Annotated in this window: 52 protein-coding genes, 1 tRNA gene and 2 pseudogenes (2 of these 55 running past the window's edge); 22 read left to right on the top strand and 33 right to left on the bottom strand. The window is 34.4% G+C overall.

The window, feature by feature from the left end:
* Positions 1–822: the 3' portion of a DUF6999 family protein gene (locus UMM65_RS04770; RefSeq protein WP_321975338.1), read on the top strand. Its footprint begins 75 nt before the window's first position; the window shows 822 of its 897 coding nt (coding positions 76–897); its start codon lies off the left edge, out of view; the stop codon is at positions 820–822.
* On the opposite strand, the gene UMM65_RS04765 is transcribed toward UMM65_RS04770, so the two are convergent.
* The 5 genes from UMM65_RS04765 to UMM65_RS04745 all read right to left on the bottom strand — a co-directional run bounded on the left by UMM65_RS04765 (position 819) and on the right by UMM65_RS04745 (position 7,091).
* A complete protein-coding gene (locus UMM65_RS04765) occupies positions 819–1,925 on the bottom strand; it encodes an efflux RND transporter periplasmic adaptor subunit (RefSeq protein ID WP_321975337.1) in 1,107 nt (368 codons plus the stop codon). The genes UMM65_RS04770 and UMM65_RS04765 overlap by 4 nt on opposite strands.
* A 31-nt stretch (positions 1,926–1,956) precedes the next feature.
* A complete protein-coding gene (locus UMM65_RS04760) occupies positions 1,957–3,216 on the bottom strand; it encodes an ABC transporter permease (RefSeq protein ID WP_321975336.1) in 1,260 nt (419 codons plus the stop codon).
* Between the two features lie 127 nt (positions 3,217–3,343).
* Positions 3,344–4,588 (bottom strand): ABC transporter permease, encoded by a 1,245-nt coding sequence (locus UMM65_RS04755; protein WP_321975335.1) that lies wholly within the window; start codon positions 4,586–4,588, stop codon positions 3,344–3,346.
* Positions 4,589–4,763: 175 nt separating this feature from the next.
* On the bottom strand, positions 4,764–5,879 hold the full coding sequence (leuB, locus tag UMM65_RS04750; RefSeq protein WP_321975334.1) for a 3-isopropylmalate dehydrogenase: 1,116 nt from the start codon (positions 5,877–5,879) through the stop codon (positions 4,764–4,766).
* A gap of 39 nt (positions 5,880–5,918) precedes the next feature.
* Entirely contained in the window at positions 5,919–7,091 is a 1,173-nt protein-coding gene (locus UMM65_RS04745) for a 2-isopropylmalate synthase (protein WP_321975333.1), read from the bottom strand.
* 150 nt (positions 7,092–7,241) lie between these two features.
* On the opposite strand from UMM65_RS04745, the gene UMM65_RS04740 reads away from it, so the two are divergent.
* Positions 7,242–8,789 (top strand): hypothetical protein, encoded by a 1,548-nt coding sequence (locus tag UMM65_RS04740; protein ID WP_321975332.1) that lies wholly within the window; start codon positions 7,242–7,244, stop codon positions 8,787–8,789.
* 4 nt (positions 8,790–8,793) lie between these two features.
* On the opposite strand, the gene UMM65_RS04735 is transcribed toward UMM65_RS04740, so the two are convergent.
* From UMM65_RS04735 to UMM65_RS04725, 3 genes are all read right to left on the bottom strand, one after another.
* Positions 8,794–9,480, bottom strand: a complete 687-nt coding sequence (locus UMM65_RS04735; protein ID WP_321975331.1) for an RluA family pseudouridine synthase — start codon at positions 9,478–9,480, stop codon at positions 8,794–8,796.
* Between the two features lie 23 nt (positions 9,481–9,503).
* On the bottom strand, positions 9,504–10,139 hold the full coding sequence (gene yihA / locus UMM65_RS04730; protein ID WP_321975330.1) for a ribosome biogenesis GTP-binding protein YihA/YsxC: 636 nt from the start codon (positions 10,137–10,139) through the stop codon (positions 9,504–9,506).
* Positions 10,140–10,252: 113 nt separating this feature from the next.
* On the bottom strand, positions 10,253–11,017 hold the full coding sequence (locus UMM65_RS04725) for an alpha/beta fold hydrolase (RefSeq protein ID WP_321975329.1): 765 nt from the start codon (positions 11,015–11,017) through the stop codon (positions 10,253–10,255).
* Between the two features lie 222 nt (positions 11,018–11,239).
* On the opposite strand from UMM65_RS04725, the gene mraZ reads away from it, so the two are divergent.
* From mraZ to UMM65_RS04645, 16 genes are all read left to right on the top strand, one after another.
* Positions 11,240–11,713, top strand: coding sequence for a division/cell wall cluster transcriptional repressor MraZ (gene mraZ / locus UMM65_RS04720; RefSeq protein WP_321975328.1), 474 nt, complete (start codon positions 11,240–11,242; stop codon positions 11,711–11,713).
* On the top strand, positions 11,700–12,593 hold the full coding sequence (gene rsmH, locus UMM65_RS04715) for a 16S rRNA (cytosine(1402)-N(4))-methyltransferase RsmH (protein WP_321975327.1): 894 nt from the start codon (positions 11,700–11,702) through the stop codon (positions 12,591–12,593). The genes mraZ and rsmH overlap by 14 nt, the downstream gene beginning before the upstream one ends.
* Complete coding sequence (locus UMM65_RS04710; protein ID WP_321975326.1) at positions 12,594–12,917, top strand: FtsL-like putative cell division protein; 324 nt, start codon at positions 12,594–12,596, stop codon at positions 12,915–12,917.
* A gap of 5 nt (positions 12,918–12,922) precedes the next feature.
* Positions 12,923–14,905 (top strand): penicillin-binding protein, encoded by a 1,983-nt coding sequence (locus UMM65_RS04705; protein WP_321975325.1) that lies wholly within the window; start codon positions 12,923–12,925, stop codon positions 14,903–14,905.
* A complete protein-coding gene (locus UMM65_RS04700) occupies positions 14,902–16,365 on the top strand; it encodes a UDP-N-acetylmuramoyl-L-alanyl-D-glutamate--2,6-diaminopimelate ligase (protein WP_321975324.1) in 1,464 nt (487 codons plus the stop codon). Before UMM65_RS04705 ends, UMM65_RS04700 begins: the two co-directional genes overlap by 4 nt.
* Before the next feature lie 15 nt (positions 16,366–16,380).
* Complete coding sequence (gene mraY, locus UMM65_RS04695; protein WP_321975323.1) at positions 16,381–17,619, top strand: phospho-N-acetylmuramoyl-pentapeptide-transferase; 1,239 nt, start codon at positions 16,381–16,383, stop codon at positions 17,617–17,619.
* Between the two features lies 1 nt (position 17,620).
* A complete protein-coding gene (gene murD / locus UMM65_RS04690) occupies positions 17,621–18,955 on the top strand; it encodes a UDP-N-acetylmuramoyl-L-alanine--D-glutamate ligase (protein WP_321975322.1) in 1,335 nt (444 codons plus the stop codon).
* A complete protein-coding gene (locus UMM65_RS04685) occupies positions 18,956–20,158 on the top strand; it encodes an FtsW/RodA/SpoVE family cell cycle protein (protein ID WP_321975321.1) in 1,203 nt (400 codons plus the stop codon).
* Positions 20,142–21,254, top strand: coding sequence for an undecaprenyldiphospho-muramoylpentapeptide beta-N-acetylglucosaminyltransferase (gene murG / locus UMM65_RS04680; protein ID WP_321975320.1), 1,113 nt, complete (start codon positions 20,142–20,144; stop codon positions 21,252–21,254). The genes UMM65_RS04685 and murG overlap by 17 nt, the downstream gene beginning before the upstream one ends.
* 50 nt (positions 21,255–21,304) lie before the next feature.
* Positions 21,305–22,642, top strand: a complete 1,338-nt coding sequence (gene murC / locus UMM65_RS04675) for a UDP-N-acetylmuramate--L-alanine ligase (protein ID WP_321975399.1) — start codon at positions 21,305–21,307, stop codon at positions 22,640–22,642.
* Positions 22,642–23,364 carry a cell division protein FtsQ/DivIB gene (locus UMM65_RS04670; RefSeq protein WP_321975319.1) on the top strand — a complete coding sequence of 241 codons (723 nt, stop codon included), beginning with the start codon at positions 22,642–22,644 and terminating at the stop codon, positions 23,362–23,364. The genes murC and UMM65_RS04670 overlap by 1 nt, the downstream gene beginning before the upstream one ends.
* Positions 23,365–23,367: 3 nt before the next feature.
* Complete coding sequence (gene ftsA, locus UMM65_RS04665; protein WP_321975318.1) at positions 23,368–24,675, top strand: cell division protein FtsA; 1,308 nt, start codon at positions 23,368–23,370, stop codon at positions 24,673–24,675.
* 69 nt (positions 24,676–24,744) lie between these two features.
* Complete coding sequence (gene ftsZ, locus UMM65_RS04660; RefSeq protein WP_321975317.1) at positions 24,745–26,622, top strand: cell division protein FtsZ; 1,878 nt, start codon at positions 24,745–24,747, stop codon at positions 26,620–26,622.
* Between the two features lie 201 nt (positions 26,623–26,823).
* Entirely contained in the window at positions 26,824–27,273 is a 450-nt protein-coding gene (locus UMM65_RS04655; protein ID WP_321975316.1) for a GatB/YqeY domain-containing protein, read from the top strand.
* Between the two features lie 174 nt (positions 27,274–27,447).
* Positions 27,448–27,711 (top strand): GIY-YIG nuclease family protein, encoded by a 264-nt coding sequence (locus UMM65_RS04650; RefSeq protein WP_321975315.1) that lies wholly within the window; start codon positions 27,448–27,450, stop codon positions 27,709–27,711.
* A tRNA-Arg gene (locus tag UMM65_RS04645) sits at positions 27,689–27,762 on the top strand. Before UMM65_RS04650 ends, UMM65_RS04645 begins: the two co-directional genes overlap by 23 nt.
* A 218-nt stretch (positions 27,763–27,980) precedes the next feature.
* Here UMM65_RS04645 and UMM65_RS04640 read toward each other — a convergent pair.
* The 6 genes and pseudogenes from UMM65_RS04640 to UMM65_RS04610 all read right to left on the bottom strand — a co-directional run bounded on the left by UMM65_RS04640 (position 27,981) and on the right by UMM65_RS04610 (position 35,409).
* Positions 27,981–28,916 carry an aldo/keto reductase gene (locus tag UMM65_RS04640; RefSeq protein WP_321975314.1) on the bottom strand — a complete coding sequence of 312 codons (936 nt, stop codon included), beginning with the start codon at positions 28,914–28,916 and terminating at the stop codon, positions 27,981–27,983.
* 79 nt (positions 28,917–28,995) lie between these two features.
* Complete coding sequence (locus UMM65_RS04635) at positions 28,996–30,234, bottom strand: enolase C-terminal domain-like protein (RefSeq protein WP_321975313.1); 1,239 nt, start codon at positions 30,232–30,234, stop codon at positions 28,996–28,998.
* Positions 30,235–30,244: 10 nt separating this feature from the next.
* A pseudogene (locus UMM65_RS04630) lies at positions 30,245–31,776 on the bottom strand (sulfatase family protein).
* 10 nt (positions 31,777–31,786) lie between these two features.
* Positions 31,787–33,169, bottom strand: a complete 1,383-nt coding sequence (locus UMM65_RS04620) for an alpha-L-fucosidase (protein ID WP_321975310.1) — start codon at positions 33,167–33,169, stop codon at positions 31,787–31,789.
* A 15-nt stretch (positions 33,170–33,184) separates the two neighbouring features.
* Positions 33,185–34,789: pseudogene (locus UMM65_RS04615) on the bottom strand (sodium:solute symporter family transporter).
* 5 nt (positions 34,790–34,794) lie between these two features.
* Complete coding sequence (locus UMM65_RS04610; protein ID WP_321975309.1) at positions 34,795–35,409, bottom strand: TetR/AcrR family transcriptional regulator; 615 nt, start codon at positions 35,407–35,409, stop codon at positions 34,795–34,797.
* A 223-nt stretch (positions 35,410–35,632) separates the two neighbouring features.
* On the opposite strand from UMM65_RS04610, the gene UMM65_RS04605 reads away from it, so the two are divergent.
* From UMM65_RS04605 to UMM65_RS04590, 4 genes are all read left to right on the top strand, one after another.
* On the top strand, positions 35,633–37,966 hold the full coding sequence (locus UMM65_RS04605) for an alpha-L-rhamnosidase-related protein (protein WP_321975307.1): 2,334 nt from the start codon (positions 35,633–35,635) through the stop codon (positions 37,964–37,966).
* Between the two features lie 219 nt (positions 37,967–38,185).
* Positions 38,186–39,994 (top strand): right-handed parallel beta-helix repeat-containing protein, encoded by a 1,809-nt coding sequence (locus UMM65_RS04600; RefSeq protein WP_321975306.1) that lies wholly within the window; start codon positions 38,186–38,188, stop codon positions 39,992–39,994.
* Between the two features lie 65 nt (positions 39,995–40,059).
* Positions 40,060–42,483, top strand: coding sequence for a glycoside hydrolase family 95 protein (locus UMM65_RS04595; protein ID WP_321975305.1), 2,424 nt, complete (start codon positions 40,060–40,062; stop codon positions 42,481–42,483).
* A gap of 445 nt (positions 42,484–42,928) precedes the next feature.
* Positions 42,929–43,687, top strand: a complete 759-nt coding sequence (locus UMM65_RS04590) for a zinc-dependent peptidase (RefSeq protein WP_321975304.1) — start codon at positions 42,929–42,931, stop codon at positions 43,685–43,687.
* Positions 43,688–43,691: 4 nt separating this feature from the next.
* Here UMM65_RS04590 and UMM65_RS04585 read toward each other — a convergent pair whose 3' ends face one another.
* From UMM65_RS04585 to UMM65_RS04500, 19 genes are all read right to left on the bottom strand, one after another.
* Positions 43,692–44,456 carry a sulfite exporter TauE/SafE family protein gene (locus UMM65_RS04585; RefSeq protein WP_321975302.1) on the bottom strand — a complete coding sequence of 255 codons (765 nt, stop codon included), beginning with the start codon at positions 44,454–44,456 and terminating at the stop codon, positions 43,692–43,694.
* A 23-nt stretch (positions 44,457–44,479) separates the two neighbouring features.
* Positions 44,480–44,866, bottom strand: coding sequence for a VOC family protein (locus tag UMM65_RS04580; protein WP_321975301.1), 387 nt, complete (start codon positions 44,864–44,866; stop codon positions 44,480–44,482).
* Positions 44,867–44,869: 3 nt separating this feature from the next.
* A complete protein-coding gene (locus tag UMM65_RS04575) occupies positions 44,870–45,325 on the bottom strand; it encodes a DUF1801 domain-containing protein (RefSeq protein WP_321975300.1) in 456 nt (151 codons plus the stop codon).
* 7 nt (positions 45,326–45,332) lie between these two features.
* Positions 45,333–45,839: a DUF4199 domain-containing protein gene (locus UMM65_RS04570; protein ID WP_321975299.1), complete on the bottom strand. Its 507-nt coding sequence runs from the start codon at positions 45,837–45,839 to the stop codon at positions 45,333–45,335.
* A gap of 95 nt (positions 45,840–45,934) precedes the next feature.
* Complete coding sequence (locus UMM65_RS04565; protein WP_321975298.1) at positions 45,935–46,351, bottom strand: response regulator transcription factor; 417 nt, start codon at positions 46,349–46,351, stop codon at positions 45,935–45,937.
* 119 nt (positions 46,352–46,470) lie between these two features.
* Positions 46,471–47,409 (bottom strand): 2-hydroxyacid dehydrogenase, encoded by a 939-nt coding sequence (locus UMM65_RS04560; protein WP_321975297.1) that lies wholly within the window; start codon positions 47,407–47,409, stop codon positions 46,471–46,473.
* Between the two features lie 151 nt (positions 47,410–47,560).
* Positions 47,561–48,421: an ATP synthase F1 subunit gamma gene (gene atpG / locus UMM65_RS04555; RefSeq protein WP_321975296.1), complete on the bottom strand. Its 861-nt coding sequence runs from the start codon at positions 48,419–48,421 to the stop codon at positions 47,561–47,563.
* A gap of 31 nt (positions 48,422–48,452) precedes the next feature.
* Positions 48,453–48,788: a four helix bundle protein gene (locus tag UMM65_RS04550; protein WP_321975295.1), complete on the bottom strand. Its 336-nt coding sequence runs from the start codon at positions 48,786–48,788 to the stop codon at positions 48,453–48,455.
* Positions 48,789–48,833: 45 nt separating this feature from the next.
* Positions 48,834–50,411: a F0F1 ATP synthase subunit alpha gene (gene atpA / locus UMM65_RS04545; protein ID WP_321975294.1), complete on the bottom strand. Its 1,578-nt coding sequence runs from the start codon at positions 50,409–50,411 to the stop codon at positions 48,834–48,836.
* Between the two features lie 14 nt (positions 50,412–50,425).
* Positions 50,426–50,980, bottom strand: a complete 555-nt coding sequence (atpH, locus tag UMM65_RS04540) for an ATP synthase F1 subunit delta (RefSeq protein ID WP_321975293.1) — start codon at positions 50,978–50,980, stop codon at positions 50,426–50,428.
* Between the two features lie 91 nt (positions 50,981–51,071).
* Positions 51,072–51,566: a F0F1 ATP synthase subunit B gene (locus tag UMM65_RS04535; RefSeq protein ID WP_321975292.1), complete on the bottom strand. Its 495-nt coding sequence runs from the start codon at positions 51,564–51,566 to the stop codon at positions 51,072–51,074.
* 140 nt (positions 51,567–51,706) lie between these two features.
* Positions 51,707–51,913 (bottom strand): ATP synthase F0 subunit C, encoded by a 207-nt coding sequence (atpE, locus tag UMM65_RS04530; protein ID WP_117882232.1) that lies wholly within the window; start codon positions 51,911–51,913, stop codon positions 51,707–51,709.
* A gap of 57 nt (positions 51,914–51,970) precedes the next feature.
* The gene (atpB, locus tag UMM65_RS04525; protein ID WP_321975291.1) at positions 51,971–53,050 is read right to left on the bottom strand and encodes a F0F1 ATP synthase subunit A; all 1,080 of its coding nucleotides are present in this window, start codon (positions 53,048–53,050) and stop codon (positions 51,971–51,973) included.
* Positions 53,051–53,168: 118 nt separating this feature from the next.
* Positions 53,169–53,564 (bottom strand): hypothetical protein, encoded by a 396-nt coding sequence (locus tag UMM65_RS04520; RefSeq protein ID WP_321975290.1) that lies wholly within the window; start codon positions 53,562–53,564, stop codon positions 53,169–53,171.
* Positions 53,565–53,828 carry an AtpZ/AtpI family protein gene (locus tag UMM65_RS17620; protein WP_415859552.1) on the bottom strand — a complete coding sequence of 88 codons (264 nt, stop codon included), beginning with the start codon at positions 53,826–53,828 and terminating at the stop codon, positions 53,565–53,567.
* A complete protein-coding gene (locus UMM65_RS04515) occupies positions 53,761–54,195 on the bottom strand; it encodes a bactofilin family protein (protein WP_321975289.1) in 435 nt (144 codons plus the stop codon). The genes UMM65_RS17620 and UMM65_RS04515 overlap by 68 nt, the downstream gene beginning before the upstream one ends.
* Positions 54,196–54,288: 93 nt before the next feature.
* Positions 54,289–56,532: a type IX secretion system periplasmic lipoprotein PorW/SprE gene (gene porW, locus UMM65_RS04510; protein WP_462976390.1), complete on the bottom strand. Its 2,244-nt coding sequence runs from the start codon at positions 56,530–56,532 to the stop codon at positions 54,289–54,291.
* Positions 56,533–56,684: 152 nt separating this feature from the next.
* On the bottom strand, positions 56,685–57,377 hold the full coding sequence (locus tag UMM65_RS04505) for a hypothetical protein (RefSeq protein WP_321975287.1): 693 nt from the start codon (positions 57,375–57,377) through the stop codon (positions 56,685–56,687).
* Between the two features lies 1 nt (position 57,378).
* Positions 57,379–57,671: the 3' portion of a PadR family transcriptional regulator gene (locus UMM65_RS04500; protein ID WP_321975398.1), read on the bottom strand. Its footprint extends 40 nt past the window's final position; the window shows 293 of its 333 coding nt (coding positions 41–333); the start codon falls outside the window, past its right edge; it ends in the stop codon at positions 57,379–57,381.

The raw sequence follows: 57,671 nt of genomic DNA, 5'->3' as shown, positions 1-57,671 counted from the left end.
AGTATTCCGATTAACGAGAAAACTAAACAAGCGTTGATGCGTGATAATAATTCCAAATCGGCTCGGTATTTATTGCCGTTTGTTCAATTATGGTCAAAAATAACAATGTTTTTTATTCATATTTTTAAGTTTATTTTCCCGAAATTGTTCAATTCGTCTAAAATTCTGCACAGAATGTTGGCTTGGGGATTAAAAACTTGGGTAAGCCCTGATGCCAATTTATTAATCTTTAGGCATTTTCATGTAGGCAGCGATATTTTAGCATTTATAGTTGCAAATATTGATGGTGTAGAAACCAAATCGAGTCCATTAAGACCTAAGAATTTTGAGGAAGTAAAAGATGATTTATTCTTATTGCACGATTTGAATTTATACAACTTTGTTATCAATTTGAATAGCGAATTGAAGATGAAACAATTAACTATTAAGGAGAAGAAGAATTTAGATTTGTCAATGATTACAGAAGATCAATTTGACCATATTGAGTTTCCAAACAAGTGGACCAATATTTTAGATTTACGCTCGGCGATAGAATTATTTACACCATTTTATCAATTGTTTTTAACGGCAAATGATTTTGTTAGGGCATCAAATTCGTTACAATTAGATGAAACAATTGCCATTTATACAGCCCAAATTTTAGGTACACCGGGACATTTAGGTTTGGTCAACAACAAGCATCCTATGGTGCCAGCCACTACATATAGTGCTGCCTATAGATTGGTATTGCATGGTTTGGCCTCAGAAACTTTACACGAAATATTGGTCAATTTAAAATTAGGAAAATCTAACGACGGTGTGATGACGCCAAAGTCGGCTTAATTCACATCTTCCTCCTTTAACTGATTCCAAACTTTAATTTCATCATTTTTAGAAATCCCATCTTTAATTTCAACTTGAATTCCATCGCTTACGCCTAAGGTTATGTTTTTTCGCTCAAAACCATTACCATTTTTTACTTCAACAAATGGTGCCTTTGTGTCTTTGTCAAATTGTACCAAAGCCTCTTTGATAGCAAGTACACTATCGGCTCTAGCCAAAATGATGGAAGCATTGGCACTTAAACCTACCCTGATAAAAGTACTGTCTTGTTTTTTTAGAATTCCCTCAATTTCAAATTGAATGGCTCCGTTTTCTAAATTTCCTTTGGGTGCAATATAATCGAGGGTAGCATCAAAAACTTGATTTTCAACCGCACCAACGGTAATTTCTAATGGCAATCCTTCTTTAACTTTACCAACATCGGACTCATCGATTTTACCTTCAAAAATTAATTTATTTACATCTGCCAAAGAAGCAATGGTTGTACCTTCATTAAAATTATTGCTTTCAATTACCTGATTTCCAACTTCTACCGGCACTTCCAGTACCATCCCCGAAACGGTAGATCTTATTAAGGTATTTGCAGAATTTCCTAATCCACGGGTAGAACCTGTTTTTACGATTTCATAATTTTGGTTTGCGGCACTATAACTTTGTTTTGATTGGTTGTAAGCCACTTCCGCCTGTTCTAATTCTTGTTTGGAAATAACACCTTTATCGAATAAAGCTTTTTGGCGATCGTAATTTCGTTTTTGATTGTCCAAATCAATTTTGTTGGATTGAATTGCATTTTTAGCGTTGTTTAACGATGATGAATTCGGAATTACTTTAATCTTAGCGATTAAATCTCCCTGTTTAACATTGTCGCCACCTTTAACATATATTTCTTGTATAACCCCAGAGATATTGGGTTTTATCAATACTTCCTCTATGGGTAAAATGCTCCCCGTTGCCACAGTTTTTTTGACTATTGTCTGTGTGGTGGGTTTTTCGGTTTTATAAACCACAGGATCTTCAGCATTTTTGGTATAGAGATAATACATTGCTCCCGCAAAGGTTATCACTATAAAAAGTAATATAAATATGGTTACTGATTTTTTCATTGGTACAATTATTTAGTATATGATTATTTTGTTATTCGGTTCTTAATGCTTCTATGGGTTTGACCTTGATGGCATTTTGGGCGGGGATAAAACCTGCCAATAAGCCAGAAATAATTAATATGCTTAAAGCTGCGGTTACAACCCCCAAGTTTACACTAGGGTTAGCAAACATGTCCACAGGGCCACTGCTTTCAATTGCAAAATTGATTAGATATATAATTATTGAGGCAAATACTATCCCAGCCATGCCCGAAATAATAGTTAAAAACACTGATTCGGTAAGTATTTGCCCACGAATGTTCCATGGGGAAGCTCCTAGAGACCTTCTAATTCCAATTTCTTTGGTGCGTTCTTTCACTACAATAAGCATAATGTTGCTTACCCCAATTACACCAGATATCAGCACCATAATCCCTACAAAATAGGCAATGATTCTTATGGCGGCAAAAAGCCGTTGTACTTTACTATATTCCTCAAACAAGTCAAAATGCCCTATGGCTCTTTCATCTTCTGGGTGTATTTTATGATTTCTTCTTACAATGTCAAAAACCCCTTCTTTAATGTCAGTTATTGGTTTCCCATCTACGGCGGTTACGGCCATCCATCCCACACGATTGCCCATATTAAACGCCTGTGAAAAAGCGGTAAAAGGAATAAATATTTCTTTTTGGGCCTCTTCGCCATCACCACCAGAGGTTTTTTTCTTATAGACCCCGATTACCATAAAATTTACACCTTGTATTTTTATATAAGAACCTAACACATCTTCCTCTTTTTCGTACAAACTGCTTCTTACACCTCTACCGATAACTGCTACTTTTCGGTTTTTATTGATGTCGTTCTGATTTATAAATCTACCTTTTATAATATCCATCGGTTCTTGTTTAATAATCTCCGGATAATCTCCGTAAACATTAAATGCTCCTGTTTTAATTCCCCTCACTACGTTATTAGCACCATTAAATCCTCCCAATTGATTACGTGGAGATATATATCTAAGATTTGGAACATTTTGACGAATATCTTCTACATCTTGAGTGGTATAATTAAAACGTCTGTCTTTTGGCATACCTTGATATGCTTTTGTGGCTGTTCGTGTCCACATAAACATAGTGTTTGTGGCTGTATCACCAAAGTCAAGATTAACGCCGTTTTCAAACCCTTTACCTGCAGCTAATAAAATGATGAGAATGAAAATACCCCAAAACACTCCAAAAGCAGTCAATACTGTTCTGAACCAATTGGCAGACATTACTTCTAATATTTCGCTCCAGCGGTCCCTGCTAAACATTGTTATTGACTTATTGTTATTGGTTAATCGTATTTTTAATACTTATTTATCTATCCTTTAATTTTTTGGTTTTACGCAGATTATGCTGATTTACATTAAAGGACAATCATCATTCGTTAATCGTTAATCACTCGTCTCTTAAGGCTACAATCGGTTGAACTTTTGCTGCTCTCCATGCGGGAAAAAATCCTGCTAAAGCTCCAGCAACTATTAATAAAATGACCATGGTCATGGCAATTGAAAAATTTACGGTGGGATTCGATATATAATCAACTTCAACATTTGGCCCTAAAATTTCTAACAGCCCCATGCTCAAAATTAAACCTGCAAACCCAGAAACGGCCGTTACAAAAATGGACTCATGCAAAATCATTCCAACGATTGACATGGGCTTGGCACCCAGTGCTTTTCTAATTCCTATTTCTTTAGTTCGTTCTTTAACAATGATTAGCATAATATTGCTAACACCAACAACACCGGCTATAATTGTACAGATGCCTACAAACCAAAAGAACATAGCAATATTATCTGTTAAGGTAAAGAAACGCTTTGCCTCTTCTTGTGCACTGTAAATTCCTATAGCACTGTCATCTGGGGCAACTTGATGGGCTTTTTGTAAATGTTGCTTTAGTTTAGCAGTGAATCTTTTGGCAGCAAAAACCGATTCATCAAAGGTTTTTTGTGGAGCCATGGTAAACGACATATTTGCCATTCTGTTTTTACCGTTAAAAATGTTTTGAGCGGTACTGGTAGGTATATAAATTCTATTCTCTTCACGTTCCCCACCTTGGTCAGTATATACGCCAACAATCTTAAAGTTGATTCCAGAGAGTTGCAAATATTCATTCAAAGGATTTTCAACATCCTTCATCAATTCGCGTTTTATTTTTTTACTGATAATTACAACTTTATGTAATTTATCCATATCTATTTGGTTCAAAAAACGCCCATTGATCATTTTAACATTTTCTATTTTTTGATAATCGGGACTTACCCCTTGAATACCGTATGATCCGGATTCTTTTTTGTAATTGATGGTTGAATTCCAAACTCTAAAAACTCCCGATTTATATTCAATATCATCAGCAAAAATAGTAGAGGCATTATCAAAATCTGAATTACGTAAGTTTATTGATCTTCCAGGATTCAATCCGTTAAATTCTTTTGTAGTAACTTCTGTCCAAACCCAAACTTTGTTAATCGCATCTTGTTCAAATTCTTTACGGATGCCATTTTGAAAACCCTGACCAAAACCTAACAGAATCACCAAAATAAAAATGCCCGATGCTACGGAAAGTCCAGTTAAAAACGTACGTAATTTGTTTTTGCTTATGGTTTCAAATATTTCTTGCCAACGATCAAGATCGAACATTAATGCAGTATTTTTTTAATTGATGATTATAAAAGCCGAATTGCTTTTATAATAGACGACGAAAGATGTGGGTTTGTTACAATAATTTTGGAAAAGAATTGATAATTAACATTTAGTAAGGCCTATCCATAAAAAAACCACGCTAAAAGCGTGGTTTTACTTAACCAATTTAAATTCAAATAATAGTGGATTGGCCAATATGAATGTTATGATAATTAATGTTCGTATCCTCTGGATATTGAATGTAATCCGCAATAAAATCACCTACTTTGGTAGTTGTTATTTTAGATTTTGGGTTAATATCAGGCGTAGATATTTTTAGTTCCAAAGATTTGTCAACTGCTTTATGGATTAACGCTGCTTCTTCAAATAATTCAAAATGTTCTAATAACATTGCGGCAGATAAGATTGAAGCTATTGGGTTAGCTATTCCTTTACCTGTTGCTTGTGGGTAAGAGCCGTGAATAGGCTCAAAAACCGCATGTTTTTCTCCAACTGAAGCGGAGGCTAATAAACCGATTGAGCCACCAATAACACTTGCTTCATCAGAAATAATATCACCGAATAAATTGTCGGTCAAAATTACATCAAACTGAGTAGGGTTTAAGATCATTTGCATTGCAGCATTATCGATAAAAAGATAATCGAGCTTTACATCTTTGTATTCTTTTGCAATTTCAGTAACAACTTTTCTCCATAGTCTTGAAGATTCCAATACGTTAGCTTTATCGACCAACGTTAATTTTTTTCTCCTATTTTGAGCAGCTTTAAAAGCAGCATGGGCAATACGTTCAATTTCGTAAGCACTGTATTCTCCTAAATCAGAAGCAGTTTTGCCATCTTTACTTATTTTTTTCTCACCAAAATAAATACCGCCTGTAAGTTCACGGTAAATGGTTAAGTCAGCACCTTTAATAATTTCTTCTTTTAAAGGTGATTTATCTAACAGTTGTGCAAAAGCTTTAACAGGTCTAATGTTGGTAAACAGCCCTAAGTCCTTTCGCATTTTGAGCAATCCTTGTTCTGGTCTTACTTTTGCAGAAGGATCGTTATCATATTTAGGATCACCGATGGCACCAAAAAGAACGGCGTCCGTTTTCAAACAAAGATCTAATGTTTTCTGTGGGAAAGGTTCTCCCGTTTTGTCAATGGCCACGGCACCAACCAAAGCCTCTTTAAAAATGAAGGTATGGTTGAATTGGTGAGCAACTGCTTCCAATACTTTTTTAGCTTGTTTTGTTACTTCAGGTCCAATACCATCTCCTGGTAAAACTGCAATATTTAATTTCATGTGTTTATTCTTATTTTTTATTATAGTTAATTATAAAAACTAGGCAACAATAGAGATCTCTACACTACTGGTTTTAATTATTTCATGAATATCATCATCTCCAATTTCTTTCTTTTTATCTGCAAAATTTAAAAATATAGGATATACTTCATCCAATTGAACCTTAGTTAGCTCGTAACCTACTTTTTTTGCTCTGTACGCCAATGCAGCCCTTCCACTTCTGGCAGTCAAGACAATAGCAGAATCGGTTACACCAACATCTTTTGGGTCTATAATTTCGTAAGTCTCTCTGTTTTTTATCATTCCATCTTGGTGAATTCCAGAACTGTGAGCAAAAGCATTGGCACCCACAATGGCCTTATTGGGCTGTACATAAATTCCCATTTTTTCAATCACCATTTGGCTGGTGTCGTATAACAACTGTGCGTTTATACCTGTATCTAAATTTAAATAAGGATGCTGTTTCAATATCATTACGACTTCTTCTAAAGCAGTGTTTCCAGCTCTTTCACCAATACCGTTTATGGTACATTCAATTTGTCTGGCACCATTAATAACTCCTGCAATGGAATTTGCTGTTGCTAATCCTAAATCGTTATGGCAATGGCAAGACAAAATGGCTTTATCAATACCTTTTACATTTTCTTTAAGATATTTCATTTTGGCACCGTATTCTTCTGGCAAACAATATCCCGTAGTATCGGGAATATTCAATACAGTTGCTCCTGCTTTAATTACCGCTTCGCAAACTTGAGCCAAATATTCATTATCGGTTCGGCCTGCATCTTCAGCATAAAATTCTACATCTTCAACAAACGATTTAGCATATTTCACAGCATCAACTGCTCTTTCTATTATTTTTTCGCGAGTGGAATTAAATTTATGTTGAATATGAGAATCTGATGTACCTATACCCGTATGTATCCTTGGTTTTTTAGCATATTTTAATGCTTGTGCAGCAACTTCAATATCTTTTTTTACCGATCTTGTCAATCCGCAAACGGTAGCATTTTTTACCAATTTTGAAATTTCTTCGACAGATTTAAAATCACCTGGACTCGAAACCGGAAATCCCGCTTCGATAATATCAACACCTAAATCATCTAAACGTTCAGCAATAACTAATTTCTGTTCTGTATTTAACTTACAACCAGGTACTTGCTCTCCGTCTCTTAGCGTGGTGTCAAATATTTGGACTTTATCTTTGTTCATTTTTTTAGTGCTAAATTTCTTTAATAAAGAACGAATTTATATTTTGCTGTGCATTTTAATGTAAAATATAATGTATTTTTACAATGCTTAACCCAAGCAAGGTGTATTTAAATAACTGATAATAAGAAATATAGAACTTTATTTGTTACAATGACTAGCCAACAAAAAGATAATTTATTTGTTTTAGTAAAATCGCTATCAAAATCGGAAAAAAGACAATTTAAATTATATGTTGGCCGACTAGGAGGTAATACCGACTCTAAGTTCTTGGCTCTTTTTAATTTATTGGATAAATTAAAAAAATACGATGAAAAATCTATCTTAAAAAGTGGAATTGTAAAAAAAGCACAACTTTCCAATTTAAAAGCACATTTATACAAACAAATTTTAATTAGTTTAAGATTAAATCCGTTGCATCAAAACACTAGAGCTCAGATTAGAGAACAACTGGATTTCGCCACGATTTTATACCATAAAGGATTGTACCGACAAAGTTTAAAATTGTTGGATAAAGCCAAAAATACCGCCATTGACAATGAGGAAAAAATATTGGCGTATGAAATTGTAGAATTAGAAAAAGTAATTGAATCTCAGTATATTACACGAAGTATCAGTAATCGTGCAGATGAACTCACCGAGCAGGCCAAATCACTAAGTATTCAAAATACAATAACCAGTAAATTGTCAAATTTGTCATTACAATTATATGGTATTTTATTAAAATCAGGTTACGCTAAAAATAATGAAGAGTATAAAATTATTACAGATTACTTTAATGCCAGAATGCCAAAATTTAAGCTTTCTGACTTAGGGTTTAGAGAAAAATTATGGTTGTACAAATCTTATTTATGGTATAGTTTTTTAATACAAGATTTTCTAAATTCTTATAAATATGCTTCGAAATGGGTAGATTTATTTATGAAAAATGAAAGTATGATTCGCCTAAATCCTGTATTTTTCTTGAAAGGATATCATTATTTATTAGAATCTCTTTTCTATACGCAATACCATTCAAAATTCAAGAAGGCATTGGCTAAGTTTGAGACCACTATTAAAAGAGAAAATTTATTGCCGAACGAGGATAATGTGAACGTATTGAGTTTTATGTACTTGTACAGCAATAAATTAAATTTACATTTTTTAGAAGGTTCTTTTAGGGAAGGTTTGCCATTGGTTGATGAAATTTTAAAAGGAATAAAACTTTATAAAGATAGAATTGATGATCATCATATCATGGTGTTTTATTACAAAATTGCGAGCTTGTATTTTGGTGCAGGAAACTGTAAAAAGTGTATTGAATATTTAGATAAAATCATCAATAATAAAACATTAGAAATGCGGGAAGATTTACTCTGCTTTTCTAGAATATTAAGTTTATTTGCACATTACGAAGTTGGATTGGACTATCATTTGGAAGTGCAGTTAAAAAGTACATATAAGTTTCTGCTAAAAATGAACGAACTGAACGAAGTTCAAAAAGAAATGATAAAGTTTTTGCGAACAATTGGTGATGTTTACCCACATGAATTCAAAAAAGAGTTTATAAAATTACACACTACCTTAAAACAATACGAAGATAATCCTTACGAACGTAGGGCATTTCTATATTTGGATATTTTGTCATGGTTAGAGAGTAAAATTGAAAACAGGCCAATTGATGAGATTATTCAAGAAAAATTTAGATTAGGGAAAAGATAATTTTTTAAATACAACTCTCCCAAATACTATCATTAGGCACATCTCCAATTACTGAAATCACTTCCTTACTTACTGGATGGACAAATTCAATAGCCCTGGCGTGTAAATTTATTCCGCCGTCAGTGTTACTTCTTTTGGCTCCATATTTTAAATCTCCTTTTATTGGTGATTTTATGGCGGATAACTGAACTCTAATTTGATGGTGTCTGCCTGTTTCTAAATCAACTTCCAACAAAAAATAATTATCCAGCGTTTTAATGAGTTGATAATGCAAAACAGCTTTTTTAGCATCATTAGTCGGTTTTGGAAATGCTGTAGATTTGTTGTTTTTAGGATTTTTTTTAAGGTAATGAACTAACGTGTCTTTTTCTTTTTCAGGTTTATTCTTTACTATTGCCCAATAGGTTTTTTTTATTTCTTTGTCCCTTAACATTTTATTAAGCCGTTCAAGTGCCTTTGAGGTCCTTGCAAAAATAACAATACCACTTGTAGGTCGGTCTATACGATGGACTACACCTAAAAATACATTGCCCTTTTTGTTGTATTTTATTGCAATGTATTGTTTCACGATTTCGCTGAGTGGTGTGTCACCAGTTTTATCGCCTTGAACAATAACGCCCACACGTTTATTCACGATGATAATATGATTATCTTCATATAAAACTTGTATATTATCTTTGGTAGATTTCATTTTAGAGCTTGGTTTGCAAAAGGTTAAAAGTTTCGCATCTTCGGACTTTTATTTTCCTCCTTAACAATTTCATTCAACTCCCCAATATAATTCAACAACTCCTCTCTACCGTCTTTGCTTGTAGCGGATGTAACAAAAATTCTTGGAATACCGCCCCAGCCAGCTTGTAACATTTTGTTTTCAAAAATTTGTAGGTTTCTATTTATTTCATTAAGTTTTAACTTGTCAGCTTTGGTAAAAACAAGCATAAACGGAATTTCGTTTTCACCTAAAAATCTCATAAATTCTAAGTCAACTTTTTGAGGTTCATGACGGCTATCTACCAATAAAAAGGTGCAAACCAACTGTTTGCGGTTTAGAAAATAATCTTGAATAAAATTTTGAAAAATTGCACGTTTACTTTTTGACACTTGGGCATAGCCATAGCCAGGTAGATCTACTAAAAACCATTCATTATTTATTTTAAAATGGTTAATGAGTTGTGTTTTTCCAGGTTTTCCTGAAGTTTTAGCCAAACTTTTCTGATTCGTTAACATATTAATCAGAGAAGATTTCCCAACGTTCGATCTGCCAATAAAAGCATATTCGGGTATTAAATCTTTGGGACATTTATGTATATCTGTATTGCTGACAACAAATTCAGCGGTTTTAATTTTCACAATAATTATTTTGTAATTAAGTCTTACGATCAACAGGCCTGTCACACCAATTTTTCTCACTACTATAATACGCGTAGTAAATTCCCTCCCTTCGGGAGGGCTAGGGAGGGCTTTTACAACTTCTCTTTATTCAACCAATCTTCTAAATACTCGTTAAATTTGTCAGCATGCTCCATCATAGGAGCATGTCCGCATTTATCGATCCAATATAAAGTTGATTTTGGTAACAGTTCGTTAAATTCTTCCGCTACCTCTGGAGGTGTCACTTCGTCATTTTTGCCCCAAATAAGACCCGCTGGCACGTTCATTTTAGGCAAATCTTTAGCCATGTTATGACGGATAGCACTTTTGGCAATAGCCAAGGTCCGTATTAATTTATTTCTATCGTTGATACTTTCGTAAACTTCATCAACTATTTCTTTTGTAGCCACTTTAGGGTCGTAAAAAACACTTTCCGCTTTGTTTTTTACATACTCATAATCACCTCTTTTTGGGTAGCTTTCGCCCATGGAATTTTCATACAGTCCTGAACTTCCGGTAAGCACTATACCAGCTACTTTTTCAGGATATTGTTTGGTATAGTATAATGCAATATGACCACCTAGAGAATTACCTAGTAAAATATAATTATCTAATTTTTTATGTTCGGTAAATGTTTTGATAAACTTTGCTAAGTTTTTAACATTGGTTTTTAACAGCGGAAGTTTGTAAATTGGTAATTCTGGCATTAAGATTTTATACCCTTTAGATGAAAAATATTCAAAAACCTGGTCAAAATTGCTCAGATTACCCATTAATCCGTGTAAAATAATAATCGGTTGTCCTTCTCCAGCTTCAAGGTAATTGAATTTTCCTTCTTTCTTGTATTCGTATCCCATTAATAAATTGGTTTGTTGCTTACTGACAAAAATAATGAATTTGGATTAAAGTACCGCAATTCTTTAAAATACCACAAGTTTTATTCCTAAAAAAACAGACGAAAATCATAAATACCTATAAATCAATACAATATTTTTCAAAATAGAAAGTTATTAACAAAGTGGTAAAAAATGGTAAAAAGTGGTAAAAATCTGTATATTTGTCATTAAATTTTTAATGCAGTGGTAAACTTGATAGGAACATACGAGTGCAAGGCCGATAAAAAAGGCCGCCTGATGTTGCCCTCTCAGCTAAAAAAACAACTGAATTCTGTATTGGATGAAGGGTTTGTGATTAAGCGAGCGGTGTTTCAGCCTTGTCTTGAAATTTACCCAATGAGCGAGTGGAATGTACTGATGCAAAAAGTAAACAAGCTAAACAGGTTTGTAAAAAAGAACAATGATTTTATCAGAAGATTTACCGCTGGCGTAAAAATGGTTGATTTAGATGCTTCTGGTAGATTATTGATACCAAAAGATTTGCACTCCTTTGCTGGTATTTCTAACGAAGTGGTTCTGTCTTCGGCAGTAAATATAATTGAGATTTGGGATAAAGCCAGCTACGAAAAAGCGATTGATGATGCTACAGGAGATTTTGCTCAATTAGCTGAAGATGTGATGGGTGGTGAAAATGAAATTCCAGATGAGTTATCATAATCCCGTATTGCTCTTTGAAAGTGTTGATGGTTTAGATATTAAACCGAATGGAATTTATGTCGATGTCACTTTTGGTGGCGGAGGTCATTCTAAAGAGATTTTGAAAAGACTCGGTCCTGAAGGAAAATTATTTGCCTTTGATCAAGACGAAGATGCTTTGCAAAATACAATTGATGATGAACGATTTACGCTGATTCATGAAAATTTTAGATTCACTTCAAGGTTTTTGCGATTCTACGGCATAAAAAAAGTAAACGGAATTTTAGCTGATTTAGGTGTTTCCTCACATCAGTTTGATGTAGCCGAAAGAGGGTTTTCTACTCGTTTTGATGCGGATTTGGATATGCGGATGCACCAAAAAGCTAAAAAATCTGCCTACAAGGTGATTAATCAATATAGCGAAAAAGTGTTAGGCGATGTTTTGTTTCAGTACGGCGAATTAAGAAATGCAAAAGCATTGGCAAGGGAAATTACATCCCATAGAAAAAACGAAACGATCAAAACCAGTTTTCAATTAAAAGAAGCATTGCAAAAATTTTTACCAAAAAAAAAAGAGCATAAAATTTTAGCTCAGATTTTTCAAGCCATTAGAATTGAAGTGAATGAAGAGCTGGAAGCATTAAAAGAATTTTTATTGCAGACCGAGGATTTGTTGGAAGCAGGAGGTAAACTGAGTGTAATTTCCTATCACTCTTTAGAGGACAGATTGGTGAAACGATATATAAGAAGCGGCCTGTTTGAGGGCGAACCCGAAAAAGATTTTTACGGAAATATTTCAGTTCCATTTAAAAAGGGAAAACTAATAACACCATCGGCAAAAGAAATTAAAGAAAACAACAGGGCACGCAGTGCCAAATTAAGAATTGCAACAAAATTGTAAATGGCAAAGGCTAAACAAACATTATATAACATTTTAAAAGGCAAGTTTTTGGTGGACGAAGGTGCTCCCAAAAACTGGTACATGCTTGTTTTTTTAGCGGCATTGGCTTTGATAATGATTGCGAGTTCGCACGGAATTGATAAAAAAGTGCAAGAAATAGCAGTACTCAATAAAAAAATGAGAGAGAAACGTGACATTTTTATCGCTACGCGTTCAGACTTGATGAAGCTCAAAATGGAATCGTCCATAATTAAAAGATTGGAAGAAAAAGGATTATTTATTCCTGAAAACCCACCACAAAAAATTGTAGTTAAAGCAGAATAAAAAAATTGGCAATAGAGAAAAAAAACATATTGAACAGATTGTATTTATTGGCGGCGTTGATGTTTTTGTTTGCCATGGGCATTACCTACAAAATAATTGATATTCAATTTGTTCAAGGTGATTTTTACAAAGAAAAAGCAGAAAATCTTACTGTAAAAGATTTTGTGATTAAAGCCAATAGAGGAAATATTTACTCTTCCGATGGTAGTTTGTTGGCGACTTCGGTTTCCAAATTCGACATCAGGATGGACGCGGTTACGGTTTCCAACGAAAATTTCGAAAAGAATATTAAGGGATTGAGCAAATCGCTATCTCAAATGCTGGGCAAATCAGCTAGTCATTGGGAAAATTATATTCGTAAAGGGAGAAAAACCAAAAACAGATATTTATTTATTACCCGAAACTTGGGCTATAACGAATATTTAAAGATAAAAACCTTTCCCATGTTCAACTTGGGTACTTATAAAGGCGGAATTATTACCGAACAAAGAACTGTTAGGGAACATCCGATAGGCAAAATAGCTGAGCGAGCCGTAGGTTATGATGATTACAGAGGTAAAGTGGGAATTGAAGGTAATTTCTATGAGGATTTAAGAGGTACAAACGGAAAACGCCTCAAGCAAAAAATAGCAAAAGGACAATGGAAACCCTTAAATGATAATAATGAAGTAGAGCCTATTGATGGAAAAGACATTATCACAACCATTGATTTAGATATACAAGATATTGCTCATCATGCTTTATTAGGTCAGTTAGAAAAATTTGAAGCTGAACACGGAACGGTGGTGGTTATGGAGACCAAAACTGGTGAGATAAAAGGCATTTCAAATTTAGGTCGCAACAAAGAGGGCAACTATTACGAGCGTTTAAATTATGCTGTTGGCGAATCGCACGAGCCGGGTTCTACCTTTAAATTAATGAGTATGATGGTTGCTTTGGAAGATAAAGTTATTGATACTTCAACGGTAATCGATACAGGTAACGGTGCGTATAAAGTATATAACAGAACAGTTAGGGATTCGCATAGAGGTGGTTACGGAGAGATATCCGCTGGTCGTGTTTTTGAAGTTTCTTCAAATATTGGCTTGGTTAAGGCTATCGAAAAATACTATGGGAAAAATCCTCAAAAATTTATTGATGGTCTTAATAGAATGGAAGTGGGTTATAAATTGAACCTTCCTATAAAAGGAGAAGGTGAGCCTACATTGCCAAATCCTAAAAGTAAGGACAAGTGGTACGGAACTTCGTTGGCATGGATGACCCATGGTTATGGTGTGCATATGACGCCCATGCAAACATTGGCAATTTATAATGCGGTGGCGAACAATGGCGAAATGGTAAAACCACGATTTATAAAAGAAATTAGAGATCAAAACCAAGTTGTTGAGCCTAATAAAGGGAAAGTAGTCATCAATCCTAAGATAGCATCACAAGAAACCATCGATAAAATGAAGGACTTGATGAGGAAAGTGGTAAAACAAGGAACGGCTACCAATATTTATAACAAAAATTATGAATTAGCCGGGAAAACGGGTACGTGCCAAACAGAATATTGGACGGAAAACACACAGTACATAGCCTCTTTTGCTGGGTATTTTCCGGCTGACAACCCTGAGTATTCTTGCATTGTAGTCATTCACAAGCCCAACAAAAAAATTGGCTATTACGGTAACGTAGTGGCAGCTCCAGTTTTTAAACAAATTGCTCATAAAATATATACCAAAACTCCCGTAATGGATGAGGTTAAAGGTTTTAAAAATAGTCCTGAATTGATTGCTGAGAATTTTGAAAGCTATAATTCCAATGCAAACAAAACATACGAAACGATGCCTAATCTTAAAAACATGAATGGTATGGATGCCGTGGCCTTATTGGAAAACTTAGGATTAACGGTTGTTTTTAAAGGTACGGGAAAAGTATTAAGCCAATCTGTTAAGGCTGGGGAAAAATTTGATAAAACTAAAATTGTAGAACTGACACTTTCGTGAAAAAATTAAAGGACATATTGTACAGAGTAGCTGTTGAAGCGGTATATGGCAGTACCGACATCGATATAAATTCGCTTGTTTTCGATTCACATAAAGTGACTACAAACGATGTGTTTATCGCGGTAAAAGGAACTATTGTTGATGCTCACAAATTTATTCCTTCGGTAATTGAACAAGGTGCTTCCGTAGTGGTTTGTGAAGATTTGCCTAAAAATCCCGATAAAAATATAGTTTTTATTGTGGTTAAAGATTCGCAAGAGGCATTGGCAATTATGGCGGATAACTTTTACGGCAACCCCTCTCAACAATTAAAGTTGATTGGCATTACGGGTACAAATGGAAAAACCACCATTGCAACCTTACTTTATAATTTATTTAAAAAAGCAGGTTTTAAAGTTGGATTGTTGTCAACCGTAAAAGTGTTGGTTAACGATCAAGAATTTCCGGCAACACATACAACGCCAGACTCATTGACCATCAATAGGTATTTAAAGGCCATGGTAGAAAATGGTGTTACGCATTGTTTTATGGAAGTGAGTTCGCACGGAATCCATCAAAAACGCACTAAAGGATTGCATTTTACTGGGGGTAGTTTTACAAACCTGTCACACGATCATTTAGATTATCATAACACATTTGCGGAATACAGGGATATTAAAAAATCATTTTTTGACGAGTTGCCAAAAACGGCTTTTGCCTTGGTAAATATTGATGACAAAAATGGGTTGGTTATGCTTCAAAATTGTGAAGCTAAAAAATACACCTATGCCTTAAAAACAGTTGCAGATTACAAAGCCAAGATTTTAGAAAACCAATTGGGCGGATTGTTATTGACCATAAATACACACGAAGTTTGGTCAAAATTGATAGGTACTTTTAACGCATACAACATTTTGGCAATTTATGCTACTGCAGATTTATTGGGCATTGAATCCATCGAAAATTTGAGATTGTTGAGCGAATTAGAAAGTGTAAGCGGGCGTTTCCAATATCTAATTTCTGATAGCGGAATCACGGCAATTGTTGATTATGCCCATACGCCAGATGCATTGAAAAATGTTTTGGAAACCATTAGTGCCATCAGAACTTATAATGAAAAAGTGATTACAGTTGTGGGATGCGGCGGTGATAGAGACAAAACCAAGCGACCCAAAATGGCACATATTGCTACGCAGTTATCCAATCAAGCAATTTTCACTTCTGACAATCCTAGAACTGAAGATCCACAAACTATTATAGAGGAAATGGAAGCTGGAGTGGAGCCACAGAATTTTAAAAAATACATATCCATTGCAGATAGAAGACAAGCCATAAAAACGGCAAGTGCCATGGCGGAAAAAGGGGATATTTTATTAATAGCAGGAAAAGGGCACGAAGCCTACCAGGAAATTAATGGTGTCAGAACCCATTTTGATGATTACGAAATCATCACCGAAACATTAAAGGAATTACAAAAATAAAGCAAAACAGTATAGATGTTATATTACTTATTTGATTATTTAGAAAAACATTACCAGTTGCCCGGAGCGAGTTTATTTCAATTTATCTCGTTTCGTTCGGCAATGGCATTTGTGTTTTCTTTATTGATTTCTACAATTTTTGGTCGTCGTATTATTGACAAGTTAAGAAGGCTACAAGTTGGCGAAACTGTAAGGGATTTAGGTCTAGATGGTCAAGTACAAAAAGCAGGCACACCAACAATGGGTGGTATTATTGTGATTCTAGCTACGTTGATTCCTGTATTGTTATTCGCCAAATTGGACAATGTCTATATCATCATTTTAGTAGTTTCAACCGTTTGGATGGGGCTTATTGGTTTTATTGATGATTATATTAAGGTTTTTAGAAAAAATAAAGATGGTTTAAGAGGAAGATTTAAAGTATTGGGTCAAATTGGTTTAGGAGTATTCGTTGGTATGATGCTCTATTTTTCGCCACAAGTGGTCATAAAAGAGAAGTTAAATAATCCGGAAATTGTGCAAACCGAACAATTGCAAACTACAAATCCTTCCAATTTATTTGGTAAAGAAAAGAAATCCTTAAAAACTACAATACCAGGTGTAAAAAACAATGAATTTGACTATTCAAAATTAGTAACCTGGTTAGGCAAAGATTATGAAAAATACGCTTGGATTCCTTTTGTACTTATTGTAGTTTTTATCATTACTGCAGTATCGAATGGTGCCAATTTAACCGATGGTGTTGATGGTTTAGCGGCTGGTACTTCCTCTATAATTGTGCTGGCATTAGGTGTTTTTGCTTGGGTGTCAGGTAATATCATTTTTGCGAATTACCTCAATGTAATGTACATACCCTACTCAGAAGAGATGACCATTTTTATCGGTGCTTTTGTAGGTGGGCTTATCGGGTTTTTATGGTACAATACGTATCCCGCACAAGTATTTATGGGTGATACGGGCAGTTTGACAGTAGGTGGAATTATCGCTGTACTTGCAGTTTCTGTTCGTAAAGAATTATTGATACCAATATTAGCAGGCATCTTTTTAGCAGAAAATTTATCGGTGATGTTACAAGTTAGCTACTTTAAATACACCAAGAAAAAATATGGTGAAGGTAAACGCATTTTTTTAATGTCGCCATTACATCATCATTATCAAAAAAGGGGTTATCACGAGAGTAAAATCGTAGTAAGATTTTGGATTGTCGGAATTATGCTGGCGGTATTGTCAATTATTACTTTGAAAATTAGATAAAATGAAGAAGATAGTTGTGCTTGGAGGTGGCGAAAGCGGAGTTGGGACAGCAATACTAGCTAAAAAAAAAGAGTACGCGGTTTTTGTTTCGGATAAAGGAACAATTGCCGATAAATATAAAAAAGTTCTTTTACATAATGATATTCTTTTTGAAGAAGGAAAACATACAGAAAGTAAAATTTTTGAAGCTGATATAGTGATGAAAAGCCCTGGTATTCCCGATAAAGTAGCTCTAGTTCAAGAGTTACTAAATCGAAAAATACCAGTAGTATCAGAAATTGAGTTTGCTTCACAATTTACAGATGCCATGTTGATTGGTATCACAGGCAGTAATGGTAAAACAACAACGACCATGCTAACCAACCATGTTTTAAAAAAGGCAGAATTGCATGTGGGCATGGCAGGTAATATTGGCGACAGTTTTGCTTTACAAGTGGCAAATGAAAATTATGACAAGTATGTGTTGGAGCTAAGTAGTTTTCAGCTAGATGGAATCATTGATTTTGCACCACATGTTGCAGTAATAACAAATATTTCACCAGATCATTTAGATAGATATGATTACAAATATGAAAATTATATCAATTCTAAATTCAGGATAACCATGAACCAAACGGCAGATGATTATTTAATCTATGATGCCGATGACGAAGCCATTGAAAATTGGCTTAAAAACAATAAAACAAAAGCACAATTATTGCCTTTTTCACTAGAAAGATCATTTGAAAAAGGAGCATATATAAAAAAAAATAACATCATAATCAACATTAATTCAAACATTTTTACAATGAGCATAGCAGCACTAGCATTACAAGGTAAACACAACACAAAAAACGCCATGGCATCTACTATGATTGCCAAATTATTAGGTGTAAGAAATAATACGCTTAGAGAGAGCCTTGAGGATTTTGATAGCGTAGAGCACAGACTGGAACCCGTGTTAAAAATCAATGGAGTTCATTATATAAACGATTCAAAAGCTACCAACGTAAATGCTGCTTATTACGCATTGGATAGTGTCAGAACACCAATAGTTTGGATTGTTGGCGGAACCGATAAAGGCAATGACTACACATCACTCTTGCCTTTGGTTAGAGAAAAAGTAAAAGCTATCATTTGCTTGGGACTGGACAACTCAAAAATTATAGAAACCTTTGGTAATGTGGTCGATTTTATGATAGAAACCGCTGGTGCGGAAGAGGCTGTAAAAGTAGCTTATAAAGTTTCAGAAAAAGGTGATACGGTGTTATTGGCACCTGCCTGTGCAAGTTTCGATTTATTTGAAAATTACGAAGATAGAGGCAGACAATTTAAAGATGCTGTTAGACAATTATAAATGACAAAAGTATTAAAAAATATAAGTGGCGACAGAACCATTTGGGCTATCATTGCCGTATTGGCAATATTTTCCTTTCTCCCAGTGTATAGTGCAAGTACCAATCTAGTCGGTGTAGTCGGAAAAGGCACCACTCTAGGGTACTTGCTTAAGCACGCTATGTTATTGGTCTTTGGTTTTGTAATTATTTATGCTACACACAAAATTCCATTCAGGTATTTTAGCGGCCTTTCTGTATTGCTAATACCTGTGGTTTTGGTGTTGTTGGCTTATACTTTATATGAAGGAAAAACTATCAGTGGAGTAAATGCTAGTAGATGGATAGATATTCCCTTTGTGGGTATTGGTTTTCAGACCTCCACGTTGGCAAGTGTTGTGGTTATGATGTTCACGGCTAGGTATTTGGCAAAAAACAGGGAAAAGAAAATTTATTTTAAGGATAGTATCATTCAATTGTGGATTCCAGTTGGTATTGTATTGGCATTAATTTTACCAGCTAACTTTTCAACCACTGCAATTATTTTTTCAATGGTATTATTGATTGCTTTTTTAGGCGGATATCCACTTAAATTCATTGGAGCTATTTTAGGTTCAGGTATTTTGATTTTCACTTTATTTATATTGACGGCGAAAGCTTTTCCTGATGCTTTTAAAAATAGTAGAATCAATACGTGGGCAGCACGGATAGAAAATTTTTCCAACCCGGATGAAGATGCCAACTATCAAGCAGAAAAAGCAAAATTGGCTATTGCCTCTGGTGAAATTCAAGGTAAAGGACCTGGAAAAAGCGTACAAAAAAATTTTTTACCGCAATCATCTTCTGATTTTATTTATGCCATTATTGTTGAAGAATTTGGATCTGCAGGAGGGTTTATGTTAATGATACTTTATCTCGGTCTACTCTTTAGAATTGTAATTGTAGCTACAAAAACGGATAGCATTTTCGGGACATTATTGGTACTTGGCGTTGGTATTCCTATCGTGTTTCAAGCATTAATAAATATGGCGGTTGCTGTGGGATTGTTCCCGGTTACGGGGCAACCATTACCGTTAATCAGTACAGGAGGAACCTCCATATGGATGACTTGTTTTGCCTTAGGTGTAGTATTGAGTGTAAGTGCGGATAGAGAAGCGAAGATTGCAACAAATAAGAAAAAAAATGATGATAACCCCTTAAGCGTACTGCATGAAGCCATCGGTTAATATATTGATTAGCGGAGGTGGCACAGGTGGTCATATTTATCCTGCAATAGCGATAGCAAATGAATTAAAAAAGCGAAATAGGCATGCTAATTTTTTATTTGTAGGTGCTAAGGATAGAATGGAAATGGAAAAAGTGCCACAAGCAGGTTACGAAATAAAAGGATTATGGATTACAGGTTTGCAACGCAAGTTGACGGTAAAGAATATGTTATTTCCACTTAAAGTGTTAGATAGTTTGAGGAGTGCCAACAAAATTATTAAAAAATTTAAACCTGATGTAGCAATCGGTACGGGCGGATTTGCATCTGGACCCACATTGAGAATGGCTCAGAGAAACGGAATACCCACATTAGTTCAAGAACAAAATTCGTATCCAGGGATTACGAATAAGTTATTGGGGAAAAAAGTAAATACCATTTGTGTGGCTTATGACGGATTGGAACGGTTTTTCCCAAAAGGTAAAATTGTAAAAACAGGAAATCCTGTACGGCAAGATTTATTGGAAATTTCAACCAATAGAAAAGAGGCTCAAAATTATTTTAAAATTAATACTGTTCAAAAGACATTATTGATTTTAGGAGGCAGTTTGGGGGCAAGAGCAATAAATAGATTAATTGAAAAAAATATAGAATGGTTAGTAAAACAAAACGTACAGGTATTATGGCAATCAGGGAAATTGTATTTCCAAGAGTACAAAAAGTACAACGAATTAGAAAGCGTAAAAGTGCTTGAATTTATCAACAGAATGGATTATGCCTATGCAGCAGCGGATATCATTATAAGTAGGGCTGGGGCAAGTTCCATATCGGAATTATGCATTGTAGGGAAACCTGTAATTTTTATACCCTCGCCCAATGTAGCTGAAGATCATCAAACAAAAAATGCGATGGCCGTTGTAGATAAAAATGCAGCCATTTTATTAAAAGAAAGTGAATTGGATAATTTTCAATCCGAATTTGAAAATTTGCTAAAAGATAAAAATAAACAGCAAGAATTGAGTATTAACATAAAACAATTGGCATTGCCCAAAGCCACAGAACATATTGCAAATGAGGTTGAAAAATTAATCTTTTCACAGCTTGGCAATAAAAAGTAAAATGTCACCTCGAGCGGAGTCGAGAGGTTAACGTATAATTGAGAATGAATTTGAATTTAAAAAACATACATAACATCTATTTTATGGGCATCGGCGGCATCGGTATGAGTGCGTTGGCCAGGTATTTTAATGCCAATAAATTCTTTGTTAGTGGTTATGATAAAACACCTTCGCCGGTTACTAGTGGATTGGAAGACTTAGGGATTTCCATTCATTTTGAAGATGACATCTCATCTATAGACAAAAGGGTTTTTAATAAAGAAAAAACACTCATTGTTTATACGCCCGCCATTCCTGAAGACCATGTGGAGTACAATTATTTTAAAGATAATGGTTACACCATTTATAAACGCTCTGAAATTTTAGGGGCAATTACCAAAAACACTTTTTGTTTTGCCGTAGCGGGTACACATGGTAAAACAACCACATCAACTATTTTAGGTCATATTTTGCATGAAGCCAACGTCAATGCGACATCATTTTTGGGCGGAATTGCCGTAAACTATAATTCAAATTTAATTTTAGGAGGTGACGAGATTAGTGTGGTGGAAGCCGATGAATTTGACCGTTCTTTTTTAAGGTTATCTCCAAATATGGCTTGCATTACTTCAATGGATGCTGACCATTTAGATATTTATGGCGAAGCAGAAGCCTTGACCGAATCGTTCAATGATTTTGCCAATCTGGTTTCCGATAAATTATTTATAAGAAAAGGATTACCCATAAAAGGCATTTCCTACGGCATTGAAGAAAATGCGGATTACGACGCAAAAAATATTAGAATACAAAACGGGACTTACATTTTTGATGTGCAAACGCCATCAGAACTGTATGAAAATATTGAAATAAATATACCCGGAAGACATAATGTGCTAAATACTGTGGTCGCTTTGGCAATGGCTGATAGTTACGGTGTTCCGTTAGCTACCATTGCCGAAGCTTTAAAAACTTTTAAAGGCATACAACGCAGGTTTAATTACAAAATTAAAACGGATGATTTGGTGCTGATCGATGATTATGCTCATCATCCCACAGAAATTGATGCGGTGGCAAATGCGGTAGGAGAGTTATTTCCGAAAGAAAAGATACTTGCCGTTTTTCAACCTCATTTATTTAGTAGAACAAGAGATTTTATTGATGATTTTGCCAAAAGTTTGTCAAAATTCGATGAATTGATCTTGTTGGACATTTATCCCGCAAGGGAAAAGCCCATTGAAGGCGTAACCTCAGAATTGTTATTGAGTAAAGTGGATTCCAAAGAGAAGAAAATTTCATCAAAAGAAAATCTAATTGCAACTCTAAAAGCATCTGACGCCAAAATTATCGTGATGATTGGTGCTGGAGATATTGGTGTGCTGGTTGAAGATGTTTATAAAAATTTAAAATAATGAAAAAGTACATTCCATTACTAAAAGGCGTGTTATTGCTAATTTTTGTTGTGCTTCTTTATGGATTTTCATCTGCTAGAAACAAGACGAAGAGGGTGGAAAAAGTGAATATCAATTTTGAAAATGGCGATAATTTATTTATTACCTACGAAACTGTTAATAAATTGTTAGTACAAAATTTTGGACGACTACAAAGTCAGCCAAAAGAAAATTTATTTTTGAACAAGTTGGAAGAAACCCTGCTTACTAATGAAATGGTTGAAAATGCGGAAGTTTTTATAGATGTTGATGGCAAATTAGGAGCTTCTATCAAACAAAAGACACCAATTGCTAGGATAAATGATGGTGGAATGGCATATTATATGGACAGTAATGGTAAGAGAATGCCGTTGTCTTCAAATTATTCCGCCAGAGTACCCATTGTAGAGGGCATTGAAAACAATCAAATATCAAGCGAACTTTTTAAGTTGGCTACGATAATTGATAATGACGAGTTTCTTAAAAAGCAAGTGGTGGGAATTCAACAAAAGCCAGAAAATAAGTTTGTGCTTAAAACAAGAATCGGAAATCAAGAAGTTGAATTGGGCACACTTAACCAATTGGATCAAAAAATTAAAAAATTAAAAGTGTTCTATCAAAAAGTAATTAACGATAAAACCTTAAATAACTATAAAACAATTAACCTTGAGTACAACAATCAGGTTGTGTGCACAAAAAACTAAATTATGGAACAAGATAACATAGCCGTAGGACTAGATATTGGAACGACAAAAATTGTTGCCATAATTGGAAAAACCAATGAATACGGAAAGTTGGAAATTTTGGGCATGGGCAGGGCCAAGAGTATGGGCGTGCACCGTGGGGTGGTAAATAATATAACACAAACCATTCAATCTATCCAACAAGCTGTTGAAGAAGCAGAAAGTGTTTCCAATCACAAAATACAAGATGTGGTGGTGGGCATTGCAGGTCAGCATATACGTAGTTTGCATCATAGCGATTACATTACCAGACCCAATTCTGAGAAGGTTATTGATGAGTCCGATATTGAAAAACTAATCAATCAAGTACATAAACTGGTAATGCTTCCGGGTGAAGAGATAATCCACGTATTGCCGCAAGATTATAAGGTGGATGGTCAAGCGGAAATTAAAGCACCTATCGGGATGTACGGTGGTAGATTAGAAGCCAATTTCCATGTTGTTGTAGGACAAGTCTCATCCATAAGAAATGTGGGAAGGTGTATTAAAAGTGCAGGATTGGAACTGTCAAATATCACGCTGGAACCTTTAGCATCGTCTGAAGCAGTGTTGAGCCAAGAAGAAAAAGAAGCCGGTGTTGCACTAATTGATATAGGTGGCGGTACAACGGATTTAGCCATTTTTAAAGATGGTATTATACGTCACACTTCCGTTATTCCATTCGGGGGCAATGTAATTACAGAAGATATTAAAGAAGGTTGTTCTATCATTGAAAAGCAAGCGGAATTATTAAAAACAAAATTTGGATCAGCTTGGCCGGGAGAAAATAAAGAAAATGAAATTGTTTCCATTCCTGGATTAAGAGGTAGAGAGCCTAAGGAAATTACGTTAAAAAATCTTTCAAAAATAATTCATGCCCGTGTCGTAGAAATTATTGAACAAGTCTATTTAGAGATTAAGAATTACGGTCATGAAGAAACAAAAAAGAAATTAATCGCGGGTATTGTGTTAACAGGTGGCGGTGCAGAGTTAAAACACATCAAGCAATTAGTGGAATATATTACCGGAATGGATACCAGAATAGGTTATCCTAACGAGCACTTGGCCGGGAGTACCGATATTGATTTGTCTAGCCCTGCGTATGCAACCTCCGTTGGTTTGTTAATGAAAGGTTTAGAAGAGAGAAATAAGATAAAAAAATCTAAAAATAAAAAAGTGGCGGAACAACATCCTAAAGACAAAAAGTCTGGACATACAGAAAAAGTTGATAGAAAGTCAATTTTTGAAAAGTGGGCGGATAAGTTTAGAGAGTTTTTAGACAACGCAGAATAGAGCTGATAAAATGTTTTACAACATTTAAAAATATAAGAAGAATTATTAGAATCCCAAAAAAACAAAACTATGAGTACTGAATTTGAAAATCTTGCATTCGATTTACCCAAAAACCAATCTAGCGTAATTAAAGTAATTGGCGTTGGTGGCGGCGGAAGCAATGCCGTTAACCACATGTTTAAAAAAGGTGTTGCTGGTATAGACTTTGTGATATGTAACACCGATGAACAAGCTTTGCATAACAGCCCTGTAACCAATAAAATACAACTAGGGGTTTCCTTGACGGAAGGTCTAGGGGCAGGAGCTAATCCAGAAGTTGGTGAAGAAGCTGCCTTAGAAAGTATAGAGGAAATCAAAGCAATGCTCAGTACTCGTGCAAAAATGGTTTTTATTACTGTCGGTATGGGAGGTGGTACTGGTACTGGAGCGGCACCTATTATTGCTAAAGCCGCAAAAGAAATGGATTTACTTACTGTTGGGATAGTAACTATACCTTTTTCTTTTGAAGGAAAAATGCGAAATGACCAGGCTCAAAAAGGGATTGAAAAATTGAGCAAACATATAGATTCTTTGGTTGTTATCAATAACAATAAATTGAGAGAGGTGTATGGAAACTTAGGGTTTAAAGCGGGATTCTCAAAAGCGGACGAAGTATTGTCAACTGCTGCCATGGGCATAGCAGAGGTAATTACACATCATTACACTCAGAATATTGACTTAAAAGACGCTAAAACAGTTTTGTCCAATAGTGGTACCGCCATTATGGGCTCTGCAATAGCAACCGGTCAAAACAGAGCTCAAGAAGCGATTACAAAAGCATTGGATTCTCCGCTATTGAACGATAATAAAATCACGGGAGCTAAAAATGTATTGTTACTTATTGTTTCTGGAACTACTGAAATTACCATTGATGAAATAGGTGAAATCAATGATTATATTCAGAGCGAAGCGAAAAGCAATGTTGATATAATTATGGGTGTTGGTGAGGATGTTGAATTAGGAGAGTCAATAGCCGTAACAATTATTGCAACGGGTTTTAATAAGGAGCAACAGCGGGAGATTTCTCATACTGAGGCTCCAAAAATTGTTCATGATTTGGAACCATCCAAGTTTTATAATGAACCTATTGCGAAAGAAGAGCCCATTGACAAGCCTATCGTTAAACATAAGTTAGAACTAGATAATGATGAGATAGAGGTTAAAACCTCTGAAATAGGCATAACACCTAAATCAGAAGCAATTAACAATATGGATGTAATTTACGACGATGTAAATGGTGATGAGGACTTGGATGAATTTGTAATAAAACCCGTAGCTAAAAAAGAAGAAATCAATGAAATGGAGCCTGTGGAAACACAAGGTATGTTAACTTTTGATTTGCCTTTAACTCCCAAGCGAAAAGCAGAAGAATCTGACACAGAGCAAAGCGAAGTCAGACACTCTTTATCGGCTTCAAGTATTAGGGATATTGAAGTTATAGATCCGTTGTGGGTAAAACCAACCGTAACCTTTGATGGAAAAATAAAACACGGATTGGAGAATTTTATGGATGATGATGTAAAAAAAAATGCTAAACCGTCGGAGGAAGTAAAAGATGAAGAATTAGTATTTAATGTTAGGGTTGAAAAAAAAGAAGTTGAAAATAAGGAATCAACAATGGATGAAGAAGAATCACCATTAAGCCTAACTATTGAAGAGTTGCAAAAGAGAGCAGATGACAGAAGAAAGAAAATGAAAGATTTTAATTATAGGTTTACCAATAGACCAAGTAATAATGAAGAATATCAAAGTAAGCCAGCCTATAAAAGAATGGGTGTTGATTTAGATGATATTGAACCTTCATCTGAACCTACAGAAAATAAATCTAGAATATCATTAAGCTCAGATGACAATGATGATATTCAGTTACGATCTAATAATTCGTATTTGCATGATAATGTGGATTAATTAGTATTTAGTTTTGTTTGTGAAACCCAAAACAATGTAATAATTGTTTTGGGTTTTTTTAGTGAGACCCAAATTTTTGCATTACAAAAATTTGCTGGTCGAACTAATCCCGCTGCACAGCGGAATCTTTAAAATAAAACTTTTAATTGCCGTTAAAAACTAAATGATGTTGATTATCTTTGCATTTCTAAAATTAGGAACATGAGTTTACAAAATAAAGTAATGGAAAAACTTAAAGAAGCTATGAGGGCAAAAGATGCTGTTGCCTTAGAATCTTTAAGAGCTATAAAATCAGCTATATTATTGGCTCAAACCGAATCAGGTGCCAAACAGGATTTAACAGAAGCTGAAGAGTTAAAACTATTACAAAAATTAGTAAAACAACGAAAAGACAGTGCTGCACTTTACAAAGAGCAGGGCAGAACAGATTTGGCAGAACCAGAATTGGCACAAGTGGCTGTAATAGAGCAGTTTTTACCTGAGCAAATGAACGAAGATGAACTGAAAAGTGTAATTGCAAATATTATTGAAAAAACAGGAGCCTCTTCAATGAAAGACATGGGCAAGGTAATGAGTATGGCTTCAAAGGAATTAGCAGGTAAAGCAGATGGTAAGGCAATTTCTAATGTAGTAAAATCATTGCTCACTTAAGTTTTGTTAATAAATTGATTGCGTAAGTCGATTTTAATTTAAGAATTAGTTGGTTTACAATTCTCATGACTAAAATCTAAAGTCTCACATCTAAGTATTGGTCCCGTACCTGCCGGCAGGCAGGGTTCAGCTGAATAGAATATCAGATTTCGGCTCTGATATAAAATAAGTATTATGATTAATGTATATGTTCTATTAAGTGAAAAATTTAATAGAACTTATACAGGAACGACCAAAGATGTAGAGAAAAAATTAAAACAACATAATTCAAAATATAATAAATCAACAAAACCTTATGTTCCATGGGTTTTGATATATAGTGAACCATTTAATACTGGAGTTGAAGCAAGAACAAGAGAAAAATATCTAAAGTCTGGAATTGGTAGAGAATTTATAAAGAGTATAATTAATAACTGGCCCCGTAGTTCAACTGAATAGAATATCAGATTTCGGCTCTGAGGGTTACAGGTTTGAATCCTGTCGGGGTCACTAATAAATCGAAAACCTGTGCGTAAATTCAAGCTCGCTTGAATTTTTGAGCACAGGTTTTTGATTTTCAAAGCGGAGCTTTGTCAGGAAGGGTAAAGCCAATCTGTCGGGGGTCACAAATAAAAATTTAAAAGTGAGGTTTTGTAAGATTTATAGAGGCATATTCTTACAATGGTAGCTATTGCCTTGAATAACAAGGTTCTAATGAATGTTATTTTTTATTGAATTATTAAATTCGTAATCTTATCAAATAAAAATTCTGACAACTTTCCTAAATTCCAGTCAGCAACGGTTGATTTAATTTGTGATATGTTCCTTGCCCCAACAACAACCCTGTCGGCTTCTTTAACAGAAAATAAATATTGTTGGCATAAAGTAGATAAAGATATGTTATTTTTATCGGCAATTGCTTTGACTTTAATCGCGTTATTCAAATCCTGTTCGGTAATCCATTCGCCATCGGCACCTTCGTTTTTAAATTTTTCAAATCGGTTACCTAATAATCCAAAGTGCAAGGGAGAAGCGGCATAGTATTTAATTTGCTCATTTTGGTATTGCTGCATTTCGCCTCTAAATACACTCAAATTACAAGCATTCATTCTTAAAAACCCAGAAGCTACTTCAAAATTTTCTTTGGTAACATAAGGCATAAACGCCTGTGTGGGATTACCGCCCACACCTAAACTTTTTACCAATCCCTGTTGTTTAAAAGTTTTTAACGTGTTCAATATTTCCTCTATATTGTCCATAGGAACCAGTTGCGGTTCGTGCAAAAAGAGTAAATCAATTTTATCTATCCTTAGCACTTCTAAGCTGTTATGTAGGCTACGCTTCATCCCTTCCGTAGAATAATCGAGTTTGGTTTCAAAAGCATCTTTACCTCTTAATCGCCCAACCTTTGTGCTAATAAATGGTATTGAACCCTTCCACTCATTAAGAGCTTTACCGACATAAATTTCTGCATTCGAATAAGAAGGTGCAGTGTCTAAAACAGAAATACCATTTTCAAGAGCATAAAGTACAGCATCAATAGATTCTGCCTCATCAACAGATCCCCAAACGCCACCAATTGCAGCAGTACCATAAACCAAACGGCTTTGGTTGTCAAAAGCGGCACTTTTTTTATAATCTCCTTTTAAATATGTTGGTTTCATGTGTCTATTTTATTGCTTTTTTTGTTCGCTATTAATCAATTCTTTAGGTAATAACACTTTTAGTATGCTCGTTTCATCATTAGTACTTTATTAAATCGGCACTCATGCCAGGCTCTTGTGGAATTTTATATTTTCCATCAACGATATTTACGGGGTTTTTAAAATGCTGTTTTAAATGTGGAATATGCTCTAAGAACAACGCTTCATGACCCATACCTATATGATTGAACAATACCAGGTGCTGGTGTATTTGACCCATATCGCCCACATGAGGAACTACTGGAATATTGTATTTTTTGGAAAGCAAACTAATCGTCAAAAATTCGGAAATGCCTCCAACCCTAACGGCATCAACCTGATTAAAACTCATACAACCTGATTGAATAAAGTTTTTAAAAATAACCTTATTGGGAACATGCTCTCCCAATGCTAATTTTATGGGGGAAATTTCTTTTGCTAAAGTGATGTGTGCCATTAAATCATCGGGATGTGTAGGTTCTTCAATCCAAAAGGGGTTCATTTCTTTTAGGGATTTGCTCATTTGAATGGCCTGTGGTAAATTCCATTGTTGGTTGACATCTAACATAATTGTAGCTTCGTCTCCAGCTGTTTCTCTAACCATAAAGGCACGCCTAAGATCTCTTTCCATACCGGTTGAGCCCACCTTTAGCTTCATAGCGGTAAAACCCAAATCCATGGCTTTTTTAATGTTGTCTTTTACTTTTTGGTCGGAATAATTAAACCAACCTATAGAGGTATCATAACCAGGGTAACCAGATAATAGAATGCCTTCACGATCTTTTTTGGTTTGGTTTGTATTTGCTAAAATATTAATAGCTTCTTCTTTTGTAAGTTCATCTTCTAAATAACTCAGATCTAAAGTGTTTACAAGTTCTGTTGGAGAAATTTCCAATAACAATTTCCATAACGGTAAACCTCTTGATTTTGCCCACAAATCATAACAAGCATTGGTTACAGAAGCCAAGGCTAAGTGTACAACACCTTTATGTGGACCTAACCATCTAAAATTTGGATCATCTGCCATGGCTTTAAAAGTTGAACCAAAATCGGACATCAACGCATTGATTTCTTTACCCTCAATGTGTTTAGCCAAATGTTTAATGGCTTCACAGACTAGGTTATTTCCTGTGCCGAGTGTAAATGCAAGGCCTACTCCTTCCAATTTGCTCTCTGTTTCCAACCTACAAACGGCATAGGCATAGACAGGTGTGGTATGTATAGCATCTGAGCCTGCACCATCGCTGAGTTCGTATCTTGAGTCAGACACGGATATTTTTTTTATAATTAATTCTTTCATTTTAAGTTTTCTAATTGTGTTTATTGTAACCTCTGTCTTTATTCTTATTTAGTAAATCAGTTAGTTCTTTTACTTTTGACGGAAGTTTATCGTAAAGGTTATTTTTTTCAGAAGGGTCATTTTTTAAATTATAAAGTTGTCCGTTTGTTGCAACGGGAATATCTTCAATTTTTAAATTTTTACTAAAACCACCAGAATCTTTTCCTAAAATTAATTTCCAATCACCATGTCGGATAGCAAATGTTCCATCAATAGAATGGTGTACTATAGAGTTCCTTTCAGGATTACTGGTTACTTTATTAAATAAAGCATGAGAAAAGTCAAAGCTATCTTCTAGAAGAGAATTGTTTTGTCCTTTTCCTAAAATGGAAGTTGCCGTAGCAAAAATATCGGTAGTGCAAATAATTTTATCACTGGTAGTGTTTTTTTTAATTTTATTTGGCCAAGAAACAATAAATGGAACTCTGTGACCACCTTCCCAAATATCAGCCTTCATACCTCGCCATTTTCCACTTGGGTTATGTCCATATTTTAAGACAGAGGCAATAGCACCTCCCATGTCTTGTCCATCCCTTTGCGGAGAGCCATTGTCAGAAGTGAAAATAAGTATGGTATTTTCTAACTGTCCGCTTTTTTCCAGAGCCTCAACAATTTGTCCAACAGACCAATCAACTTCATTAACAAAATCGCCATACAGCCCAGCTTTGCTTTTCCCTTTAAAATCTTTAGTCGGTGCAATGGGTGTATGCGGTGCTGTTAATGCAAAATACAAGAAAAAAGGGTTCTCTTTGTTAGATTGTTCCTGAATATAATTTACTGCTTTTTTAGTTATAGTGGGCATTACTTTTTCTAATGACCACCCTTCAACCATAGGACCCGGACCACCATACATGGTATCAGGTTTTATCTGATTTGGAATTTGAACAAATTTATTATTTTCTATAAAAGCATAGGGTGGAAAATTAGGAACGTCATCTCCAAAATAATAATCGAATCCCGCTTCTAACGGACCACCGCCGATTTCTTTTGAAAAATCAATATTTTTCCAAAGCTCATTTCTGCCTTTCAGATTGTAATCGCCAATTTTTATGGTATCGTTCATAAAATGATTATCCTTATTAGAAGCCCATCTCCAACCCAAATGCCATTTACCTATACATGCGGTTGAGTAGTTTCTGATTTAAGCATTTTAGGAAGTGTCTGTCTTGCACTATCTATTAGTGGCCTATCCCACATCCAAAGTACACTATTTTTCAATTCTGTACGCCAGGCGTATCTGCCAGTTAATAATCCGTATCGGGTAGGGGTACAAACGCTACTTGGTGTATGTGCATCAGTAAATATCATACCTTTTTCGGCAAGCAAATTAATATTGGGTGTGGGTATTTTGGAGTCTGGGTTATATACTTCAGGATCGCCATAGCCCAAATCATCTGCAAGAATAATAATGATATTAGGTTTTTTAGTGGTCTTTTTACAGGAATAAAATTGACTTACAGTTAAAAGAAAAATGAGAGAAAATATTACAGTTTTAAATTTCATATTTACTTTTTTAGTTTTCTATAGTTGCTAAATCAACTAAAGGTTTATTCATTTCTAAAGCAATAACGGACACATGGGCATTTGGCAAATTCTCAGGTAATAAAATGTTTAGCACTCTTTTTTTTACGGAATAATCAAGAGCAACATTGTCATCAAGGAAATACGCTTTTTTAACCTTATACCCTTTGGGAAGTTTTAGTTTAAGCTGGTCTTCTGGTTTTTTTAACAAGTGTATGAATATAGTATTGTTCTTATGTGTACTTACATAGTTTACGGTTGGTAAATAAGGGCCTCCACGCGTTCCATAAATAGCGTCACCATTAACCTTTAACCAATCACCAATTTCTTTTAACCGATCAATTTGTCTTTGTTCAATTCTACCATCGTGCATTGGGCCTACGTTTAATAATAAATTGCCATCGCCACCAACTGTTTGAACCAGCGTTTGTATGCACTGTTGTGTTGTTTTTAATTTGTCGTTGGGTTTCCACGCCCATTGATTAGCAATAGTTATGCACGATTCCCAAGCGTTTTCTATATCAAATTTTCCAATTTCTTGTTCTGGTGTAGCATAATCTCCGGCATACTTATAACTTTTTGTAATGCCTGCCATGCCTTCACGCCCTTTATCAACACGATTGTTAATGAGAAGTTCATCATCTAACCCCCTAAGGTAAGCATATAAGTCCATGCCCATTTCATGCGTCCATGCCCATTCCCATTCGCCATCAAACCAAAATAATGTAGGGTTATAATTGTCAATCAACTCTTTGAGTTGATTCTTCATATAGACAATATATCTATCCATTTTAGCCTTCACAGCAGGGTTTGTAATGTCCTTTTCTATATGATACTCATACTCTTTGTCGGGATATTTTACGGGGTAATCTTCGTGATGCCAATCACAAATAGTATAGTATATTCCGAAATCTATACCTTCTTTTTTACAAGCTTCTGCCAGTGGTTTTAAAATGCCTTTGCCGTACAGGGTGTTTCCCATATCGTAATCAGTATATTCACTATCCCACAAACAAAAACCATCATGATGCCTGGCAGTAAGCACTATGTATTTCATACCGGCATCTTTTGCGGCATTTACCCATTTAGTGGCATCGAACAAGACGGGATTGAATTCTTTGTAAAGAGCATCATAGTCTTCTTTAGGCACCTGAACACCTCTTGACCAACTAATTTCAGTTCCGCGTAAAGCAACAGGTCCCCAATGGATAAACATTCCAAACCTGTTGTCCTGAAACTTTTTTAGTGATTTTATGTTGGTTTTTAAATTAGGATTTGCTTCGCCGCCACCACTCGAGTTTTGAGCCACAAGCAATGATGGAATTAATAATAAAGCGATTAGTAATAAGTTGGAAAATTTTGTAATGGTTTTCATAATTTTTTATAGATGTTAATAGAAAATAATGTAGAGCACAATCATAATGACAACTAGTAAATAGCTCATATATTTTACTGATTTGGATGCTGAACTAGCATTCACTTTTAAATAAAATTCCTCAGGAATGGTTTGGGCTGATTTGTCAAAAAACGTAATCAATCCATAAATTATTGATGATATAATAAAATAAATGTAGGCTTGCCGTAGCCAATTAATGCCCAACCCATCTGGACTGGAAATATAATTGGGAATACCATTGACAATCGCATATTTTTCTATGAGAAATATTATGGCCGCAAAAAGACTACCACCTAATAATGTATAAAAAGAAGCATTGGAAGTTCCTTTTCTAGTAAGAATTCCCCAAAGAAACACAGCAACAATTGAAGGGGCAAAGATGGCAAACATCTGATTTATCAATTCAAAAATGCCGCCTAAATCTCCTAAAAATGGGGACCAAATAACAGCTAATACCAACACGACTACACCCGTAATTCGTCCAATCCTGATTTTTGAGGCATCTGATAAATTAGGTTTTAATTTATTAAAAACATCATATACAATTAACGTGGAACAACTATTTAATGCGGCCGCCACGCTACTCATAACGGCGGCCAATAATGCGGCAATCATCAATCCGCTAAGACCAACGGGCATTAATTTCATAATCATAATGGGCAATACACTTTTGGTATCTTCACCAATGTCATTTTTAAATAGTACAAATGCCAAAATACCGGGAACAACCATTATAAATACCGGTAATATTTTAAGGAAACCTGCAAATATTGCTCCGAGTTTTGCCTGTTTTTCAGACTTGGCACCTAAAGCTCGTTGTACTATGGTCTGATCTGTACACCAATACCAGATACCTAATATCAGATGCCCAAATAACATATCTAAGAAGGTAAATCCTTTTTTGGCAGAGTCAAAACTTACTGCTTTTAACCGATCAGGATCTGCCGCCTCTTTGAAGGATTCATAAGTAAAAATACCAAGATCAGGTAATTTGTAAATAGCAAGTACGGTAATGATTAATGAACCAAATACTAATATTATTGTTTGTACGGTTTCTGTTACAACCACCTAAACCAAGCCTCCAATTACGGTATAAATACCTGTGGCAACGGCAATAATTACAATAGATAAAACAATATCCAATCCGAACATTTTTTCAAAGACAACGGCTCCTGCATAAAAACTAACACCAATATGCATAAACAGGGCCGCCATTATACTGAAAATGGCCAAAACCACGCGTGACCGGGCATCATATCTTTTTTCTAGAAATTCTGGTAAGGTAGCAATCTTTGTGCGTAAATAAAACGGAATAAAAATAAAGGCAAGAATCAACAGTTCAAAAGCAGAAAACCACTCAAAATTACCCCAAACAATACCATCTTTAAATCCTGATTCTGCCAGACCTACCAGATGTACCGTTGAAATGTTCGAAGCAAATAGTGAGGCTCCGATAACAGGCCAAGTCAGAGATTTACCTGCCAAAAAATAGCCTTCGCTCGTTTTTTTCTTTTTTCGACTATACCATAAGCCAATAAAAACTATTGCTAAAAGGTAAATGACTACTACTACAATGTCAATAGTTGAAATTGTGTTCATAAACGTTAATTTTTATGTAGATTATTAAAAACATTTTGTCCTTTCTCGGTCATAAACGGAAAAATTAATCCCCAAATATGGTTGGCCATTTCACCAGGTTTTTTAAAATCATAGCTGGTGAGGATGCCTTCCTGATTGACCCAAAATGTTATTAGAATTCTAATTGTATGCTGCAAACGTATATAGTATTTTAAATCGTTTTGATCGATAATTAGCCCTTCTTTTATAAAACCGATAAAATAATTTTGCATTTGATTTTTTCGCTTATTTAGCGTTTTTTGGAGCAATTGGTTTACTGATGGGTAATTTCTTGATATTTCCATGATATCCAAATTAAAAAAACCGTATTTAACTTGAAACAGTTCAAGTTCATGTAAAAGCAAATCAAATTTTTCAAAAGAGTTTACACCCGATTCTTCTTGCTCGTAGTAAGCAGTTATCTCTTTGGACATCTTTTTGTAGATGGCTAAAAGTATGGCTTCTTTAGTGTTAAAATGATATTCAATATTACCATGGCTTTTGTTCATCCGTTTAGCAATATCTCTGCTACTTATATTGCCTATTCCATGTTCTTTATACAATTCGATGGCAGTATTTAGAATAGTAGCTTTGGTTTTCATTTAACATGTTAAATTTAGACAAATATAAAAAAATTAGGGCGAATGCCCTAATTTAGGTAAAAAAATACTATATTCGTTGCTCAAAAACTGAAAACATTTATATGCTACCGTAAAAAAAAAGTATTGATTGTTATTGATTTTAAGGTAGCTTAAAGAGCCTGTTTGTTATAAATTTGAAAGAATTTAATTAGATGCCTTTTCAATGAAAAATGTTCTTAAAATAATGCATAAACTTTTCTATTTATTTTTTTTGATGGTCATTGCTTGTTCGGCTCCAAAATCAAATTTTTTAGAAACCATAAATTCTTTGGAGCACATTGATGGCAATGAAACTTATAGTAATGCCCCCTATATGACCCCTGGGAATCGCTTATATACTGTAGGTCATCAAAATGGGACTTTTCCAGAAATAGGCTGGCACATAGATAAAGAAATGGGTGGTATTTGGAATCATCCAATTAAATTAATGGATGGTTTTGAAGCTTCTTTGCAAATAGAAAATGAAAGTTTTGAACTGAACAAGGCAACACGATTTGCCCAATATTCATTCTCAAATGTATTAGAATATGTTTGGGAAGAAAAAGGTTTAAAAGTAACCCAAGTACAATTTGCTCCCGACGATATGGAAGGGATGATTATTCAATATCAAATTCAAAATTATAATACAGAAAAGTTAAAAACAACATTTCAATTTAACGGACATGTAGATTTAAGACCCACATGGTTGGGCGAACGCACAAATATGATAGATGGTCTTGATACCATAGCTTTTAATGAAGCTGAAAGTGCTTGGGTTGCCAAAGACTCGAACAATCCTTGGTACGTCAAATTTGGAAGTGATGTAAAACCGTCTAATTTTGAAAAAGTTAGTACACGTTATCAAGGCAAGGGTATTAGTGGTAGCTTATCTTACAACATAGTAGTGCCCGCAAACGGACAACTTTTAAAGAATTTTTATATAGCAGGAAGCTATACATCAGAAAAAGCGTTGCAATCCACGTATAAATCTTTAAAAACAGATGCACTCAAATTATTAAAAGAGAAAAATGAGCGTTACGTTGAGATTCAAAGACCTACGGAATTGCACACTCCAGATTCTACCTTGAACAAAACCTTTAGATGGTTGAAATATACAGCCGATTGGTTTGTAAGAACCGTACCGGAAATAGGAAGTGGAATGGCGGCAGGCTACCCAAATTTCCCTTGGTGGTTTGGTTGTGATAGTGAATATGCCTTACAAGGATATTTAACAATCGGCAGAAACGATGTTGCCTTAAATACCATAGAGCTTTTGCAAAAAATATCTGAAAAAAACCATCCACATGGTAGAATTGTACATGAAATATCTACCAATGGAGAAATATATGATACCGGCAATATGACGGAGACCCCTCAGTTTGTGACTTTGTTATGGAAGGTGTATCTATGGAATGGGGACAAACAGTTCTTAAAAAAATACTTTACGCAGGTTAAAAAGGGATTAAATTGGTTGTTGACCGAACAAGACTCTAATAAAAATTTAATTCCCGAAGGTTATGGTATGATGGAAATTCATGGACTTAATAGTGAAATGATAGATGTTGCTGCCTACACACAGAAAGCATTGGTAAGTGCTTCTAAAATAGCATACGTTCTTGGTGAAGAAGGACTTGCAAAGACTTACACGGCACAAGCGGAAGAATTAAAGGGGACCATAAATAGGGAGTTTTGGTCCGAGAATTTTCATTCATTTGCCGACTTTATAGGGACAGACCAGCAAGCATTAAGTTTAATAGAAACCGCCATTGGGCGAGCTAAAAAATTAGAAAAAACTTGGGCTGTTAATGAGCTTTTAGAAACCAAAGAATTTATTAAAAAGAATCCTTCATCTAAACCTAGGCCTTTTGTGTTACACCATAATTGGGTAGTAAATACACCAATGGAAGTTGGTATAGCAGATACTGAAAAAGCTGATATAGCTTTACAAACGGCAAGACAGTTTACAAATCCGTTTGGTACTTACGTAACGGGTATAGATAGGAATGCTCCCAAAGAAAGTCAATCTGGAACAGTAAAACGCCATGCAAACTTTTATGTATCTGCAGTGATGACATTACCCACGGGAGTGTCTGCAATTGCAGAGAATAATTATGGAAATCCTGACCATGCGTTAGATTATCTAATAAAAATGTGCAACAGTTTCAGTTATGCCTCACCAGGAACTATGTACGAAGTTTCCCCAGATCATGGCGAATTTGTACAGGCTTGGAATATTTATGGTTTTGGTGTAGCTATTATAGAACAGTTTTTTGGTGTACAACCAAATGCAGCAAAAAAGGAAGTGCATATAAAACCGCAAATGCCAACAAAATGGAATGATGTTTCCTTAAAAAATCTTGCTATTGCAGATAATGAATTATCCATTATATACATCAAAGAAAACGATACAATCTCTTTAGAAATTCAACAACAAAAAGACTGGAAGATAACTGTAGAGCCACCAAGAGGTTATGAAATAGCAAGTACTAATGAAGTTGAACCTCGAAAAACCAGTTGGAATTTTACATTAAAGAAATAAATTAAGTCGGTTGGCGGTTAGCAGAGTTAGAAATATGCTTTACACAATTTAATACTAATAGAACCAAGTTAACACTTTTAACATACTTAACTTATAGGCGGTAATTGTATTTTCTGTAAAAAAGTATTGAATATTTCTTATTTCAAGGTAGCTTAAACAAGAAGATTGCTATAAATTTGAAAATATATAATTTGATAAAAAATAATACTCATTATATCTATGAAAATTGTTCTTAAACTAATAATAATATTTTTTACATATAATTATGGAATAGCCCAAGATATCACCACAATCTATGCTAAAGATTATGGTATTATTCCTAATACATTTATAGATATTGCTCCCCAATTAAAAAAGGTTTATAACGATCTAGGCAAATATGACGCGGTAAAATTAATTTTCGAAGAAGGACGATACGATATTTATCCAGATCAATCAGAACAACGCGAATATTTTATATCCAACACTTCAACAGAAAAAGAAGTGCCTTCTAAAATTAAAACCATAGCGTTACTTTTCGAAAATGCAAAAGACTTGACGATTGAAGGTAACGGAGCTCTATTTGTGATACACGGCAAAATGATAAATTTTGCATTTGACCATTGCGAAAATATCACTATTCAGAATGTCAGCTTTGATTATGAACGCCCAACTATGTCCGAATTAACTTTTAATACCGTTAATGATACAGAGGTAGTAGCAACTATAAATCCCGATTCCAAATATGCAATAATTGACAATAAACTCAAGTTTTACGGTGACAATTGGACCATAAACCATCATCATGCCATCGCAATAGACACCACGTTGTCCGCTTTTTATTACAGCAATTTTACACCTTTATTAAATAGTGAAGTCACACAAATTAAACCGTTTACGCTTCAATTTAAAGGTGATTTTCCTAAGAGCGGTTATAAAAAAGGGATGGTATTAACGGTAAGAGACCCTATAAGAGATCAAGTAGGGGCATTTATAGGCTATAGTAAAAATGTAGTCCTTAAAAATGTAAAAGTGCACTATATGCACGGTATGGGAGTTATCAGTCAGTTCAATGAAAATGTTACTTTAGATAGCGTTATCGTAAAACCGAGAGAAGAAACGGGAAGAAGAATTGCTGCTTTTGCGGATTGTTTTCATTTTTCGGGATGTAAAGGACAAATCACTATTAAGAATTCTGAAACTTACGGGGGGCATGATGATGCGATAAACATACACGGAACGCATTTAAAAATTACAGAGAAAATAGCTAATGATAAAATTAAATTGAGGTTTATGCACGGGCAAACCTACGGGATGAAAGCCTTTTTTGTTGGAGATACATTGGCGTTTGTTCACGCTAAAAGTTTACAGAAATATGGCTCTGGAAAAGTAAAATCGGTTGAAAAATTAACGGATAGGGAAATTTTAGTTACTTTGGAAAAATCAATGCCCAAAGAATTCAAATTAGGAGATGTTGTTGAAAATTTGACTTGGACACCCTCGGTAACTATTAAAGACAATTATTTCTCAGGAACCAATACACGGGGTATTTTATTAACTACCCAACGAAAATCCATAATAGAAAATAATACTTTTTTTAGAACGGGAATGCATGCTATTTTAATTGCCAATGACGCATCAAGCTGGTACGAATCTGGTGCGGTAAAAGATGTAACTATTCGTAATAACCGTTTTGTAGATTGTGCTTACAATCAAATACCAGGTAATTACATCATCAATATTTGGCCAGAAAATCATCAATTGGTCAAAAACTTTTATGTGCATGAAAATATAACTATTGAGAATAATATTTTTGAAACTTTTGATACTCCTATTTTAAGGGCTAAAAGTACGAATGGGTTGGTTTTTAGAAATAATAAAATCATAAAAACAGATACTTTTAAGGATAGAAGAGGGGGCAAACCTTCTTTTCATATTGAAAACTCAAAAAATGTAAAGGTGGAATTGCAGAAATCGGATACCAATAATTTTGATGATTTTAATCTGATTAATGTTAAAAAGAAACGGATTAAAGTGAACAGAAAATAATCACTTTAATCCACAATATTTAATTAAATTAGAAAAATAAAAATAATTAACGAATTACAAAATATATGAATTTAAAATCAATTTGTCTTGGAGTATTAGTAGTATCACTATTAATTTCTTGTACAACAACAGAAAAGAGCGTAGATACAGCAGAAAGTGCAGCACAAACCACAGAAAACCTGAAACTCTGGTACAATACGCCAGCAAATGCGTCTGTAAAAGATGACCCTAATGGGTGGAAAGACGACCCCGAATGGTTAAAAGCTTTGCCGTTAGGAAATGGATCTTTGGGGGCCATGGTTTTTGGTGATGTAAACCAAGAACGTATTCAGCTCAATGAAGAAAGTATGTGGTCAGGTAGTCCAGATGATAATGACAACCCTGATGCTTTTGAAGCCCAAGATAAAATTCGCAACTTATTGTTTGCAGGAAAGTATAAGGAAGCTACCGAACTGACCAATAAAACACAGGTTTGTAAAGGAGCAGGTTCGGGTTACGGTAATGGGGCAACAGTTCCATTTGGCTGCTTTCAAACCTTGGGTGATTTGTGGATTGATAACGGTAGTCAGGATACATATGAAAACTATCAACGAGAACTGGATTTAGACGATGCCGTAGTCCGTGTAAGCTATTCCCAAAACGGAACTAATTTTAAGAGGGAAATATTTACGAGTTATCCGGACCAAGTAATGATAATTAAAATTACTGCAGACCAGCCAGGCAAAATTTCCTTTAAAAGTACGTTGACAAGACCTGAGCGATATAAAACGTATTCAGAAAACGAAGAGCTTATTATGTCCGGAGCATTATCTAACGGAAAAGGAGGCGAGGGACTCCAATATATGACACGTTTAAAAGCAACTGCCAAAAACGGACAGGTAAATTATAACGATACCTCACTAGAGGTTGAAAATGCAGATGAGGTTATTTTATACTTAACAGCATCTACAGACTATGTATTAAAATATCCCAATTACAACGGGCGTGATTATAAAAATATTACGGCGGAAAACATTAACAAAGCTGTTGCCAAAAATTATGATGAGCTTTTAAAAAGTCATTTAAAGGAATATCAATCATATTACAAAAGAGTCACCTTAGATATTACGCCCGATAGTATTTCCAAATTACCAACTGATGAAAGAGTCGAAAATTATAAAAATTCGAAAGACGATGCTCGTTTGGAAGAGTTGATATTTCAATATGGTCGTTATTTATTGATTTCATCTTCAAGACCAGGTACTTTACCCGCAAATTTACAAGGCATTTGGGCCAACAAGATTCAAACACCTTGGAATGGCGATTATCATACTGACGTAAACGTTGAAATGAATTATTGGCTTTCAGAACCCACTAACTTGTCTGAAATGCAGTTACCATTGTTCGACTTAATTGAATCTTTAGTTAAACCGGGTCAAAAAACAGCCGAAATTCAATATCATAATGATGGTTGGGTGGTACACCCCATTACCAATGTTTGGGGCTATACTTCACCTGGGGAGTCTGCAACTTGGGGAATGCACACAGGAGCAGGAGCATGGATAAGTACCCATATAGCAGAACATTATGCCTATACAAAAGATAAGGAATTTTTACAAAAAATGTATCCGACCTTAAAAGGTTCCGTAGAGTTTTATATGGACTGGTTGGTAAAAGACCCTAAAACAGGTAAGTTGGTCTCCGGGCCTGCGGTTTCGCCTGAAAATACGTTCATTGCACCGGATGGAAGCAAAAGTCAAATCAGTATGGGGCCAGCACACGATCATCAGGTAATTTGGCAATTATTTACCGATTTTTTAATGGCTTCCAATGAGTTGGGAATTGATAGTGATTTTACAAAAAAAGTAGCTACCAGTCTTGAACAGCTAGATGGGCCAAAAATTGGTAGTGATGGAAGACTAATGGAGTGGGCAGAAGAGTTCCCGGAAGCGGAACCTGGGCATAGGCATATTTCGCATTTATTTGCGGTACATCCAGGTGCACAGATAAATTTGGAGCAAACCCCAAAACTGGCATTGGCTGCAAAAAAATCATTGGATTATAGAATTGAGAATGGTGGTGGTCACACAGGGTGGAGTGCGGCTTGGTTAATTAATCAATATGCACGACTGGCAGAACCTGAAAAAGCCAAAGCAAGTTTAGAAACGGTTTTGGCAAAAAGTACGTCACCAAATTTATTTGGTTTGCACCCTCCTTTTCAAATGGATGCTAATTTCGGTGCAACGGCAGGTATTACAGAAATGTTATTGCAAAGTCATACAGGAACTATTAATTTATTGCCAGCATTGCCAAAGGCATGGAAAACGGGCAGCGTAAAAGGTTTGGTGGCTAAAGGTGGTTTTGTAGTTGATTTAGCGTGGAAAGATGGAAAATTGACAACCGCACAAATAAAAGCGATACATAATGGTGGTATAAAGATAAAATATGGAGCCAAAGAAATATCTAAAACGATGAAAGCTGGTGAAAGTTTTGAATTTAAAGCTTCTTGATAATTAGTACCAACTCATAAAATTTTATAGAGATAATGAACCAATTCCTTCACATTTTCCATAGTAGAAACTAGCGAAGGTTTATTTTTAAGACATTTTAATTGAAATCACCTAAACCATAGCTCGTTTTCCGTGGTCCAGATCCACCAATAATTCGTTAGAATTTCTTTAAATTTTAAAAATTCGATTTGTAAGTCTATTATTGGTTTAAAAGAATTTAAACTCCTCTAATGGTTGAAAATGAAAAATTAGTAGGCGTAGTGCTTACCACATGTTTATTAAAATACCTGGTTGGTAGATGCCAGAAAATATAAAAAATGTAAAAAAAAATGCCCCATTTTGGCAAAATAGTTGTATTATAGCAATAGAAAAGAAAGAAAACTTTAAAAATTGACTATCTTTAATGGTCAATTAAAAAGAAAATTGCTATTTAAAAACAACTATTTTGATAGAACTTGTAAGCCTAGTGTTTGGGTCAACTAATTTGACTCGTTTTGTGTTGTTCCCGAATGTTATGTACGGAGCACAAAGGGCTATCATTGCCGAAAATTTTAGCTTTTATAATAATTTATCTCTTATTGATAAACGTTATTTTGAACATAGGGTTTTAAAATTCATTGATGCTCATAATTTTATAGGTAGAGATGGTGTTGTAGTTACCAAAACCATGGAACTTTTAATTGCTTCTACCGCTATAATGCTAACTTTTGGTATGAGAAGATATTTGTTTTCGCAATTTGAAAACATTGTTATTTATCCTAAAAACTATCTGTCAAAAGTAACAAATAGGCGTCACCAAGGGGAAACAAACCCTAGGTTGGGTACTATTGTTTTTTCATGGGACAGTTTTATGGACGGTATAGAAATTGAAGATAATAATCTGAATTTAGGTCTGCACGAATTAACCCATGCCATGCACTTTAGTTTTTTGAAAGAAAAAAGTTTTACTTCAGTAGTGTTTTTAGATCATTTTACCGCTCTTTTGAATAAAATGAAAGACAGAAAATTACAACGAAAAATTGTAAAATCAGGCTATTTGAGGGAATATGCTTTTAGAAATCAATTTGAGTTTCTATCCGTTGTGGTAGAACACTTTTTTGAAACTCCTCACGAGTTTAACCAAAAACTCCCCGAAGTTTATAAGATGGTGAAAAGAATGTTGAATTTAGATACATTGAAAATGGCATCTAAGCCTTCGGCATAAATTTTTATTTAAACAACATTACCAAAGCCCCTAGCGTAGTTACAATCAATATAAACCTTCTATAATTGAGGTTTGATATTTTTTTGACAATAAATACACCCATAAAAAAACCTAAAAGTACTGCTGGAATTAATATTGAATTTAGTACTAAAGTTTCTTTGGTAACCGTTTTCCAAACAAAAAAATGAAAGGGCAGTTTAAAAACATTTACAATAAAGAATAACCAAGCCGCGGTACCTATGAATTCGTTTTTTGGTAATCTTATTGCAAGGAAATAGATATTTGAAATTGGCCCTGCCAAATTACCGATCATTGTAGTAAACCCAGCTAAAAATCCGGCTGAACTCGAAAAAGCGATATGAGTTGAAATTTTTGATGATTTCTTGTTTTCCGTGTAGAACAGAATTAGTACTGAAAAAATTATAATTATAGCCATAAGCCTTTTAAAAATAACTTCAGAAACATCGTGGCCCACCCAAACACCGACCAATACACCAATAATCATTAAAGGTAGAAGTTTTACAATATATTTCCATTGGGTGTGCCTGTTATAATAAATTACGGCAAAAATATCAGCCACAATAAGCATTGGTAGTAATATTCCCGTTGAGTTTTTTTCTCCAAATACAAAAGCTAAAATTACAACAATTAATATACCGATACCTTTAATGCCTGACTTAGACAAGCCCAATAAAAAAACAGCTATAAAAACTGATGTCCACCGTAGAAAAGATAAATTATAGGAGTTAAGTATTTCGAGATAGGTCATTGATTGATTTAAAAGGTTGGGTTCTATAAAAAGGCATCATCTTTCGGCTCCCATAGTTCAATTTTGTTGCCATCTAAATCTAAAATCCAACCAAATTTTCCATATTCATATTCTTCTACTTTATCCATTACTGTTACACCTTCTTTTTTTAATTCTTTTAATAATTCAACTAAATTCTCCACTCTATAATTGAACATAAAGTCTTTTTTGGAAGGTTCAAAATAATTGGTATCTTTTTTAAAAGGACTCCATTGTGTAGAGCATTTATTGCCATTTTCATCTTTCCACCAAAAAGTACAGCCCCAATCATCTGTATTAAAGCCTAAATGTTTTTTGTACCAATCTTTTGTTGCGTTCGGGTCTTCAGTTTTAAAAAACAGACCACCAATACCTGTTACTCGTTTTTTCATAAATTATTTTTTAATCGCTTTTTCGTAAATCTCTATCCATTCATCAATTGACATTTTCTTTACCAATTCTCCGATGAGTTTGTAAGGAATTTCATCTATTTTTTTAAAACGGATACAACTTTTACCCATATCTAATTTTCTTTTACTATGCTTAGGATATTCTGCTATAAACCAATCAGAAAGCTCCTTTTTAGCATAAATTCCACTATGATATAAATTAATTGAATTCTTTTGCGAAGCTATATTCATAAAAGGTAAGGGTAACTTTGGATCGCAATGGTATCCATCTGGATATTTAGAATGCGGTACGTAATAACCGATCATATTATAATTAATGCCCTCTTCAAAACCGTTAGGTAAATTTTCTAAAATTATTTTACGAAGTTTTTTTACAGGTTCTTTTCTTTCCTCTGGTATTTGGTTGATATAATCATCAACGGATTTGGCTTTATATTGCATACTATATTTATTTACGTTTTAAGATTAGTGATGAAATAATTGAAATAATAAAGCCAAGCATAAAAACTGTGGCTGCCATGAGTAAAAAGTTCATAAAAGGATTTGCAAAGAGATTTTTTTGTTCTTCCATCTCTTTTAATTTTGCCTGAAGTTCAGCTCCTGAAAGGGTATTATTTGCCTCCTCAACCAATTTGTTATAATAATCTGCCATAAAATTTGGATTTATATACTCCACATATATTACATTATACAAGCCAAATGCAAAAGCAGCAAAAAGTGTAATTAAAATACCAATAAGCAAACCTTTACCGAAGGTAAGGATGCCATTATTTTCTCTATCTCTAAAATGTTTTATACCAAAATAAACAAATAATAGGGAAACTATGATGCTAGCATACCCAAATACTTCTTGGGCACTATAGCTGAGACCTTTTAAAACGATCGAACTGATCGTAAATAATATTAAAATGCTAAAGATGCTCCAAAGACCGTAACGTAAAATTGTATTTTTCATTTCTTGTAAAATTTAGTTTCCACAAATTTATAGGTACGGGTCTAAATTTTAATCATACTAAAGTACCAAAATTATCCAATTTTAGTGGTAAATACCTAAAAAGGTAAGATTCGCAGCTGTTTTGAAATTTTTATGGCTTGTGTTCGTCTTTTTGCATTTAGCTTTACTAAAATGCTAGAGACGTGACTTTTTATGGTACTTTCAGATACAAAAAGCCTCTCAGCAATTTCTTTATTTGAAAAACCTTTGGCAATTTCACATAGCACTTCGTATTCTCGATTGCTAATGTTCAATTCATCGATTTTTTTGTAATCGATTTCGGTGTTTTCACTTTTTCTTTTGTTTATACTTTGCTTATTAATATAGATTCCGATGAAAAAAAAGACAATGGCAATACAAGCAATAAGTATTTCAATGGAAAGATTACCTGATAGATATGAAAATTTACTCAATTGAAAAAGCGTTGCCAGTGCAATAACAAGCAAACCAAATATGAGTACCGTTTTTTTCATCTATATAAAAATTAAATAATTACATTCTAATCAGTTATTTATCTTGGTTGGTAATAGCCATTGCCTACCAAATGCCCACTTGCCAGCCGTAGGCAGGTTATAGGTTTTCATATTTAAAATTAGTAAAATTTTTCTTTTACCTTGTCAATTATAGTTTGAGCCAATTTTATGTGACTTTCAACTGTCCATCCGGCCACATGCGGAGATAGGATTACATTTTCCGATTTTATTAAATATTGAAAGGCTTCCGGTAAATTTTTTTCAGTAAATAAATTTTCAAAAGACGATTTTTCATATTCTAGTACATCCAGTCCCGCTCCTAAAATTTTTCCTGATTTTAAAGCTTCTACCAAATCCGCTGTGACTACACTTTTACCTCTGGCTGTGTTTAAAAACCAAAAGGGCTTTTGAAAGCTATTTATAAAATCAGAATTTATCAAGTTTAAAGTCAATGGCGTTTGTGGTGTATGCAAACTGACTACATCTGCTTTCTGTTGTAGTTCAGCTAATTCAACTTGAGTTGCATTTTTATCACCAATATTAGGTTTAATATCATAACAAAGCACTTCAACATCAAAACCCTTTAGTTTTTTAGCAAACGCTTTTCCCATATTGCCATAACCGATTATTCCAATGGTTTTTCCGTCTAATTCTAGTCCACGATTTTCTTCTCTCAACCATTTTCCTTGTCTCACCTCTTTATCAGCTTTACTCATCCTATTAAATAAAGAGAGTAACATTCCCAACGTATGTTCACCAACGGCGTTTCTGTTACCTTCTGGGGCAGCGATGAGTTCAATGTTTTTTGATTTGGCGTAATCAGTATCAATATTTTCCAATCCGGCACCCACACGGGCTATAAACGTTAAATTTTCAGTATTATCGATAAACTTTTTATCTATGGTAAATCTACTTCTAATAACTAACCCTTTATAGTTTTTTATTTTTTTTTGAATAGTTTCTTTTGAGGAAGTGAAATCTTCATCACAGATAAAACCTAAGGTTTCTAAACCTTTTTTTAGAATAGGATGATTGTTGTCTAAAAGAAGTACTTTCATTATGGAATAAGCTTAACTTTAATCTCACAAGGAGAAATACCTTGCAGATCTTGTAAAAACAAAACACCCAAAGATATTAATTCTTTGGGTGTTTTTTTGAAATAATTATGAGATTCCTGCTTTCGCAGGAATGACAATTGGTAAATTATAATTAGTTGTTTAATGCCTCAGCTCCACCAACAATTTCTAAAATCTCATTGGTAATAGCAGCTTGACGGGCTTTGTTGTATGTCAACAATAAATCGTCACGCAATTCTTTGGCATTATCTGTTGCTTTGTGCATTGCGGTCATCCTTGCACCGTGTTCGGAAGCAAAAGAATCCCTTACTGCTTTGTACAACTGCGTTTTCAACGATTTAGGTATTAAACCTTCAATAATTTCGATTTTAGAAGGTTCAAAAATGTAGTCTAAATTTAAATTTTCATTACCTACCTCTGCAACAATCGGTAAAAATTGCTCATTGGTAGTAATTTGTGTTGCAGCATTTTTAAATTGGTTATACACAATTTCTATTCTGTCATAAGAACCATCAGCATATTGCTCCATAAGGGATTCGGCAATTTTAGCTGTATTTTCAAAAGTTAGCTCATCATATAACTCACTATTGTTAGCGATTACGTTGTGCTTTTTAGACAATAAATCGTTGGCTTTTTTACCAATGGTTACAATATCCACTTTTTGATCTGCATAGGTAGTCTGCACAATATCCAATGCTTTTTTAATGACAGACGAATTAAAAGCACCGCACAAGCCTCTATTAGAAGTTATTACCACCAGCAATACCTTATTTACCTCTCTTTTTTTGGCGTAGACACTATTAACATCACCTTCTAGCGTGGCACTCAAACTTTGCAATAATTCGGTTAATTTATTGGAATATGGACGCATAGCGGTAATTGCATCTTGTGCTTTTTTTAACTTAGCAGCAGATACCATTTTCATGGCACTGGTAATCTGCATGGTTGAACCAATAGATGTAATCCTGTTTCGTATTTCTTTTAAATTTGCCATTCTTTTCTAGTTATGAGTTTGGAGTTCAGAGTTATGAGTTTTTGATTATCGAAACCAAAATTTTAATTAACTCTTCGCATTTATTCATCATATCCTTTGGTACTTCTCTCCCTGTCTTTTCTAGTATTTCTAACCAATAACTGGTTTCGTCCGCTTCTTTTAGGGCAATTCCAAACTTATTCTTAAAATCTTTCGTACTAACACCTCTTTGTGCTTCACGGGTATTAGCTCCTATACTTGTTCCGCTTCTCAACAATTGTGAAGCCAATTCATAATCTTTATTTTGCTTTAAAATATCACAATAGTGAACTATCTCACAAGCAAATTCAAAGCTTTTGGTTCTTATCGGACTTTCTTTATAAGACATCTTTTTTGATTTTGAAACTCCGAACTCTGAACTCAAAACTCTGCACTAAATATACTTTGCTGATAATTCTTTAGCTGCGTTTTCTATTACGGAAATTGCTTCGTCAGTTAACTTACCTGATTTTAAAGTATCTAAAGTATCTCTATGTTTTGCGTTTAAATAATGTAAAAACTCTTTTTCGAATTCTTTTACTTTTTCAACAGGAACGTTTCTCAATAAATTTTTAGAACCTGCATAGATAATTGCAACTTGATCTTCAACTGTAAATGGGTCGTTTTGAGCTTGTTTAAGAATCTCAACGTTACGTTTACCTTTTTCAATTACATTCATAGTAGCAGCATCCAAGTCCGAACCAAATTTTGCAAAAGCTTCTAGTTCACGATATTGAGCTTGGTCTAACTTTAATGTACCCGCAACTTTTTTCATTGATTTAATCTGAGCGTTACCTCCTACACGAGATACAGAAATACCCACGTTAATTGCTGGTCTTACACCTGAATTAAATAAATCGGATTCTAAGAAAATTTGTCCATCCGTAATAGAAATTACGTTTGTTGGAATGTATGCAGAAACGTCACCCGCTTGAGTTTCAATAATTGGTAACGCAGTTAAAGAACCACCGCCTTTTACTAAATCTTTTATAGAATCAGGCACATCGTTCATTTGTTGAGCAATAGTATCATCATTGATGATTTTTGCTGCACGCTCTAGTAATCTTGAGTGTAAATAAAATACATCACCTGGGTATGCTTCACGCCCCGGAGGTCTTCTTAACAATAAAGAAATTTCACGATAGGCAACTGCTTGTTTCGATAAATCATCGAAAACAATTAAAGCTGGACGCCCGGTATCTCTAAAATATTCGCCAATTGCTGCACCCGCCATTGGAGCATAAACTTGCATTGGAGCAGGGTCAGAGGCATTGGCCGCAACAATTGTTGTGTAAGCTAATGCACCACGGTCTTCTAACATACTGGCAATTGCCGCAACGTTAGAACCTTTTTGACCTATGGCAACATAGATACAATATACAGGCTCACCTGCATCATAAAATTCTTTCTGATTTAAAATAGTGTCTAACGCAACAGTTGACTTTCCTGTTTGACGGTCACCAATAATAAGCTCACGTTGGCCTCTACCAACAGGAATCATAGCATCAATAGCTTTAATACCAGATTGTAATGGTTCGGTAACCGGCTCACGATAAATTACACCGGGAGCTTTTCGCTCTAAGGGCATTTCATACGTTTTACCCGTAATTGGTCCTTTACCGTCTATTGGCTCACCTAATGTGTTCACAACTCTACCTACTATACCTTCACCAACTCTTAACGAAGAAATTCTTTCTGTACGTTTTACAGTTGCTCCTTCTTTAATTTGGGTTGAGTCTCCTAACAATACAACACCAACATTATCTTCTTCAAGGTTCAAAACCATACCTTCCAAGCCGCCTTCGAATTCTACCAACTCACCATACTGTACGTTGGCTAGGCCGTAAACACGGGCAATACCATCACCTATTTGTAATACAGTACCCACTTCATCTAAAGAAGCGTTACCGTCAAAGCCTGCTAATTGTTGTTTTAAAATTGCTGATACTTCAGCTGGATTTATTGTTGCCATTTAATTAATTTTTATTAAAATTTTGGAACATAAAGATTATGTTCAAATTCTCTACGTAAATTATTTATTTTGCCTGAGATACTGGCATCAAATTGTTTGTCGCCAACACGTAAAATAAATCCGCCAATGATTGATGGATCTATTATGTTTTCTAAATTTACTTTTTTACCTACAATTTCTTTAACCTTGGCCAATACTTTTTCTTCTAACACTTTAGTTAGCGGAACGGCAGTAGTAACTTTAGCTACTTGTGCACCTTTATGAAGGTCGTATATAAGAATATATTGTTTCGCTATTTGGCCTAATATGGGCAATCTTTTATTATCAATAAGTTGGTCTATTAAACTTATAGATGTTTTATTAAGATTTTTAAATACTGATAACAAAGCAGCTTTTTTAGCCTTAGTTTTGATAACGGGACTGCTCAACATCACTTGCAATTCTTTACTGCCTTCTATTGTAGTAGCAATAGATTGCATATCATCATTGATCTTATCAGCATTTTTTAAGTCTAAGGATAGGCTTAAAACCGCTTTGGCATATCTTATGGCAGCTCTTGAATGTTTCATCAGCTAATTTTTATTGTTTTTTAAAGGTCTGATGGAATGTCCAATTTTAAGATTTTCGTTGAACCTTAAATTTCGATAAGGACATTTCATTCTAATTCAATTTTACTTCTTTTAACATACTTTCAACTAACTTCTCTTGTTTGTCTTTGTTTGAAAGTTGTTCTTTTACTACTTTTTCCGCAATGTCAATAGAAAGTTCGGCTACTTGATTTTTCAAATCTGTTATTGCAGCTAATTTTTCGTTTTGTATGGTAGTTTTAGCTTGTTCTATAATTTTATTGGCTTGGGCTTTTGCTTCATCTTTAGCCTCGGCAATCATATTGTTTTTAATATCTCTGGCCTCTTTGAGCATAACATCTCTTTCTGTACGGGCTTCTTTTAAAATCTTCTCGTTATCAGATTTTAAGTTTTGCATTTCTTGACGGGCTTTGTCTGCCTCCAATAAGGCATTTTTTATTGAATCTTCTCTTTCGCTTACCGCACCTAAAATAGGCTTCCAAGCAAATTTTCTAAGAATAAACAATAAAATCAGAAAGGTAATACCAGTCCAAAAAACAAGTCCAAATCCGGGAGTTACTAAATCCATATTCTATTTTTTTATGTATTAATATCAAATAATTAATTCCTATTTACCTCTCCTTTGGAGAGGTCCGGAATTGCAAAAAGCAATTTCGGGTGAGGAATAAGAATAAGAGTGCAACCAACCGTTACACCCTTATTACTTTTTTACTTAAGGAACGATACAACAACCGCGAATAATGCAACCGCTTCAACGAAGGCAGCTAAAATTAAAGCAGAAGATTGAATCTTTCCGTGCATTTCAGGTTGACGTGCCATGGCTTCCATAGCTTGTCCTCCAATTTTACCAATACCGATACCAGCTCCAATAGCTGCTAAACCAGCTCCAATAGCTGCGATAGATCCTACGTCCATGGCTTCGGTGGCTTGTAATAATGCTAAACTCATAGTTTAAATATTTAAAATTAATTATTAATGATGTTCTTCTTCTGTTGCCATACCAAAATAAAGGGCAGACAATACTGTAAATATATAGGCTTGTATAGCCGTTACAATAATCTCTATTACTGTAATAAACAACGCAAATGCAACAGAAACTGGAGCAACTGCAATCGATTTGAATACAAAAATTAATGACATTAATGCTAAAATAATGATATGGCCTGCAGTAATATTTGCGAACAAACGAATCATTAAAGAGATTGGTTTAACCAACATTCCGATAATTTCAATTGGCATTAGAAATATTTTCATTGGTACGGGTACGCCCGGCATCCAAAAAATATGTTTCCAGTAATTTTTATTTCCTACTAATGTTGTAATAATAAATGTAAATAAGGCCAATGTAAATGTAAAAGCAATATTTCCACTAACATTCGCTCCATTTATAATGGGAATTAAGCCAAAAATATTATTGACCCAAATAAAGAAAAAGATGGTCAATAGATAAGGCATATATCTTTTGTACGTTTTTTCTCCGATCATAGGGATTGCAATTTCATCTCTTACAAAAACCACTAAAGGCTCTATAAAGCTGGCAATGCCCTTGGGCACAAAGTTCTCTGATTTTTTATAACGTCTTGCGGCTCCAATGAATATAAGTAATAATACCAACACAGAAACCCACATCATAAATACATTTCGGGTAATAGAAAAATCTAAGGGTTTAGAGGCGTTTGTAGGGTGATGTTCAGCATCAAATTGAACTGCGGACTCGCCTTCGTTCAATTGATAAATTTTTTCATGAAGGTTTACAAATTTACCGCCATTTTTTTCTACAATATGTGTACCCGAATTATCATGATGAAATTCTGACGACATAAAGGTAGTTAATCCATTATCCGTCCATAAGATTACAGGAAGCGGAATAGAAACCGAGTGTCCGTTCCAATCCCAAAGATGAAATCCATGGGCATCTTTTACGTGATGCATAATCATTTCTTTAGGGTCAAACTTTTCGTCGTTATTTTTTTCTTCGGTAGAGGCAAATCCGTTAAGGGAAATGGAGAATAACAATCCTAATAAAAAAATTCTAAAGGTGTTGATTTGCATTATGGTTTCAATTAAAAAAGGTGTCTCTTAAAATTCCGTGCAAATGTAAGGACATTTAATTAAATGGCAAATAATATTTAGTTATAAATTTCAACTATTGTTTGAACACAAAAAAAGCTTATTTCTCCTTCAATAAACTAGTGATAAAATACACCTCAAAAGCTAAAAAACAGAAATAAAGAATAAAGAAATTAAAGATATCTGGTTTTTTGTTTTCAAAATCAGAAAGAAGTAGAGGCAATAAAAACAAAATAGCAACAATCATTTTTAACAAGGTACTACCCATAAATATAATGAAAATTTCCGTTTTACCTTGTGAGTATTTATAATTAACTACCGCGTAAACTAAAAAGGTAACAAAACAATGAAAAACATAAATTTGCCATAGCGGAAAGAAAAAATCTTCACTGACAAAGTAATGCACTAAATAGCTGTGTACAGCAAAAAGTGCTAATGCAAAAAGTAGTAGTTTAATTAAAAAAGAACTTTGTCTTTTCTTGAAAACGGTACTCATTTAATTATCTTTAGATGCTGAGGTTATCTGCCTAATCACAAAATAAATTGAAATTAAAACAGATGCCAAAGATAATATAATTGTATATATATTGTGTTTATTTGGGAAATGCTCGTCCAACTTTACACCAACGAAAGAACCTATTCCAATAATAGCAAACATCTGGATGGCTATACCGGAATATCTAGCGTAAACATTAAGCTGTTTTTTCGGTTTTTCTGTGCTGTTGCTGTTCGCTTTGTTGTTTTTGTTGCTGTTGCTCATTTCTAAGTGCTTTTATGTTTCCTTTCATATTACATGAAGCATTAAAATTAGCACCTGGTTCAACAGAAAGTTTACCTAAAACAACTTCGCCGTTAATGGTGGCGGTTGATTTTAAAGATAAAAGTTCATCTACATTTAAGTTGCCAGAGAATTTACCTTCAATATCGGCATTACTACAATCAATAGTGCCATCAACCAAACCTTCTTTGCCAATAACCACCCTTCCGGAAGTTTTAATATTGCCTTGTACTTTTCCATCAATCCTAAAATCACCATCAGATTTTATATCACCCACAAATGAAGAATTTTTACCAATAATATTTCTTTCCAATACTTGTCCTGGGTTAGTCTTTTTTTCAGAAAACATAATTTTAATTTTTTAATTTATACTCCGTTTAACTTTATTTATCACTGTAGGGGAGTAATAATATTTTCTTTCCGTAGCAGGTTTTTCACTAATTTAATTTTCCAAATTTGAGGTGTCACTATCAAAATTCTCTAAAATCTCAACAGCACGTTTACCCTCTTCTGTATTTGGATAGCTTAGAGCAACAAAACTTAAGGCCTCTTTAAACGCTTCAGCTCCAATGGTTTTCATTAAAATATGAGCTTTTAACAATTCAAATTTTGGAACAATAGGTTCGTTTTTAAACTGTTCAATAGCTTTTTCTGCTTTTTGATAGGCCTCAACATAATGCTGAAAATCATAATCGCAATACGCATCGTTATAAATAGCTTCGGGTGAATTATTATCAGCCGATGCCAGAACTTTTTCAGGATTTAGGATGATATTTGCATACCTAGACTCCGGATAATCAGTAACGACTATATTTTTGTATTTATTGCTTTTCGTCTCATCAAAATTAGCATAAATTTTGTACAAATGATAATTTATTGGAAGAATTAATTTTTTATCGGGATTAAATGTCAATAATTTTTCTAATCGTTCAGCGGCCAATGGATATTCTTTAAACTGCTCATTGTAAATTACGCCTAATTTATAATAGGCATCATTACGGACAGAAGTTATACTATCTAGCTCGTTTTTTTCGGTGGGAATTCTACTGATGTAATAGTCCAGTTCGTATTTTTTAGAAGTATCAAAGTCGTCTTCGGCTATTGCTACATCTATTTGTTTACTATCTTGTCTAACAACTTTTTTAGCGGAAATACGCCAATTGTCTTCTAAAGCCCTATTGCCCCAAGCTCTTTTAAATTCTTGTTTACCAAACCCTGCCACATTGTTATTGTAGAAGTAGAATTTTCCTCCTTTAGACCCGCTTTTTGAAGTATCATCGGTCAGATTGCCAAATCCCGTAGTGCTAGCCAATGAATTTTCCAATTTAATTTTAGCCAATTCATCAGCTTTTTTAAGGCTATCTATATGCTGTTGATAAAATGCTTCTTGTTCTGCTTTAGGTAATGCGGCAATTTTTAAAATGCTATCGTTGGTATTTGCCAAGTTTTCGTAAGTGATTACTTCTTCTAAACTTTCGCGTTTTCTGATAAGCCGCCTTATACGTTTTTCATTTTTGTTTATGGTTATGGCGAGGATGCTGTCGTAGTATGTTCCCGCCAATTCAAATTTGGCTTTGTCGAAATAAATATTACCAATGGCTTCATAAGTAAGTTCTTTTTGATATTCTTTGGACTGTGGCGTACTTAAAGATTTTTCATAATCGTCCAAAGCAATTTCAATACTGTCATTTTGAGCTTCTATTTGCCCTTTTTGATAATACAGTTCATCTAAAAAAGGCCTATTGTCTCTATCCTTGATTAATTTTTTTAAGCGTGATAATATCTGGGCCGTGCTGTCTTCTTTGGTGTAATTTTCTGCCCTATCTATTTGAGCATGAATTTTATAACGCAACGGAGCATTTTTAAAATTCATCAATTTTTCAAAATACAGATTGGAAGAATCCAATTTTTGCTCATTTCTATAAACTTGGCCGAGAATAAATAAATTTCGAGCTTTCTGTTTGGGGTCAACCGAAAATAAAACAGCACTGTCTAAATGCTTTACCACTAAATGAGTACTGTCCAACGCCTGATATGCCATTGCCATAGCGGTATGACCATCTTCAACCAGCTCTAAGGGCAAATTCAGATTTTTTAATAGGTATTGCAAAGTCTCAACGGCAAGTTCTTCATTTTGTAAACGAACTAGTGTTTTAGCTTGCCAAACTCTGGTTTCATCTTTTAGGTCGTTTTCTGTATAGTTTTCCAATACAAAATTAAAGGCTTCTAAAGCAGGAACAAAGCGTTGCGAATAATATCGGGCTTTGCCCAACAGCAAATAAGCATCATCAATTTGACGGTTACGTTCTTTGCCGTCAATGTCCATTCCGTGTTTTTGAATGGCTTTTACCGCTTTTTCTTCGGCACGGTCAAAACCGGTTGCGTTACTTTCGTTATCTCCATTATCACCTTTTGGAGGAGCGGATGGGTTTATGATAACTTCTACTTTTTCTTCTTCAATCTTTAAAGGTTCTATTGGTAACAGTTCCCAAAAATTGTCGGCATATTCGTCGTCTAATTGCAGTTTTGCTTGGTCAAAGGCAACTTGACCATTGTACAATATGTTATACTTGGTAGTAAGTGCGTGCATGTTTCTGCTAACAATATTGTTTTTTTTAGTTGAGCAACTAAAAAATAATACTAAAAACGCACTAAGGAAAAGCCAGAGGAAAAACTTTTTAATCAAAATCTAGAGTTATCTAGTAGTGTAACTAAAAATTTTGAGGATTATTGTGCGGGATATTGGAAAAATTTAAAACTATTGTCACTTCGAGTGTTTTCTTTGGAGTGATAGTGGAAAAGAAAAAGTATCGAGAAGTTTTTTAATGATTTTCATTTTTAAGCAATTTTATATTTTTTAATAGTAGCTTCAAACTTTGGCGGAATAATGTATAAAGAGATATAAAAAACCATCGCCATTAAAACAATTAAGATAGACGATAGCAACTGCATTATAAACGACCACTGAACGGTAGTATCATCTTGTAAAAGATCATGATAGTTAGGTTGAATTACTATCATAATCATAAAAAATAAAAATATCCGATTAGATAGTATATCTTCGAACAACCATTTTTTGTTCGTTTTTTTCCTCCTCCGTTTATATTTCATATTTAAGAATACCGCGTAAATAAATGCAACTAAAGTTACTACCAAAAGACCTGTAAAAAACATAAAGGTTTTATTTTGAACAAACTGAAATCCTAAATACACCAATGCTACCAAAAACATGGTCATAATTATTTTCGGAAGTTTAAAATAGGTGATAAAGTATTGCTTAAACAATCGCCAATTTTCATTTTTAATTGCTTTTTCGCGTTGTTGTACAAATTTAGAAAATCCGTAGATTCCAAATTTTATAGTGGCTTTATACCTGGCTTGTTCAAAGGTTAAATTGGGTTCTTTTTTCCAAATTTGTTCTATATCATTGGCAAGATGATCTACTAATTCAGTCTGTAAATCGAAGTGCTCAACTTTATGCTGTTTGGTAAAGTCGTAGAGTCGTTGGATATGGCCCTTTTTCAACTCCATATTAAGCCAATTTAGGATTGATAATAGTTTGCATGGTCTTTAAAAAAGTTTCCAGCTCTGCCAAACGGTTTATGGTTTCCTTTGTGCCTTTCTCGGTAAGTTTATAATATTTACGCAATCGGTTGCCAATATTGGCAATTTCAACATCTAACAAACCTTCGGCTTCCATTTTGTGCAAAGAAGGGTAGAGGGCACCTTCGGTAATTTGAAGTTCACCTTTGGTGAGTTCTTTTACCTTTTGGGTGATTTCGTAACCGTACATTTTATTTTGTTTTTCCAACAACTGTAAGATGA

Origin of the sequence: Aureibaculum koreense (assembly GCF_034296135.1) — a bacterium.
Taxonomy (GTDB): domain Bacteria; phylum Bacteroidota; class Bacteroidia; order Flavobacteriales; family Flavobacteriaceae; genus Aureibaculum.
Note: the sequence above shows the minus strand (reverse complement) of the source record. Positions and strands in the feature narration are given on the sequence as shown.

Coding starts and splice junctions, on each gene's coding strand:
- leuB (WP_321975334.1), bottom strand. CDS start 5,879: ATGAAATTAAATATTGCAGTTTTACCAGGAGATGGTATTGGACCTGAA.
- ftsZ (WP_321975317.1), top strand. CDS start 24,745: ATGAGTACTGAATTTGAAAATCTTGCATTCGATTTACCCAAAAACCAA.
- UMM65_RS04745 (WP_321975333.1), bottom strand. CDS start 7,091: ATGAACAAAGATAAAGTCCAAATATTTGACACCACGCTAAGAGACGGA.
- UMM65_RS04670 (WP_321975319.1), top strand. CDS start 22,642: ATGAAAAAGTACATTCCATTACTAAAAGGCGTGTTATTGCTAATTTTT.
- UMM65_RS04560 (WP_321975297.1), bottom strand. CDS start 47,409: ATGAAAGTACTTCTTTTAGACAACAATCATCCTATTCTAAAAAAAGGT.
- UMM65_RS04760 (WP_321975336.1), bottom strand. CDS start 3,216: ATGTTTAGCAGGGACCGCTGGAGCGAAATATTAGAAGTAATGTCTGCC.
- murD (WP_321975322.1), top strand. CDS start 17,621: ATGAAGAAGATAGTTGTGCTTGGAGGTGGCGAAAGCGGAGTTGGGACA.
- UMM65_RS04520 (WP_321975290.1), bottom strand. CDS start 53,564: ATGAGTACCGTTTTCAAGAAAAGACAAAGTTCTTTTTTAATTAAACTA.
- UMM65_RS04585 (WP_321975302.1), bottom strand. CDS start 44,456: ATGACCTATCTCGAAATACTTAACTCCTATAATTTATCTTTTCTACGG.
- UMM65_RS04575 (WP_321975300.1), bottom strand. CDS start 45,325: ATGCAATATAAAGCCAAATCCGTTGATGATTATATCAACCAAATACCA.
- ftsA (WP_321975318.1), top strand. CDS start 23,368: ATGGAACAAGATAACATAGCCGTAGGACTAGATATTGGAACGACAAAA.
- atpE (WP_117882232.1), bottom strand. CDS start 51,913: ATGGACGTAGGATCTATCGCAGCTATTGGAGCTGGTTTAGCAGCTATT.
- UMM65_RS04565 (WP_321975298.1), bottom strand. CDS start 46,351: ATGAAAAAAACGGTACTCATATTTGGTTTGCTTGTTATTGCACTGGCA.
- UMM65_RS04655 (WP_321975316.1), top strand. CDS start 26,824: ATGAGTTTACAAAATAAAGTAATGGAAAAACTTAAAGAAGCTATGAGG.
- UMM65_RS04650 (WP_321975315.1), top strand. CDS start 27,448: ATGATTAATGTATATGTTCTATTAAGTGAAAAATTTAATAGAACTTAT.
- UMM65_RS04755 (WP_321975335.1), bottom strand. CDS start 4,588: ATGTTCGATCTTGATCGTTGGCAAGAAATATTTGAAACCATAAGCAAA.
- UMM65_RS04595 (WP_321975305.1), top strand. CDS start 40,060: ATGAATTTAAAATCAATTTGTCTTGGAGTATTAGTAGTATCACTATTA.
- UMM65_RS04725 (WP_321975329.1), bottom strand. CDS start 11,017: ATGGGATACGAATACAAGAAAGAAGGAAAATTCAATTACCTTGAAGCT.
- UMM65_RS04710 (WP_321975326.1), top strand. CDS start 12,594: ATGGCAAAGGCTAAACAAACATTATATAACATTTTAAAAGGCAAGTTT.
- UMM65_RS17620 (WP_415859552.1), bottom strand. CDS start 53,828: ATGAGCAACAGCAACAAAAACAACAAAGCGAACAGCAACAGCACAGAA.
- UMM65_RS04735 (WP_321975331.1), bottom strand. CDS start 9,480: ATGAAATCTACCAAAGATAATATACAAGTTTTATATGAAGATAATCAT.
- UMM65_RS04570 (WP_321975299.1), bottom strand. CDS start 45,839: ATGAAAAATACAATTTTACGTTACGGTCTTTGGAGCATCTTTAGCATT.
- UMM65_RS04620 (WP_321975310.1), bottom strand. CDS start 33,169: ATGAAAACCATTACAAAATTTTCCAACTTATTACTAATCGCTTTATTA.
- UMM65_RS04600 (WP_321975306.1), top strand. CDS start 38,186: ATGAAAATTGTTCTTAAACTAATAATAATATTTTTTACATATAATTAT.
- atpH (WP_321975293.1), bottom strand. CDS start 50,980: ATGAAACATTCAAGAGCTGCCATAAGATATGCCAAAGCGGTTTTAAGC.
- rsmH (WP_321975327.1), top strand. CDS start 11,700: ATGAGTTATCATAATCCCGTATTGCTCTTTGAAAGTGTTGATGGTTTA.
- UMM65_RS04610 (WP_321975309.1), bottom strand. CDS start 35,409: ATGAAAACCAAAGCTACTATTCTAAATACTGCCATCGAATTGTATAAA.
- UMM65_RS04580 (WP_321975301.1), bottom strand. CDS start 44,866: ATGAAAAAACGAGTAACAGGTATTGGTGGTCTGTTTTTTAAAACTGAA.
- murG (WP_321975320.1), top strand. CDS start 20,142: ATGAAGCCATCGGTTAATATATTGATTAGCGGAGGTGGCACAGGTGGT.
- UMM65_RS04765 (WP_321975337.1), bottom strand. CDS start 1,925: ATGAAAAAATCAGTAACCATATTTATATTACTTTTTATAGTGATAACC.
- atpA (WP_321975294.1), bottom strand. CDS start 50,411: ATGGCAACAATAAATCCAGCTGAAGTATCAGCAATTTTAAAACAACAA.
- atpG (WP_321975296.1), bottom strand. CDS start 48,421: ATGGCAAATTTAAAAGAAATACGAAACAGGATTACATCTATTGGTTCA.
- UMM65_RS04550 (WP_321975295.1), bottom strand. CDS start 48,788: ATGTCTTATAAAGAAAGTCCGATAAGAACCAAAAGCTTTGAATTTGCT.
- UMM65_RS04640 (WP_321975314.1), bottom strand. CDS start 28,916: ATGAAACCAACATATTTAAAAGGAGATTATAAAAAAAGTGCCGCTTTT.
- UMM65_RS04740 (WP_321975332.1), top strand. CDS start 7,242: ATGACTAGCCAACAAAAAGATAATTTATTTGTTTTAGTAAAATCGCTA.
- UMM65_RS04605 (WP_321975307.1), top strand. CDS start 35,633: ATGCATAAACTTTTCTATTTATTTTTTTTGATGGTCATTGCTTGTTCG.
- mraY (WP_321975323.1), top strand. CDS start 16,381: ATGTTATATTACTTATTTGATTATTTAGAAAAACATTACCAGTTGCCC.
- UMM65_RS04635 (WP_321975313.1), bottom strand. CDS start 30,234: ATGAAAGAATTAATTATAAAAAAAATATCCGTGTCTGACTCAAGATAC.
- UMM65_RS04505 (WP_321975287.1), bottom strand. CDS start 57,377: ATGGAGTTGAAAAAGGGCCATATCCAACGACTCTACGACTTTACCAAA.
- atpB (WP_321975291.1), bottom strand. CDS start 53,050: ATGCAAATCAACACCTTTAGAATTTTTTTATTAGGATTGTTATTCTCC.
- UMM65_RS04515 (WP_321975289.1), bottom strand. CDS start 54,195: ATGTTTTCTGAAAAAAAGACTAACCCAGGACAAGTATTGGAAAGAAAT.
- UMM65_RS04535 (WP_321975292.1), bottom strand. CDS start 51,566: ATGGATTTAGTAACTCCCGGATTTGGACTTGTTTTTTGGACTGGTATT.
- UMM65_RS04685 (WP_321975321.1), top strand. CDS start 18,956: ATGACAAAAGTATTAAAAAATATAAGTGGCGACAGAACCATTTGGGCT.